We start from the raw sequence: 57456 nt of genomic DNA, 5'->3' as shown, positions 1-57456 counted from the left end.
ATTTTTCCTAAGTGAAAAGCATTGCGAAAGGCCTTTTGATCAAATCGCTGTTTTTTTAGCATCACAACCAAATAATAGTGACGATGATGTTTGTCATTAAAAACTAAATTTTTAATATCTAATGTGCCCAGTGTTTCTGTTATTAGCTCTTTACCCACTTCAGTTGTGGGATAGAAATTATAGTCAACCCGTTGATACTTGATTTTTAATTTGTCTAGTAGATCATAACAAGCCCGTTCTTTATCATCTATAATCTTCACAGGACGACCTTCACGAATCGGGGAAATTTCAAATTCTGCCATTATACCCTCGTTTAAAAGCAAAAAAAGGATCTAGTTTTGCTAGATCCTTTTTGAAATTGTCTTGAATTAGTCAAGCACTTCTGATACCACACCGGCACCAACAGTGTGTCCACCTTCACGGATAGTGAACTTAAGACCCTTTTCAAGGGCAACTGGCTTTTGTAATTCAACAGTGAATGTTACGTTATCACCAGGCATAACCATTTCTACACCATCTGGTAATTCAATCTTACCAGTAACATCAGTAGTGTGGAAGTAGAATTGTGGTTGGTAATCAGAGAAGAATGGCGTGTGACGGCCCCCTTCTTCCTTGGTCATAACATAAACCTCACCCTTGAACTTCTTGTGAGTTTGAATTGAACCAGGAGCAGCCAATACTTGACCACGTTCAACTTGGTCGTGTGAAATACCACGAAGAAGTACACCAACGTTGTCCCCAGCTTCACCAAGATCAAGAGTCTTGTGGAACATTTCAACACCAGTAACAGTTGACTTAAGAACATCGTCTTTAAGACCAACGATTTCAACTTCGTCACCGATCTTAACAGTACCACGGTCAATACGACCAGAAGCAACAGTACCACGACCAGTAATAGTGAAGACGTCTTCAACAGGCATCATGAATGGCTTGTCAGTAGGACGCTTTGGAGTTGGAATGTAATCATCAATAACATCCATCAAGTGAAGGATAACCTTTTCTTGTTCAGGGTCACCTTGAAGAGCCTTCAAAGCAGAACCACGAACAACAGGAATATCATCACCAGGGAAGTCATATTCAGACAACAGGTCACGAACTTCCATTTCAACCAAGTCGATTAATTCGTCATCATCAACAAGGTCACACTTGTTAAGGAATACAACAATGTATTCAACACCAACTTGACGTGCAAGAAGAATGTGTTCACGAGTTTGTGGCATAGGACCATCATCCGCAGCAACAACCAAGATCGCACCATCCATTTGTGCAGCCCCAGTGATCATGTTCTTAACGTAGTCAGCGTGTCCTGGCGCATCGATGTGAGCGTAGTGACGCTTTTCAGTTTCGTATTCAACGTGGGCTGTGTTGATAGTGATACCACGTTCCTTTTCTTCTGGCGCAGCATCAATATCTTCAAACTTTTCTTGCTTAGCCAGACCCTTTTCAGCCAATACCTTAGTGATAGCGGCCGTTAAAGTAGTCTTCCCATGGTCAACGTGGCCAATAGTACCAATGTTAACATGGGGTTTAGTACGTTCATAATGTTCTTTTTCTGCCATTAATGAAACCCTCCTGAAATAATATACAAGTATCATGCCGGAATAAGCCCGACACACCCTTGCTACAATTGTACTACTTCTAGGATTTTATTTAAAGCATTAAATTACGCCCTAGAAGAATTCTTAATCATAATATCAGCTCATTTTTAATTTGTAAACGTCTTTACCGCTTTTTTTCTAAATTAATGGAGATTAATCAAACTTTTTTGGATTGCCTTTTGCCACCTAATTGCCTTTTTCAAGGCTGTTTGACTTTCATGATCGTCATTACCAATTAGCACAGCCACCCAAGCTGTTGGATCAGTTATTACTTCTTCGGTCATCGGGTATAAACAGAATGCTTGTAAATGAAACTGTTGTAAATAGTTTCGCTGATCAATCGGATTATCTTTAAAGCAATCGGAAATTAACTGATCGACTTCGTTAATTATTTTCTGGTAGCTACTTGTTTCGATTTTCGCAGGCACAGTAACATGCTCTCCCCCATCGACACCAATGTAAGTGACTGATTGTGAATATCGAATAGCCGCTAGTGTCTTTAAAAGGGTATTGCGAATAACTATCCCAACAAAGGGATCTCTTAATATGAATTTGGCTCCCTGGACATACTTATTTAGTGGTAAGTGATCAGCATCACGGATAATTTCTTGTTGTTTCCAATCCGGCTGATCACCCAAATGATAAAAATTCTTAAAACGTTTTTCGAGTGTTTCAGCTTGCTGTGCTTCAAAAATTTTTTCTGCGTCCTCGATTTGAGTCAAAAATGGTTCCTTTGCACCCTTTATATTAAGTGCAATTCTCGCCGGAATAAATAACTGATTAGCTAATAGTAGCTGCTCCCAAAAAGTAAATTTCTTTATTAAATATTCCTCTTCATACGGTAATGCTTCTTGATAAGCACGAACAGCTTGCCCTTTCCGATACAAAGCTTTAACATACAGCAAATTGACTTTCCATGGTACCTTTTCCTGACAGATTGGCGCTAACCTTTCAATCACTTCATCGTCTTTTTGTTCTCTAAACAACCGTTCAGCTTCCAGAATTATCTTTTTATTATCATGTTCCATATTTTATTCCTCAAAATAGCGCGTGACAGAAGTCTGTGAAATACGACCCCAATAAGTACAAATAGGGTCCCAGAGTTCGACTTACCGAACACTGAAACCCATTGGATGCTGTGCTGACCATATTTTAGTCAAAATAACGTTTCTTGGCTTAGTTTATTTGACGATTATTTTTGCGTCCCCGACCACGACCAGACCGTTGCTTTGAATTGGTCTTTTCTGAATTTTCATCCTTCTTCTTTGAATGGTTCTTCTTTTTTGGATGTTGATTAATCTCCATAATAACCGGTAAAATCACTGGATGACGTTTAGTCTGATTAAATAAGAATCGGTTAAGTTTATCTCGAACATTTTGCTTTAAATGACTCCAATCAAATTCCTTTTGATCGAGATCTTCTTGAATAACCTTCTCTACTAAATCCGCACTCTGCTTCATTAGTTCACGGTTAGTCTTCACAAACACAAATCCACGAGACGTAATTTGCGGCCGAGTTACAATTTTTTTATTTTTCCGATCAATGGTTGCTACAACGACAAAAATTCCATCTTCAGATAGAATTCGCCGATCACGTAAGACAATATTACCAATATCACCGATACCGGTCCCATCAATCATAGTATTCCCAACTTCAACGTGATCGCCGAGATAAAATTCGCCATCCTTCAGGGATAACACATCCCCTTTATTGACAATAAATACATTTTCACGTGGAATTCCCACTTTCTCAGCCAGAAGTGCATGTTGGTCCAGCAAACGGTATTCACCTTGGATTGGCATTAAGTACTTAGGACGCATGAAATTAAGCATTAATTGTTCGTCATTTTGGTTAGCGTGTCCTGATGGATTGAGGTCTTGTGAAATAAATTTAACATCTGCACCAGCGCGATATAACGCATCCGTAACCTTTTGTTCCATCGTTTCCATTGCATAAGACGGGGTTGTCGTGATAAATGCAAGATCATTCTCACCAAGTTGGACATCAGGATCATCACCATTAGCAATGTCATTCAGTGCTTTGAGTGGTTCACCCATCCGCCCAGTTACAAGAATCACAATTTCGTTGGGTTCTAGATTAGTAGCTTCATCCATTGAAATTAAAGTATTATCTGGTACTTTAATTTCGCCAAGTTTCATCGCCGTATCAATAATTTGTTCAATGTCACTTCCAGAAAGAACAACTTTCCTACCAGTTTTTTCGGCGGCGTCCAAGATTTGCTGAACCCGCATAATATTTGAAGCCACACTTCCCACAACAATCCGGCCTGTATAATTATCAAAGGTATCGCGAATATATTCAGCAATGTCTTTTTCCTTCGTACTTGCACCAGTAATACCAGCACCTGCTGAATCGCTCATTAGAAGTAGTACTCCCTCATCACCAATTTTAGCTAGTTGAGAAAGATCTGTCCGGTAATCACCACGAGCAGTTTGGTCAAATTTAAAGTCTCCTGTGTAAACAATGTTTCCTTCGTCAGTATGTAAAACAATTCCTAACGTTTGAGGGATGGTATGCGTAGTACTGAAAAATGTAACAACGACCCCATCAAAATCAATTTCTGTGTCAGGATCGACCACATGGAAATCATTAAATTTTTTAACTTGCTTGTTATTTTTAACCGCCAACTTGGCAAGTTCAATTGTTAACTCACTGCCAAAAACCGGTACGCGGAAATCCATCAAAAAGTATGGTAGTGCTCCAATTGAGTCAGCATGCCCTTGTGTCAAGAAGACACCAGCAATTTGATCCTTATGATCCAACAGATATGACCAATCAGGAATTACAAAATCAATCCCCATTAATTCATTCTCTGGATATTTTAAACCGCAATCTAGAATAAAGATCTGCTCGTTAATTTCTACTGCATACATATTTTTTCCATTTTCGCGAACGCCACCAAATGGAATTACATTAATCTTACTCAATTTAAACTCCTTCATTTTCATATTTAGAATATTCAATTTTCATGGCAGTTAACCGGATGTTAACCGCTAAATATTCAACTCTTAATCTATTAAATTTAATGATAACATAATTTATCGCAAAGGTGAAAAATAACGCAATAAATAAAAAAAGAACGAACATTAATGTCCGTTCTGGAAAATAAATTAACGACGAAGTCCTAAGCTCTTGATTAATTCACGGTAAGCTGGTAAATCAGTCCGCCGTAAGTAGCCAAGCAAATTACGACGGTGACCAATTTTCTTCATTAACCCACGTTGGGAACTGTAATCATGCTTGTGTTCCTTCAAGTGTGCGTTTAATTCGTTAATTTCTGCAGTCAAAACAGCAACTTGCACTTGAGTAGAACCAGTGTCCCCTTCATGAGTTGCGTATTGCTTAATGAGTGCGTCCTTCTTTTCTTTTGAAATAGCCATTGCTATTTTCCCACCTTTCATAGATAAATTGCCCGTCTCTAAGTAAAACGTCGGTGAGGATCGTTAAACTGAGAAAGGGTTTGGCGAACTCGCCTTAGTCAATATAACTGAAATTTGATCTAAACGCAAGGTGACCTGATGAATTTATTGGAGCTTTTCCTGAAGAAAGTTGCAATGCACCGGATGATTCTGTATAATGACAAATGTTGAAAATTCAGGTCAACTAATACCTAAAGGTGGACGGAGGTGAAATTCATGCCAATTATCAAGTCAGCCATTGAACGTGTACGTGTAAATGAAAAGGCTGCTGCTCGTAACGCTTCACAAATGAGCGCAATGCGGACTGCAATCAAGAAGTTTGATAAGGCTAAGTTAGCTGGTGAAGGTGACCTTGACAAGCTTTACAAGGATGCTATTTCAGCTATTGACCACGCTCACGCTAAAGGATTAATCAAGGCAAACAAGGCAGCTCGTGATAAGTCACGTCTTTCTGCACGTTATGCTAAATAATTAATCTCATAACGATCAAATAAAAGAACCGGGTAAGATATATCTTACCCGGTTCTTTTATTATTTTCTTACCTGCTGAGAATACTGAAGCATGAATAACTGGAATAATAATTCTGGTGAACGGCTCGTCGTCTTTAACGCTCGCTCACAACGAATCAGCCCTAGATATGCATTCATTAAATCCGTTAATGAAAATTTTCGAACCATTTGTAACCCTAATTTGACGCGATACGGGTGAACGTTTAACCGCTTGGCTAAAGTTCCTTGGCTAAGCCCACGGGCGCTTAAAATCTTTAACTGTAATAACAACCGGAATTGACTAACCAAAACTGCATTTATTTGCAGTGGTTGTTGTTCACTATCTAGCAATTGACGGTATAAATCCAGCGACTGCGTTTGCTGGTGATTTAAAACCGTCGTTACCAAATCAAAAACATTGCTATCTAATGACTGTGGAACTAACTTCTTAACCGATGCCACTGTAATCTCTTGATCCTGGTAGTTAAGGATCATTAACTTTTTCAAATTAGCAACCATCAAACTGTAATCGGCATTAGTTCTTTTTACCAATTCGTCTAAAGCCCCCTGCATGAACTGAAAACCAGCAGCTGAAACCTGTGACTGAATATTTTTGCGTGCTGATTGTTCGTTTAGCAGCTGAACTTCAACGGTGACTGCTTCCTTCTTTAATTCTTTAACAATCCCTTTGCGTCCATCAAGTTTCTCATATGGTGCCATGATGACCAAGATTGTCGACAATTGGGGATGAGTTAAATAGTTTTTTAATAATTCAGGGTTTTGTTTCATCTTTCCCTTTTCTCCACCAGTGGTTAAAAAAGCTGGTTTGTTCAAAAAAACTAATCGTCTTTTACCAAAAAAAGGCGCTGACATTGCGTCATCCAAAGCTGTGGAAAGCGATTCTTCTTCTAAATCATAAGAGCCTACATTCATCACACGTTCTTCCTTGGGAACTAAATTTAAGAACGCTTTTCTAGTCTCTGCCATCATTACAGATTGCGTACCTAATACAAGATACACAGGAGCTGCAGCAGCAGTTTTTAGTTGTTTTTTAAGAGTCAATGCATCCAAGCGAATTCATCTCCTTTTAGTGTCGTTTTAAATTTTCCTTTTTGATGATAATAACTATATTTTATCATTCCATAATCTTGCGTAGACCAAAACGGAATTTGCAGTTGGTTCAACGTCGTAATTGTTTCCTGATTAGGATGCCCATAGCGGTTTTGTCGTCCCGCAGAAATAATCGCTAACTGTGGATTCAATTGCCGCAAATAGTGTTCATCACTAGAAGTTTTACTTCCATGGTGACCAAGTTTAACAATATCTGCTTTTATTTTGGGATACTCTTTAACAATTTGACGTTCGCCTGCTTTACCTAAATCACCACTAAAAATAAATGTTCGGCCGCCAAATCGTCCATATAAGACTAATGAATCTTCATTTTTCCCTTCCCCCACTCCGAATGGATGGAGAATTTGGAGTTTTGTATTAACTAATCTAAACTGATTAGTCATGGGCAGAATTTTAATATTAGCTGGAATTTGATTTGTTAGTTTCGGTAACTTTTCCATTCCGGCTGGTACCACAATTTTTTTGACCGTTAATTCCCGACAAATTGTCGCGACATTGCCAATATGGTCAGCATCACGATGACTTAAGAAAAGTAGGTCCAAATGATGGATGCCCTTACTTTTCAAATAATTAACACTAATCCGTTGGGCATCGTCATCTTGATAGCGAGCTTGTTTCCAGTGGGGAACTTTAAACTGTGGTCGACCTCCAGTATCAATCATCATAATCCGCCGATTAAACGGTTCACGAATTAAAATTGAGTCACCTTGCCCAATATCAAAAAAAGTAACTTCACCAGTTAAAGGGTAATGATACCAAATAAAGGTGCTGGCATACGTCAGGATAATAATCCATCTTAACAACTTCCGTCGCTTGACACCCGCAATTGCAAGAATACTTGAAATTATTAACCAAAATGTCAGTGCAGTATTCAATTTACCAAATACCAAGGTTCCAGGCAGATTGGCCAGCCATTGAATAACACGCTGAAAATATAGCAATCCCCCATTCCCCATTAAAACTACGAGAGGACACACCTTACCCATTAAGGCGCAGATCAACACCAATGGAGTAATAACCAAGGAAAATAATGGAATCATCAACCAATTAATCACAATTGTCAGCAAATGAACTTGATAAGTTGCATTTAAAATAACTGGTAAGCTAACAATGGTCATCCCAATGGTTTGATGCAGTTTGCTCTGCCACTTAATCCGTTGAAGTGTAAATGATAGTAAATAGCTTAATCGTCCTCCCAAATTCAATAATATTCCGGGAGTAATTACGAGCTGAATTATCAAACTGAGTGACCAACTGTCTAAATGGCGTAGTCTAGGAATTAGTTGGGCAAACAACCCCAATTCCATCATTAACACGGCCCGCGTTAAACTAATTGAACTACCACCAATAACCCAATAAATTGGCAGAATTATTATCTGGCAACCCGTTATCCATTCTTTGGGGATATTTAACGCATCCAAAAAGCGCCGAATTAAATTGCATAAAACGGTAACATGCAGTCCCGATAAACAAAACAAATGAATAATCCCCAGCACTTTAACTTGACGGAGCGTTTCACCAAATTCTTCATCATTAATTCCCAGTAACAGACGATTGCAAAACAACCCTAACGGCTGGGAAAATGACCTGAAATAATGTAACAAACGACATCGCCAGTAATGTAAATAGTCTATGTTCCTCATTGGGAGATCTTTAATGCTCACACAATCTCCTCGTAAACTTCTCACGACTGCCTGCGAGTAGCAAAAACGTTGTAGATCAAATTGATTTTCATTTGTCGCTGGTTTGAGTGGTTCAACAGTGCCGCGAACTTTTAATTGAATAGGAGTTCTGGCAGATTTTAACCAATTTAGTTGATGACGAGATGAAAATGTCACCGTTACAATATATTGCTGACCATCATCTGCTCTGGTAACTCCCCGCATTCGATTACCATTAATTCTTATTTGATCTGGCAAAATCCTAATGGTCCGTTCAGTTTCAAACGCTGTTTGCACCCTTTGATGATTAGCAATCTTCATTATTCGAGCACAATTTCCACCAACCATCAGCAAAATAATTACCGTTAGACAGAACGTTTGCCAAGCACGACGATACAAAATTCCTAAGAATAAAATTAATAGTAGTACGTTGCACCACATCAATTGTGTCAATAAGATTGCACTGAATAAGCTTCCAGCAATCGCTGCATAGAAAATAGAATTTCTGATTAGTCTCGGTCATCCGGATAAATATACTGATCCAGATTAACTTCCTCAAGAATATTTGAATCTAACCTAATTTGGTGTAATTTAACATTTTTAAGACGGATGAGTTTCATTGCGTATTCATCATTATGATAATTACGTAAATAATTAATTTGCTTAATGCCAGCTTGGAGAAGACTTTTTGTACATTGCAAACAAGGAAAATCTGTAACATATAAAACAGCCCCATCTGTTGGGGTCCCAAACTTGGCACATTGTAATAATGCATTCATTTCTGCATGAATGGTACGGACGCAGTGACCATCTCGCATGTAACAACCAACATCAATACAATGATCATCACCTGCTACGGCCCCATTATAACCACTTCCAATAATTCGCTTATCGCGCACCAAAATTGCCCCTACCGACAGCCGGCGACAAGTTCCTCGTGACGCAACAAGACCAGCTTGAACCATGAAGTATTGGTCCCAATCAATTCGTTTTTTCATTCTCCATCCCCCTTTTTTGTTGTTAAGTATACCAAATTCTTGATTATCCATCAGATTAGACTGCTAATTGATCTTTTAATTTTGCAACGGTCTTCTCACCAAATCCAGTAATATTCTTTAAATCATCAGGTGTTTTAAAGCTACCATGTTGATTTCGATATTCTAAAATCTTATCTGCTTTTTTATCTCCAACCCCATCAATTTTAGTTAGTTCTTCCTTAGTGGCAGTATTTAAATTAACTTTTGTGGATGAAGATGAATTATTAGCATTCCCTAGTGTGTCACCCAACGGAAGCACTTGTTCACCCAACCGTGGAATTTGAATTACCTGTTGGTCTAATAATTCCTTAGCTAAATTGACCTGATTTAAATCAGCCTGGCTTGTACTACCACCAGCTGCAGCAATCGCCTCTTCCACTCGTGATCCTTTCAACAAATGATAAACACCTGGACGGTTAACAGCGCCTTTAATGTCAATACACACCTTGCCGCCCTTTTCCGCTTGGGTACTAGCCACCGCCTTTTTCTTTGCCAACTCTGGTTGAACTGGCAATCGATCGGTTGGCTGTTTCGTGAAGCCAGCAGAATGCGTTAACAGTAGCAAGACTACAGTTGCTACTAATCCACCAACGATTAATAGTCGCCAATGCAACCAACAAAATTCTTTTATTTTTTCTATTTTAATCACCCCCTACAATATAGAGACGAAAAAAAACGTTTTTTCCATTAAAAAAAGTGATGAATTATGAATCCATCACTTAGTATGATTTTCCAAATAATTGACAGCATCTTCAAAGCTCGTTACTGGAATAACTTTCATCCCCGGAGCATACTTTTTGGCTGTTGCTTTGGCCATTTGATAATTCGTTTGGTGTCCCTCTTCATACTTCAGTAAAAGCTTGGAAGGCTTAACATAAGGAGCAAAGAAAACTTTTGCCCCAGCGCGGTGAGCAGCCACGACCTTTTTATCAATTCCACCAATTTCACCAACCGTACCGTCACGATTAATTGTCCCGGTACCTGCTATCTTCTGACCATGTCGTAAGTCACGTCCACTAATTTGCTGATAGATCTGTAAAGCAAACATTAATCCACCAGATGGGCCACCAAGCCGTCCTGGGTCAACACTTACCTTTGGCTTTGTATGGACCTTTGTATTATCAGTTAAGATAATGCCAATTCCGACACGAGAGTTAGTAATCTTTACCAATGGTGCCGTCGCTGTTAGTTGCTTGTTATTATGCAAATAAGTTACCGTTAATGAGCTTCCCAGCTTTTGTCTACCAATGTACTTTTGATAACCGTGGGCCGTGTCAAAATGATGACCATTAACTTTGGTAATCGTATCTCCAACTTTAATTTTTCCCTTAAATTTAGAATTCTTTTGCACTTGAAGAACATAAATTCCTAAATAATCAGTTTTGACGGGACGATGATCCGCTTTAAAAGCGACCGCAATGGCTTGATTAACCGCACTTTTCATATAAAAATCTTGAACCCGGTCAAATGTTTTGCCACTTTGTCCGCCAGTGACATCTTGGGCATTCTCAATCGTTGTGTTAGGGGTTAATTTAGCCCACAAATATGTTACCGGCCGCGCCTGTTGTAAGTAAACGGAAGTAATCATAAAACTTCCCTTCCGTTTATCTGGATGTCCTGGAATTGTGACATACGATTTTAAATTGTCAGCACTACCAGGACTTTCAATATATTTATTTAGCGGCCAAAAAACAAACCAGCCCAAGAACAGCACCACAGCAACCGCCGCAAAAACTCGACGTAATATTCGTTTATCTTCTTTTTTCATTATGTTTCTTCACCTGTCTCATTTGTCGCTCATCGAGTCGCTTCTCAAGAGCAGCATTAATGTTTGCGGGAAGATAGGCTGAAATATCGCCTCCCGCCATTGTGACCTCTTTAAGTAAACTACTTGAAAGGTGTTGATACTTAGGATCAGCTAGGAAAAAGACTGGTTCAACCTGATCATCCAAAAACTGGTTAATTGTTGCTATATCCCGCTCATATTCAAAGTCTTTCGAATTACGCAATCCGCGCATCAAATAGTCAGCACCAATCTTATTCATTAAATCAACCGTCAGGCCTTGACTTGTAATCACTGAGACATTATCTAGGCCCGCAACCGCTTCTTTAACCTGTTTTAGCCGTTCATCAAGTGTAAATAATGGGTGCTTGCTTTCATTAGCCATCACTGCAACCGCCAACTGGTCAAATAACGCGCTTCCCCGCTTGATCAGGTCAAGATGACCAAGGGTTAATGGGTCAAAACTTCCTGGAAAAACTGCAACTTTCATTATTCATGTTCCCCCTGATATTGGTAAATTGTCAAAACTGTAATTCCATATTCATGTTGACGAAAGAGCTGGAACCCAGTCAAATCAATGGGTAAATCAGCCTCCTGATTTGTTTCGCATACTACAAGGGCATCCGGCTTCAATAGCTTCTGGTCAACCATCATTTGAATATCCTTAACGATCTGCTGCTTCGCATATGGTGGATCTAAAAAAACGAGATCAAACTGCTTCTCTTGTTCGGCAAATATATGGAGTGCCTTATGTGCATCCTGTTTTAATACAGTAAATTGTTGTTCGCAATGTGTGAACCCAACATTCTGCTTAATTGTTTTAATCGCCGCATATTGGCGATCAACAATGAACGCATGCTCAACACCCCTTGAAACGGCTTCAATACTGAGTCCACCACTGCCACCATATAAATCTAAGCTTTGGCCACCATCAAAATATGGCCCGATAATATTAAACAACGATTCTTTAACCTTATCAGTCGTTGGTCGGGTCGCCATCCCTGGAACTGCATTGAGCCGGCGACCACGAAATTTACCTGAAACTACGCGCATTCCTAATCATCCTCATCGTTCTTTTTGTACACGCTGGCATTTGTCAAACGAAAAACAGTTGGATCAATATTTGGCCACTCTGAACGTTCCGCTCTTGTCACATTGTGGAGCGCTAAAATTTTCTCCTTCACTTCTTCAATCTTGGATTGGTCAACATATAAAATTACATAATGTAATCGTCTAGAATAATACATGATATGACCATAACGACGAAGGCGACGGAGAACGTGTCCATTATTAATATAGATAACTAATCCCTGACGATCTGTAATCTTGAATAAGTTTTTCGTTTCCATCTTTTACTCCCTACTTATGTTGACGATACAACCGACTTACATTGAGAACTAAACCAATTGCCGCACTCAACACTAACATACTCGAGCCACCATAAGAAATAAATGGTAACGTCACTCCAGTAATCGGTAACAGACCCGAAACGCCACCAACATTGAAGAAGGTTTCCACAGCAATAAAAGTGGCAACCCCATAACACAGTAGTGCCTGATATAACGAGTTAACCCGCACACCCAATTGAATCGTTCGACAAACGATAATCATCATTAAAATTAAAATTACTGCAACCATCAGCCAACCCATTTCTTCACTAATGATTGCCAAAATAAAGTCAGTATTAGGTTCTGGAAGGTACCCCATCTTCTGAATACTATTTCCCAAGCCAACACCAGTTAATCCACCATTTGAAATTGCATAGTAGGAGTTGACTAGTTGATTACCAACCCCGCTATTATTACCAAATGGATTAATATAGGCAACAAAACGGTTTACTTGGTAACCATGAAAGTGATTAACAATAAAACGAGCAAAAAGTGGTAAGCCAATCACAATGGCGGCCAAAAACGCTAGCAAGAGTTGAACCCCTTTGCGCCAATTAATTTCACTACCAAGGAACATTACAATCACAATGGCACTGTTGATCGCAAAACCACCAAAATCTGGTTGAATTAAAATTAAAATTAAGAGCAACGCCGTAATAATTAATGGGTAGCGTGTACTCCAAATATTGTAAACACCAACCTGCTCATTATAGTGTGCAAACTGGTTTGCTAAATACATAATCAAAAACAATTTGGCAATTTCTGCTGGTTGAATACTGAAGAAACCAAGGTTAATCCATCCTTGAGCCCCGTTCACAGCTGCCCCAAATATTTTTACATACAACAACATTACTAAGAGCACAGCAAAAAAAATCATTAATAACCGCGGGTGGCGGAGAATTGCCAACCGCATCATTGCTACAACCATAGCAATCGTAATCCCCATGACTACAAAAATGGCCTGACGAATTAAGTACCCAGTTGGTGACCCCCCGTTTTGCATCTCAATACCAGCACTCGCCGAGTACACCATAATAATACCAATAATACATAACCCTAAATAGGGAAAAGCAATCCAGGGATCGAGTTGTTTGATTTTTCTTAACACTTTTTGCATTGTAGTCCTCACTCACAAAGAAATTAACAAAAAATATTATACACCACTTATTTCTGCAAAGTTGGTGTCTAAAATAAATGAGGCTGAGTAAATCCCAGCCTCATTAAAATAGTTTACTTTCGTGATGCCGCTTTACGACGCTTAGCAGCCTTTTCACGTGCATTCGTATTCAAAATTTGCTTCCGTAAACGAATATTTTCTGGAGTGACTTCACAGTACTCATCTTCATTTAAGAATTCCAGTGATTCTTCCAAAGTAAAGTGAGTTGGCGTCTTAATCCGTGCCATTTCATCAGAACCAGCGGCCCGCACGTTCGTTAAGTTCTTACCCTTTGTGATGTTAACAGTAATATCGTTTTCACGGCTGTTCTCACCAACAATCATTCCTTCGTATACTTCCGTACCTGGATCAATTAACAAAGTCCCACGGCTTTCAATTCCCATCATTGCATAAGTGGTTGCCTTACCAGCATTCATGGAAACCAGGGTTCCCTTTTGTCGACCAGGGTTCCAATTCTTAATTACCGGAGCGTACTTTTCAAAAGTATGACTCATGATTCCGTATCCACGCGTAATTGACATGAATTCAGTTGAGTAACCAATTAACCCCCGCGAAGGAACGAGGTAAGTCAAACGAGTTTGACCATTATTATCAGGTTCCATGTTCTTCATTTCACCCTTACGCTTGTTTAAGCTATCAATAATTGATCCGGTGTATTCATCAGGTGTATCAACAATAACTTCTTCAAATGGTTCACACATTACACCATCAATTTCACGATAGATAACTTCTGGACGAGATACTGATAATTCGTAGCCTTCCCGACGTAAAGTTTCAATCAGAATTGAGAGGTGCAATTCACCACGACCAGATACTGTCCACGCACCAGGATCATCCGTGTTTTCAACCTTCAACGAAACATCGGTCTGCATTTCACGCTTCAAGCGGTCTTCCAATTGACGTGCAGTCACAAATTTACCTTCACGCCCCGCAAATGGTGAATCATTGGTCCGGAAAGTCATCCGCAATGTCGGTGGATCAATTCGTAATGGAGTAATTGCTTCCGGATGGTTAGGATCAGTGACCGTTTCACCAACGTTGATGTCTTCCATCCCTGAAACGGCAATCAAGTCTCCAGCTTCAGCTTCTTGAATTTCTTCACGTTTCAAACCGAAGAACCCAAATAATTTAGTAACCCGGAAATTCTTTTTAGAACCATCAAGCTTCATCAGTGTAACATTATCACCGATCTTGATCTTACCACGGAAAACCCGACCGATCCCAATCCTACCGACAAAGTCATTGTAATCGAGAATCGCAACTTGGAATTGAAGTGGTTCATCTGAATTGTCAACTGGAGCAGGGATTGTCTTGACAATGGTGTCAAATAATGGCTTCATAGTGTGTTCTTGAGTAGAAACATCGGAGCCGTAACTTGATGTTCCATTCATTGCAGAAGTGTAAATAACAGGGAAATCAAGTTGGTCTTCATCTGCCCCTAATTCAATAAAGAGGTCCAGAACTTCATCAACAACTTCTTCTGGACGAGCACCCTTTCGGTCAACTTTGTTAATAACAACAATTGGTGTCAAGTGTTGTTCCAAAGCCTTCTTTAAAACAAACCGCGTTTGGGGCATTGTCCCTTCAAAGGCATCAACGACCAAAAGAACTCCGTCAACCATCTTCATAACCCGTTCAACTTCACCACCGAAGTCGGCGTGACCTGGAGTATCCAAGATGTTAAATTGATATTTACCATACTTAACTGCGGTATTCTTTGAAAGAATCGTAATTCCCCGTTCACGTTCAATGGCGTTAGTATCCATTGCCCGATCTTGAATATCAAAGTGTTCTGGTAAAGTATCAGACTGCTTCAGCATTTCATTTAGCAAAGTGGTCTTACCGTGGTCAACGTGTGCAATGATCGCAATATTACGAATATCATCACGTGATTTCATGCTTAATCTTCCTTTCGAAACTTAGTAATTTAATATGATTTCATAAAAAAACTGTGACCTTCGTCACAGTATCAACGGCTAATTCACAAGTTCCAAAACATCGTCTGTAACCTGCTTTGTCGCTACCAATACAAGGTTAGATGATAGCACATCGACGCTCTGCTCGTCAATTCCTTTCACAACTAATCCTAGTTCTTTTGCTAGAACCATTCCAGCTGCTAAATCCCACGGCTTTAAGTATGAAAGATAACCGCCAATTCGTCCAGTTACCACGTAAATCATCTCAATACCGGCACTTCCATACATTCGTAACCCCCGTGCTTGACGTTCAACTTCACGAACATTATGACCACCATCAATAGTCAATCCAGCATTGACAACCATTAAGCTATCATGAAGATTATTATTAGCTGGAGCATTAATTTGCCGATCGTTAACAAATACTCCCGTACCATTACCGCCATGATACAATTCACCATTCATAACATCCATAATGTATCCATAGGTTGGCTTGCCGTCAACATATAATGCCACCATAATGGCAAAATTACGATGTTGCATAACGAAATTCATTGTTCCATCAATCGGATCGACGATAAAAACATGACCATTCAGTGATTTAACTCGGTCCCCATAACCCTCTTCACTAATAATCTGGGCTGACGGATCAATTTTTCGTAATTGTTGATTTAAATACTGTTCATTTTCCTTGTCAACAGTTGTCACCAAATCTTTATAGCTTGTTTTCAGATCAACATCATAGGATTCTTTCATTCGCTGCAGAGTACGCTTTTGGATATCCCACATTAAATTTTGAACTCGTTGGTCAATTTCTGATAGCATCATCCTACCCCCGTGCTAGCTTAATAATATTTTGCTTGCTATTTTGTGCAGCTTTGATTACATCATACAATTGATAACCACTTACCGCATAAAAATTTCGTCCCAGCTGCTTTTCCTCTGATTTGGCTGGCACGATTTTTTTAAATTCACGGTATGATTTTAAAAGGGTTGAACGCGCCACTCCGCTTTCATAGGCAGCCTCGACATTATTTAATAAACCAATCACCGTCTCTAACTCAGTAGTTGTCCAACTTGGGTCAATTGGATACGAATAATTACCATTTGCCATATTATCCACCTCTATTTTTTATTATTTTACCATTCTTCTTTTGAAATGACGCCTTAGTTTTAATGCAACCATGAAATATTTTGTGATAGACTTATATATTAAAGAAGTTTGGAGGTAAAAGAATTGTTTTTAATGAAAGATATTGTGCGTGATGGTGACCCTGTGCTTCGCCAACGTGCCGCTAAAGTTTCCTTTCCCTTAACCGACGATGAACGCGAATTTGCCCATCAGCTAATGGAATATCTTGAAGTTAGTCAAGATCCTGAATTATGTAAAAAATACGGACTCCGTGCTGGTGTTGGTTTAGCCGCGCCACAAGTTGGGGTCTCAAAGCAAATGGCTTCAGTCCTTGTTCCGGCAGATGAGGAAGGCGGTAAACCACAATTTAAGGATGTCATCATTAATCCAGTCATCATTAGTGAATCTGTACAATATGGTGTACTAACCGAAGGCGAAGGATGCCTTTCCGTGGATAAAGACATTCCAGGTTACGTGCCCCGTCATGATCGAATTACGTTGAAATATCAAGACGTGGATGGTGAAACACATCAAATCCGTTTAAAGCACTATCCAGCGATCGTTTGTCAACATGAAATCGATCACCTCCATGGGGTTCTTTTCTATGATCATATTAACAAAGAACATCCATTTGAAGCGCCAAAAGATACAGTGTTATTTGGCTAAAAGGGATTGGCATCCGCCAATCCCTTTTTATGATTCCTGCAATTTACGCAAGTCATGAACATATTCATAAGATGCTTCATTTATTAAATAAGTTACATCCATATGAAACTGTTTTTTTCCTTGCCACCAATCCGTAATTTTAAAAGCCTGTTGAGCTTGCGAATAATATTCAACTGCACGTTCGTGAGCAACCTCATTTATTCGTTGTTCCAATCCGTCACGCGAAATTATTTTTTCTCTCAGTTGTTTTTCTGATGACAAATTAACGTTATACTCAAAGGAAAAGACCCCTTTCCCCCAAATATCCGAAACTAATTTAGATGACTGATCACAATAATCCAAACCAACTTCTTCGTCCAACACCTTAAATACCACCGCATCAGTAATCTTCTGTGCTCGCTGGCGAACAATCAGGGTCGCTCGCCGAATCAAAAAGCGATGAACAACTTCATAAAGTACGCCAACAATGATCACAGCAATAATAATGATCCATATTAAAGACATCCAAATTCTCCCTCAATTAATTATTTATTATCAGGATACCACACTCGGACGACAGCTCTTAGATTTTGTGCTAAAATAAATTGGTATTTAAACGTTATTCAAATAACTTAAAGGAGACTTATACATTTATGACTTTCAAAGTTTATTTCCAGCCTAGCCAAAAGACTACTCCACGTCGGGAAAACACTCGTTCCCTATATTTAGAAGCGGCATCTGAGGCGGAAGCTCGGCAACTAGTTGAAAATAATACTGAATACAATATTGAATATATCGAATTATTAGATGAAAAATCGCTAGAATATGAAAAGCAAAACGCCGATTTTAAGATCACCAAATTCTAGTAAGATCTTTTTCTGGATAACCGGGACTTTTACTCGCCCCGGTTTTTCATTTTTGAAGGGAAGACAAGCAATGCAGTATTCATTCATCATTAATCCGCATGCCCGTAGCGGACAGGCTCAGGCAACCTGGTCCCATTTAAAAAATTATCTCGATACTAACAATATTGAATACCATAGTGATTTCACTCGTTATCCTGGTCACGCTACCGAGATTGCTAGCCAATTTGCTAATCAATCAAACCAAGATATGGTGATTATAGCAGTCGGTGGCGACGGCACCGTTGATGAAGTCATTAATGGTTTATACAATCGTGAGCATCCAAAAAATGTTAATCAAATTCCCATTGCCATTATCCCAGCTGGTTGGCAAAACCAATTTGCAAAAGCACTGGGCATTCAGGCTCAACCAGTGGATGCATTTCAGCAAATTCTGGTTGCAAGTGAACCCACGACCATCAATATTGGTCATTACCATGAAAGTATTAAAGATGAAGATGGTTACTTCATTAATACTTGGGGATTAGGATTCGATGCGGCGCTCCTCAGTCACCGGAATGGTTTGAAAAAAGGTCAACGAAAAATGGGCCCCCTATCATTCATGCGTAATGCGGGATCAATTCTCTACAATCAACAACCATATTCATTAATGGTGCAGGAGAAGCAGCGTCATTCGCTTTACGCTAATACCTTCATTTCAACCTGCTTCAATTTCTTACCTGAAGGTTCCCGTCAACAACGCTATCAATCATTATTGAATCCAGAACTCTCCTTGCTAATTATTGAACGACGAAATTGGCTCATTACCTTTTGGACCCTCTGCCTTCTCATAACAGGTCATATTACAAAATCTAGGTGGGCTCATTTTATAACCGCCAAGCAGTTCCACTATACGACCTCTTCGCTTGAATTTGTTCAAAAAGACGGCATTGAATTAGGTAACCGCTTTGTAGACGTCACAATGGAAAGCGTTCCTTGTCACATTTGGCAATCTAATTCTGCAAGTGTCAAATCAATTGATAAAAATAATTAAGGCTCTTAATAAAAACTTAAACTCAGGTTCGATTACCTTAATTACTAACTGATGATTATAAATTAGTAGTCACAAAGCTTGTGATAGCAGCGATTTGAAATAATTACGGAGCAGTGATATTCACTGCTCCGTTTCATTTTTGTTTTAATGACCAAAACCTCTTTATAAACTTTTATTAAACAATCACCGTAATGATCGTTTAATAGATAAATATTGTTAAAATAATTATAAATGATTTAGTAATCGAGGTGTAAGTATTGGTATATCTTTATTTTCATACAAATGATCCTTCAAAAAGAAAGGCGATTCGGTGGTTCCGAGATCATAAAATTCCAGTAATGGAGAGAAATATCGAAAAACAACCACTGACTGCTGACGAAGTTCTCCATTTACTTAGCATCTCGTTAAACGGTACTGAAGATTTAATTTCCCTTCGCTCACGGGATACAAAAGCTCTAAAAATGAATCGGCCTAGCGTCACTATCAATGAATTTACAGCAGCTGTTCAAACAAGTCCACGAATCTTAAAAAATCCAATTATTTTTGATACTAACAAGCTCATTACAGGGTTTGATCAGGAAAAAATGGGCATTTTCATTCCGCAAAGTGAACGTCGTTTGGAGCTTTCCGAATTGCTAGCCAAATTCACCCACCCGCAAGGGCATATTAAACTAGCCTAAAACAACCTTCAGGCTTAAAAAGTCTGAAGGTTGTTTTTTACTCTAGATTTAATGAAATAGTGTTTGCAGTGATTGTTGATTATGAACCCGCGCAATCGCTTCTTTAATTAAATCAGATACCGTTAATTCAACAATCTTTGGCGAACGCTTTGCCTGCGGAATCAGGATAGAATCAGTCACCAGCATTTGCTTGATTGGCGATTGTTCAATTCGTTCCACCGCACCAGCTGAGAGAACAGGATGTGTTGCAACACCATAAATTTCCTGTGCACCTTCATGCTTTAACAACTCCGCAGAATTAGCAATCCGGGTACCAGTATCAACAATATCATCTACAATAATGGCAACCTTACCTTTCACGTCACCAATTAGCGCCTCTGGCATTCGTTCGGCCGTATGCAAACGGCTTGAATTATCACGTTTATCAACAATAGCAATCGGTACCCCACCCATATGCTCAGCAAACCGCCGCACTAAAGAAACTCCAGCATGATCTGGAGCGACAATGACAACATTTTCGTTCAAATGATGTGCTTTGAAGTAATCAACAAACGTCATTGCAGCACGTAAGTGGTCTACCGGAATATCAAAGAAGCCTTGCACTTGCGGTGCGTGTAAATCAATCGTGATCAATCGATCAATTTTATCATCTTGTAATAAGTTAGCAACCAGTTTAGCTGTAATGGGTTCCCGAGAACGAGCTTTACGGTCTTGACGAGCATAACCATAGTATGGCATAACAACGTTAATCTTCTTGGCACTAGCCCGACGAAGCGCATCGACCATAATGAGCAATTCCATCAGGTTCGTATTAACAGGATCCGAAACGGATTGAATTACGTATACCTCCTGTCCACGAACACTTTCGTTGACCACCACCGAGATCTCGCCATCTTCAAAATGGCTTACGGTACATTTACTTAATGGAATTCCTAACTTCTGTGCAATTTTTTCCGCTAACGGTTGATTGGAATTTAAAGCAAATAATTTAACGTCTTTAGCATTCTTTATTTCTGTCATTTTTCAATCCTTCCGCCAAAATCGTGGTTAACATAACGTTTCATTCTTATTATTACAGGGTCTGTCTAACATTTCAATATGAATTAAAAATCGCTGGGTTTAACTCCTGCCATACCAATCATTGGATCAATGAGCTTTTCTTCAATCACCCGTGGAGTAAGCTTAGTAACAACCGGTTGCTTATTCTCATCACCATGGTCCGTCTGTTGACGAAACTCCTCTTTTTCATTTGGAGCGTCTACATTGATTTCATTTTTCAATACCATGGTGATCCGTTTAGTTAACGTTGTTTGACGGTACTTAGTTGGTGATTGCGCACAATTAACAAAGGCTTGTGGACTACCAACCATTAGTAACGCTTGGGAAGAACGAGTAACGGCAGTATATAGCAGATTTCTATGCATAATAGTTGGAATTCCTGGCCGTCTTGGAAAATAATCATCGGTCATGATAATAATCACCACCGGCGCCTGACTCCCCTGTGCCTTATGAATCGTCATACAATAGGCCAATTGGAGAGCATTAATTTCATTTAATCGTAAATACTCTACTTCTGCACCATCAAAATCAACCACAACTTTCTGCTTTGCAACAGCCTTTGGCGCTCCATGAATGACATTTTGCCCTTCAATTGTTTTGATAATTCCCAAATCACCATTAAAAACATTTTTATCCGGATCATTAACTGTCTGCATGACTTTATCACCCACTCGCAAAATACGACTACCAAGTTGAATCGCCGGCTTGGTAGGCTTATCAGGATTTAAAGTTGCCTGTAAAACACGATTAATATTAACCGTCCCAGCAACCCCACCATGAATGGAAGCTAAAATTTGAATATCCATAATTGGTACGTCATGTTTTTCATGATAAAGCTTTACTGCTTGCGTAATTAACTGCGGAATATTATTTAAACTCGCGCAAATAAATTGACGATGAGCATATTGATTGGCCGATTCAGGAGCAAACAGTTCCTGAGTAACAGTTCCCTCATTAATCCGGTGAGCCAATGGAATAATTGATGAATGGCTGGATTGCCGATAAATATGTTTAAGCCGTCGCTGGGGAATCCCTTCAGCAGCTAATAAATCATAGAAAACCTGGCCGGGTCCAACTGATGGTAACTGATCACAATCCCCCACTAACACAAGATGGGTTCCCTGATTAACTGCGGATATTAGGGCCGTAAACAACGCTAAACTAGTCATTGACATTTCATCGACGATTAATAATTTGGCATCTAGGGGATCAAAGTCCATTTGCATTAGCTGATCATCATTGATATCAGCCGTTAATCCCAGTAAACGGTGAATGGTACTTGCTTCAATCCCCGTTACCGAATTGATTTGCTTAGCTGCCCGTCCCGTTGGCGCCACCAGCATGATATCTTCTTCACTTAATTTCGGATGTAATTTTAAGTAAGTTTCAACCAGTCCATTGACAATCGTTGTCTTACCCGTTCCTGGACCTCCAGTAAGAAGCATGACTGGTGATTCTAAGGCCTCTTTAATGGCAGACGTTTGGACCTGATCATACTGATAACCTTTGTCCGCTTCAATTTCACTAATCGCCTGCTGAAAATCCTGATGATCGACTGGACGATCATCAGAAAACTTCATTAGTTCAACAAGTTTTTGGGCAATTTTCCATTCAGCATTATAAAATGCCGTCTCATAAATATGCTGATGATCCTCAATTTGAATCTGCTCTTGATCAACCAATTCGTTCAACTGTTGGTTGAAACTTGCTTGGTCAAGTTGATAATTTAAGCACCGATTAGTGGCAGCAAACAAATCAGCCTGCGAAACATAGCTTCCCCCTTGTCGATATATAAGCTCCTTTAATGAATATAGAATGGCTCCTTGCAAACGTCGGGAATCATCTGGGGCAATCGAGTAAAAGCGTCGAGCAATTTGATCCACGTTCTGAAAAGGAATACCATCAGTAAACAAATCAATTGCGATCCGATAGGGATTTTGGCCTATTTTGGTCAAAGTTTGAACACCATATTGATCAAAAATCAAATTAACCTGCCGTTCGTTAAAACCAAATTGTTGTAGTTTTTTGATAATTTGACCAGTTGAGTTGCCAAAATCTAATTTAGTAAAAAAATCTATTAATTTCTGACGATCATTTTCACTGATTTCAGGAATTTCAGCTAAGCATTCAGGATTATCAAGCACAATATTCATTGCCTGGCCACCTAAAGCATCAAAGACAAGGCGACTACTCTTTCTAGGGTGTGCTAGATGAACATTGTGGTACTTTAAGTATGTTACTAGCTGGCCACTTGACTGTGGCATCACAACGTGACAGCCAGTACTAGCAAACTGCAGCCCATAACGCTGGTCATCCACGACCCGTCCTTCAAACTCGTACCGGTCACCTTCCACAATTTCGCCCAACTGCCCCTTAACCGTAATACTTTCTTGATCCCATTCAAAATTAGCATCTTCTACAGATACTGATAAAATCCGAAAAAGACCACGTTCAAAAATCAGGACCTTAACCGTACCGATAAAAGATGTTGGCCCAGTTGTGGTCACCCCATCAAGGTGCTGAACTGGCTGATAATATTCCACCATTTAAATCTCTCCTCCTGATTTTTGTTTTAAATAGAAAAAAGTCATTAACAAAGGATGTGCCTCCACCAATGACTTCTCATCATCTATTTAGATTGTGACTTGTTGATCTTTTGCAAAGCGCGTTGAATGTCCACAATCTTTTGCTTACTTTTTTGGTAGTAATCCAAATCAAGCTGTTGCGCCTGATCAAAATACTTTTCAAATGGTTCATCTAATGCCATTGCCACTAGTCCCCGATTGAACTGCGTGTCCGCTCGTCCTGGATGGTGTAGTAAGATTTGATCATAATACTGCTTGGCCTTGGAAAATTCGCCTAGCGCCAACATAGAATCACCTAACGCTTGGTTAATCTCAGGATCATCCGCTGACAAATCATACGCAGTTAAACCATACACAACTGCTTGCTTATACTGTTTTTTCTTCATGTAACTTTGCGCCAGCATCAGATAAGCATCCGCTTTTAATTTATCATCATTAATCTTATTGTATAGTTTGATTGCTTCATCAATTTTGCCAACAGTGTAATACAAATTACCTAAACCATATTGCAAAAAGTTAATAGCTCGTTCATCACCACGCTGCTCAAAAATCCCTAAAGCCTTCTGGAATAATTCTTCCGCTTGGACATAATCGTTTAAGCGCGTTAATAACGAACCCAGATCATAATAATTATTAAACTTATTTGGCTCTTCATCAATGGCTTTGACCAGCCGATGTACTAATTGCTCACTTTGCTGTTTTTGTTCTTCTTGTCGTTCATTGGCCATTTTAATCACCTCATCAAATTGTATCGGTTGGATCAACACTGGTCTTATGAAGATAAGAAGTGTCATTCCATTTTTCAAGCTGATAATCTTTACCATCAGTTGTTTTCAAAATCGTGGTCGATGTATTGCTCAATCCGCCGCGATCTTTTAAATGATTCATCGGAACTTTTAACAACCCATTAATCGCCGCATTGAGTGCCGCACCATGAGATACCACTACAATGTTGCCGTTGGGAAATTGTTGCACATAATCATGCACTGCTGCGCCAACTCGGTTAATGACTGATTCAAAGCTCTCACTTTTAACCACTTTGGGATCATACTTATCCGGGTGATGACGGAAATTATCCAAGACTTCTGGCCACCGATCAGCAACCGCAGAAAACTTCATTCCCTCCATTAACCCTAAATTAAATTCTGCTAAGCGCGAATCAATGGTTAATGGAATTGGCCGATCCAAAGCTTCAATTAATTTTTCAGCAGTGGTTTTTGCACGGGGAAGCGGACTCGAAAAAACATGGGCGATGTCAACCGCCGCTAAGGAATGGGCTAACAACTTAATCTCATGATAACTTTCTGGCAACAGTGGTGAATCCCCATGGGCACCTTGATACTTAGCAGCAAGATTCCACTGTGTCTTTCCATGTCTAATAAAAAATATTCTCGTCATTTTCTCACCATGCAATTACGAAATTTTACTTAGTCTTATCATAACAAAAAAAAGGAGCTGATGACGACTTTTTATCTAATTTATTTAGTAAAAAAGAGACTGGTCATAAATCCAGTCTCCCAATCATTAAATATACTGCAATTGCCGTTCATGACTGAATGCCCGATCAATGATCGCACTTCCTAGACATTCCTGACCATCATAAAAGACTACTGCTTGACCTGGAGTAATGGCACGTGCCGGATCATCAAACGTCACCGTTACCTTAGTTTCATCATCACTTATATCAACTGTAACTCCTTCATCAACCTGACGATAGCGGAATTTAGCAGTACAGTGGAAGTGGTGGCCATAGCGACTTACCACATCGTCAACCCAGTGAATATCGCTTGCTTCAAGGTGGGTGGCGTACAGGTGTGGGTTACTATAACCCTGACCAACAATAAGGACATTCCGCTTAATATCCTTACCAATTACAAACCATGGCTCATTACTCTCCTTATTACCACCAAGACCTAATCCGCGCCGTTGACCAATCGTATAATACATTAAACCCGCATGTTCGCCAACAACTTTTCCATCAATGGTTTCCATCTTACCAGGTTGCGCAGGAAGATATTGACTGAGGAATTCACGAAAATGACCATCCTCACCAATAAAACAAATCCCTACCGAGTCTTTCTTATCCGCAACCGCTAAACCAGCTTCCTTCGCAATTTGACGAATCTCCGGCTTAGTGTAATTTGCTAATGGAAACATCACATGATCCAATTGTTCATGATCTAATTGACTTAAAAAGTAGGTTTGATCTTTATGTTGATCCTTAGCTCGCATCAGATGCATATTACCATCCGCATCACGCTTTAAGTCTGCGTAATGACCAGTAGCGACGTAATCAGCCCCCAACTGGTTGGCATATTCAATAAACGCCTTAAATTTTATTTCCTTATTGCAAATAACGTCCGGGTTTGGTGTCCGCCCCTTTTTATATTCAGCAATAAAGTATTTAAAAACTCGATCCCAGTATTCCTTTTCGAAATTAACCGAGTAATATGGAATCCCAATTTGGGTTGCCACCTTGGCAACATCCTTGTAATCCTCAGTAGCGGTACAAACGCCATTTTCATCCGTGTCATCCCAGTTTTTCATGAAAACACCCACGACGTCGTATCCTTGCCGTTTCAATAGTAGTGCAGTAACAGATGAGTCAACTCCACCACTCATACCGACAACTACTCGTGTATGACTATTATCAGCCATGCCAATCACCATCATTTCTAAATAGATTCTGGATCCATCTACGATTGAAGGTCGCATGTCCAGTATTTTTTATTATAACAAACGTTACGGTGCTGGTCACTGGTTTTACTTACTTTTTGTCAAAGATACCGCGTTCAACCATTTCATTTAAAATAAAATGTAGTTGAGTAACGAATTCATCCCGTCGAGCCTGTGTAAAAATATTAACGTTACTAAGTCCGTTCGTACTTACCGTTGACATCTTAAACCCGGTTAAATCATCGTTGACCGTGATCTGTAATCGCGCAAATGGTTTAAAAGGTGATTGCCGATCAAGAGAACCTAAATAACGATAATTTCCCCGCTTAGTCCGCTCAAAACCAAGATCAATTAACGTATACTCCCTAATACGATCACTTATTTGATAGGTATCCGAATCACCAGTTAATTGGACTGCTCTTTGAAATTCCATTATGCCGCCTTCTTTAATTCATCGAATAATTCCAATAGCATCTTTGCGGACCGCTGGCCAGCTTGAATAATAAATTCATCAAAACTAACCCCCGCCTCTTCGTCACCAGTATCGGACATGGCCCGAACTACAACGTAAGGGACATCATGATCAGTGGCGACTTGACCAACTGCTGCACCTTCCATTTCAGCTGACAAAGCATCCGGGAAATAATGTTTAATTTTCGCAATAGCGTCCTTGCTAGCAACGAATTGATCCCCAGAAACGATTAATCCCTTTTCAATCTTTAGGCCGGTCTTTTCACCAGCCTTTGCCAGTGCATCACCCCACTTTTGAGAAGCAGTAAAGCGAGCTGGTTTGCCTGGTAACTGTCCATAAACATAATCAAAAGCCCGGGCATCCGCGTCATGATATGCCGTTTCAGTCGAAATCACAATATCACCCACATGCTGGTGTTCACCAATTCCACCAGCCGATCCAGAATTAATTACGACATCGGTACCAAAGTCAGTAATTAAATGTTCTGTCGTAATTCCTGCCTCAACCTTGCCAATTCCTGATTCAACCAGCACAACTGATTGATTACTGATCGTTCCTTCATAGTACTTCTTACCACCAATTTCATTAATTTTCTCGTTTTCTAGATGGTTTAATAACTCTTTTAATTCCTCTGGCATCGCACAAATAATTCCAAATTTCATTTTATTTCTCCTATCCCACAAAAAATAATACTAAATACACCAAGATGATCGCGATCACTAATCCAATCATGATGTGATTCAATTTTTTTCGCAACCGATTGGTTTTTTCCTCAGTGATGGTGGCTTGTTGCGCCGCCAAACTTTCTTCGCGACTTAAGTAAGGTGATTCCTGGTTTGTTGAATCCTTCTGAATTAATGGTCGATCATCTAAATTAGATTGGTCTTGACTATCTGAATGTTGCAATGGTTGTTGAATCCGATGTGCCTGCTGCTCACGGTATTCCCGCCTCGTCATTTGATGTTCCTCAGACATTAACCATCCTCCTGACTCAACCAATAATAAACTGCCATTACGGTTTTCTGATCATCAATTTCACCATTCTCAACCATTTGACGGGCTTGATCACGACTAACCTTTAAAATCTGCAGATTTTCATCTTCATCCTGCGGTAATTGATCCTTAACTGAGCTAACCCCAGTTGCTAAAAATAACGTAATTTGTTCATCTGTAAAGCCAGGTGAACTATATGTAGTGGCAACCTTGGTTAAATTAGTTGCTTGCAAACGAGTTTCTTCATTCATTTCTCGGCGTGCAGCATGAAAGAGATCATTGTGGTCCCGCTCATCGACCTTCCCAGCCGGAATTTCTAACGTCACCTTTTGCACAGGTGCTCGCCATTGCTTTACTAAAATCATTTCCTGCTCTGGGGTAATGATTAACAGTGCAATGGCAGCGGCATGACGAATAATTTCGCGAGTTGCTGTTTTTCCTCGCGGGGTGGTTACTTGTTGTTTTTCTAAACGTAAAATATGACCATCATAGATTGTTTGTGATGATTTAACTCGTTCTCGAAAATTCATCGCTTTAACCTGCCTTTAAATCACTTTAACGTGCGCAGCTTGAAATCCCTTCACACCAGGGACAATTACAAAGCCAACTTTCGTGCCCGCCTGAATGAGATGACGAGAGCTTTTTTCAATTCCTTTAGTATGCATAAAAATTTCACCATCATGAGGTGAGTTAATAAAACCCCAGCCTTTGGTTGGTTCGTAACTTTTTACCGTTCCAATAATCATTAACGGAATTCCTCCAAATAAAAAATGAATCATAGCGAATTGCTATGATTCATTCTACACCACTGCTTTTAGCTTGTCATGAACCAAACCGTAGCTTGAACTTTTCTTATTTTTCTAAGCCTTCAGTTACAGTTTCAGGAAAATGCTCACGGACAATGCGTGCACAACGAGCACATAATTGAGGATATGCTGGATCACTACCCACGTCCTCTTTTGTCATCCGACACCGTGCACAAACTTCACCAGCCGCTTTTTGAACACGAACAGCGGCCCCATCATTAAAGTGTTCGGCTTCTGCCGGCGCTTCATCTGCAGCATGAATTTCCAGATCAGAAACCCCTAATAGCAATTCTACATCATAATTCAACGCGTCTAAAACTGCCTTTTGACTTGGCTTGACATAAAGATCTGCCCGTGCCCCCAAAGACCGTCCAATCAATTTATCATTACGCGCATCTTCAAGTACCTTGAGAACGTGTGAACGTAATTCCATAAATTGATTCCATTGTTCTAACAATTGTTCTTCATTAGTAAAGTGACGTGCTTCTGGAATTTCAGTTAGCTGAACAAATTCTTCCGGTTCATTCATGTAACCCCAAACTTCTTCGGTCGTGTGTGGCAAAATTGGTGTTAACAATTTAACCAAACCAACTAAAATCTGGTAAAAGACCGTTTGCATAGACCGCCGTTCTAATGAATTAGCTGGTTGAATGTACAAAACATCCTTGGCAACATTCATATAGAACGCAGATAGATCATTGTTAACAAAGTTAATCAATAGTTTGTAACCATCAAGGAAGTCATAGGCATCAAATTCATCCCGCATTTTGGCTAAGAATTGATTAAATTTCACTAACATATACTGATCAACACTGGTTAATTTCTCGTATGAAACCGTGTTTTCATCAGCATCAAAATCGCTTGTATTAGCTAATAAGAACCGGAAAGTATTCCGAAGTTTCCGATATGCCTCAGAAATTTGTTGGAAAGTCCCCATTGATACTCGGACATCGGCAGATGTATCAGCGCTCATTACCCAAAGACGAATAATTTCGGCCCCCATCTGTTGAACAACTTTGGCAGGATCAATAACATTTCCTAATGACTTTGACATCTTCTTACCCTTTTTATCCAGGGTAAATCCTTGAGAGAGAACACTCTTATATGGAGCATGGCCTGAGACAACCACACTTGTGATCATACTAGAATTAAACCAGCCACGGTACTGATCAGAACCTTCTAGATAAAGGTCTGCAGGATACGTCAGGTAGCTACGTTCATTTAAGACCCCTTGGTGTGAGGAACCAGAATCAAACCAAACATCCATGATGTCAGTTTCCTTAGTAAACTCACCATTCGGTGAATGGGGACTAGTAAAGCCATCCGGCAATAAGTCCTTAGCTTCCCGTTCAAACCATACATTTGAGCCATATTCCCGTAAAAGATCCGCAACGTGGTTAATGGTTTCCTCAGTCATAATCGGGGTCCCATCTTCTGCATAGAAAATTGGTAATGGTACACCCCAAACCCGTTGCCGAGAAATGACCCAATCGCCACGATCTTTCAACATATTGCGTAAGCGAACCTTCCCCCATTCAGGGAAGTACTTAACTTCATCAACGGCCTTTAAAATTTCATCACGCATCTTATCGATGGAAACAAACCACTGATCAGTTGCCCGGAAGACAATTGGCTGCTTGGTTCGCCAGTCAAATGGGTAACTGTGCTTTAGAGGTTCTTCGAGCAGTAAGGCATTCTTTTCCTCTAGCAACTTCAAGGAAACATCGTCCGCTTTTTGATAGAAGACGCCATCAAATTCAGGACCATTTTCGGCAGTCAAAACCCCCTGGTCATTCATTGGTGCAAGAATAGGTAAATCATATTTCTTACCAAACCAGTAGTCATCATCCCCATAACCAGGTGCAGTGTGAACAAGACCAGTCCCAGTATCGTCAGTGACGTAATCACCTAGACCGACCAGTAGTTCACGATCAAGGTATGGGTGCTGCGTTGTGACGTATTCAAGCTCTTGTCCCTTTACCGTCTTAACAACTTCGTATGATCCCCAATCAAGTTTGTCTGCAATTTCAGCTAATCGGCTGCTTGCCACGACAAACTTACGGTCATCATTAGCCGGTTTAACAACTGCATACTCAAAATCAGGATTAATTGCCACCGCTTCGGAAGCAGGTACCGTCCATGGTGTGGTGGTCCAAACTACTAGGTAGGTATCATTATCCAGCACACCTTTACCATCCTTAACTTGTTCAGCAAAGAATGCGGTCTTAGCTACAACATCGTGGTATTCAACTTCAGCTTCCGCAAGTGCTGATTCGGAAGACCATGACCAGTAGACTGGTTTCTTAGCCTGGTACAGGAGCCCCTTCTTAGCAAAGTCACCAAACACCTTAATTTGTGCTGCTTCAAATTCCTTATCTAAAGTTAAATATGGATGATCCCAATCACCACTGACCCCGAGGCGCTTAAAACCAGCCATTTGTTTTTGCACTTGTTCTAGTGCATATTTACGACAAAGGTCACGAAATTCAGCCGTCGACATCTTTTTTCGATCATAGCCAGACTTAGTCAATTGATGTTCAATTGGTAACCCATGGGTATCCCAACCAGGCACATATGGTGCTCGATAACCGGTCATCGACTTGTAACGAACAATAAAGTCCTTACTAATCTTGTTCATGGCATGTCCAATATGAATATTCCCATTCGCATATGGAGGTCCATCATGTAAAACAAAGGTTGGTTTCCCTTCATTTAACTTTTGCCGTTGTTCGTAGACTTTATTTTCTTCCCAAAGCTTTTCACGTTGCCCTTCAGTTTCTGGCAAATGACCCCGCATTGGGAATTTGGTTTTACCCAAGTTAAGCGTATCTTTAACTCGCATCTTACTTCCCCCTTAGTTGATTATTAATTCTAAAATAAAAAAAACAGCCCCATCCGCAAGGGACGAAGCTGTTCGTGGTACCACCCTATTTTAAAGTAATTATTACTTCCTTAGGCATTGCATAACGGGAATGACCCGGCAGTTTCTACAATTTTCAAAACTGCACTCCGAGCTGATGGGGACACTCATAAGTCATCGATTTTCACCAAACATCGACTCTCTGCGACATCCTAGTATCCTCGTGGTCTCGTCAATATTTTAGAATTATTAGTGATCAGATTTATCACTATCCGGGAAAATCACAACTGTTTTCCCTTCATCATTAGCGACTGGTTGATCTGCAGTGGCTGATGAATTAGTGTTTTCATCTGGTGTTGTGTCAGAGTTTACACTGCTTTGTTGAGCATTGTCAACCTTGTTGCCCAGAATCTTTTGAATTTCTGTAAAATCACTCATGTCAGTGTTAGCAAGTAATTCATCCCAATCATTACTCTTAACAACCTCTAATTGTGATTCCAACATTACTTGTAGACGTTGCCGGAAAATCCGCGTTTGCTTCTTCAAATCATTTGTTTCCGTCGTCAGTTTACGGGTGGAATTGGTACATTCTTCAATTACCGCATTAGCTTTTTCATTGGCTTCTGAAACTATATCGGTTGCTTGCTTTTGAGCCTCACGCACCATAATTTCAGCTTCTTTTTTCGCGTTATTTTTAACTTTATCAGCCGCTTCTTGGGCAACCAAGATGGATTTGTTTAGCGAATCTTTTAAATCAGTAAAGTATTTCAGTTTTTCCTCGTTTGCTTTAACCATTTCCGAGAGTTCCCGGTTTTTCTCGTTTAACTCTTGAACGGTTTGGGCAACCTCATTTAAGTAATCCCGGACTTCACTTTGGTTAAAGCCCCGCATTTTAGTATCAAATGTTTTATTAGTAATGTCCTCTGCACTCACTGTCATGATCATTCCTCCAAAATATTATGCCTTAATTAACTGTATATCTAGTCGAAGATTATTCTTCCGGTTTTTGCCACCAGATTGCAATAGTTTAATTCTGCCACCATGCCGAACAGAAATTAGATCATGAATTGCCATCTGATAATCTGGACGATCAATTTCTTCCCAATTAACCCTTACTAAACCATGTTCAATCGCCGCCTTAGCACGATTTCGTGAATAGTTAAAGGCGTTGGCAATCACTGCATCTAAGCGCAGTGAAGGCACCGTAATTGATACTTTCTCCCAATCATCATCCGGTAAAACTAATTTATCCTGACTAATTCGTTCAAACTGAACATTGATTCGGCCAATTCGTTCCAACTCTTGATCCACAAATTGGCTAACTTCACGACTGACTGCTATTTGCCATACCAAATCATTATTCAAAATGTCACCAAAACTCCCTCTGGTTAAACCACTTCCAAGAAGTGTTCCCAAAATTTGCCGGTGATGGAGCTCAACAAACTTTGTAGGATAATTAATCTGGTAATAGTTAATCTGAAAGTCCTCACGGTTAGGTTGATAATAATCAGGATAAATTAAAAAACGTTGCATTTCTGCATCGGGGTAACCACCCCAACTTTGAAATCGCAAATCTGCCTCACGATTAACAAGCGTTTCGGCAATAAAGATCTGTCGCGGATTCAAAAAATTGGTTAATACTGGACGGTACTCACCTGCAGCAGTAGCAATTTGATCCAAAACTTGATTAAGAAAATCTCGTTCGTCCGGTCGAAAATGTTGACTAATGTTTAAATCAACCAAATTATTCACCTTACCAACAAGGAGAGCATCTGAACACCCCGTTGGGCGAACCACAATACCAATACTGCTACGATTGGCGCAAAACTGACCCCACCAAGTGGTGGAATAATTCGCTCAAACACAGACAAGTATGGATGAACTAACTGATTCAAGAAGCGTCCTAAAGAACTTTGACTCGCTCCTGGGAACCAAGATAATAAGCACCAAATAACAATTAGAAATACATACAGGTTAATCAGGCTATTCACTGCCCATACAATAAATCCAATCACAATCTCTTCTCCAACTTCATTTAGTCATCAAACGATGGATGACTGTTTTCAATGTCTGACATTGTCTTACCAGTCACTTCAAAATTCTTCGGTGTGCACAAGAAAATTTGCTCACCAATCCGCTGAATTTCACCATCCATTGCAAAGACAGCACCGTTTAAAAAATCTACTGTTTTGATAGCAACTTTGGCATCCATCTGCCGAAAGTTAATAATAGCAGCTTGACCATTTAGTAATTGTTCCGTAATGTCGCGGGCATCACCATAGATCCGTGGTTCGAATAATGCAATTTTGCCATTTTCATGTAATGATTGCACACTCTTAATGGAAACAACTTTCCGATTGTTGGTTGTTTGTTGTGCTGGTTGATCATCATAGTAATTAGTAGCTGTGGCATCATCATTCATCCCAAAGAAGTTATTTAAAAATTTACCAGCCATGTCAATCTCCCCTTTCTTATTTCAATTAGATAAACAAAAGGAGGAACACAACGTTCCACCCTCGATTTATTGACGCCGATTTTTAAAGAACGCAGGCGTGGAAAGGTCTTCTCCCCCATCATCAACGTTCGTTAAATCATCATCTTGAACACTGAAATCAGGTTTCTTCACATCATCAAAATTGCTTTCCCGATTGTTTGGGCGGTTGACTTCATCACCCGGGTCATTCCAACCGCTAAATGGATCTTGATGATCATCTTGATTTTGGTCATTTGAAGCAGCGTTCCGTGGTTGACTTTGACCAACATTTAATGGAGCAGTTCGGTCATCTGCAGACGTCGACCGTTGAGCAGCGTTATTTTGCTGCTTCCCTTTATCAATCCCCGTAGCAATTACAGTGACTCGAACTTCATCATTAAGATTATCATCTACAGACATCCCAAAGGTAATGTCAACATTTGTATTAGCTGCTTCACGAATTACACTCGAGGCTTCTTGGGCTTCAAACATTGATAAGTCCTTGCCACCAGTAACGTTTACTAGGACGTGTTCTGCCCCGTCAATTGATACTTCCAGTAATGGTGACGAAATTGCTTTCTTGGTTGCTTCAGCAGCACGATTTTCGCCCGTTGAAGAACCGATTCCCATCAATGCTGAACCTTGATTAGTCATTGTGTGACGAATATCAGCAAAATCCAAATTGATGTATCCAGGGTTAGTAATTAGATCAGAAATACCTTCCACCCCTTGACGTAAAACATCATCAGCTTCTTTAAAGGCTTCCATCATTGGAGTCTTCTTATCAATCATTTCAAGTAGTTGGTTATTAGCAACAATGATTAACGTATCAACATTCTTCTTCAGATTTGCTAATCCTTGAGCAGCAAGTTTAGCCCGACGAGTTCCCTCAAAGCTAAATGGCCGAGTAACAACCCCAACTGTTAAAGCGCCTGAATCCTTGGCAATTTTAGCAATCACTGGAGCGGCACCGGTTCCAGTACCACCACCCATACCGGCAGTTACAAATACCATGTCGGCACCTTCAAGGATCTTAGTAATTTCCGATTCACTTTCTTGAGCTGCCTTAGCACCAACCTCTGGATTAGACCCAGCACCCAATCCACGCGTCAACTTAGGTCCCAATTGAATCTTAGTTTTAGCAGCTGAACCATCCAGTGCTTGTAAATCAGTATTGGCAACAATAAAGTCAACACCTTTAACCTTTTCATTGATCATTTGGTTAACGGCGTTGCCACCACCGCCACCAACACCAATAACTTTAATGCGGGCGCCTTCCATCTCCATTTGATCGTTTGCGTTCGTTGGATTGTCCATAAAATTTCCCTCCGTGATTACTTAATTAGTCAAAAAAGTTGCTAAAGAAACTCTTAATTTTACTTTCTCCTTCAGATTTTTTGCTTTCCCGTTCTTGATTTTGTTCATGAGCAGGTGCTGAATTCTTCGGGTTAGAATGGCGGATTTTGCGTTGACGTTTTGGTTTGCTCTGGTTGATCACCATATTTTCATTTTGCTGACTTTGATGAGGACTAGCAATCAGATTGCCATCATGAACAGTTTCCTTAATCAAGCGGTCAACATCCGTCAGACTACTTTCGTATAAACAAAGTGAGAGTGCGGTCGCATAACTCGGCTGTCGAATTCCCATTTCGTTAGGAACGAATACTCGAACATTCCCTGTAAAGTATTCAGCAGCAATTTCCTTGATACCCGGTAATGCAGCAACACCACCATAAAGTACCAATCCACCTGGCAATTCTGGAGCATTGATTGAATCAAGTTTGTCCTTCGCTCGACGGAAAATTTGGCGAATTCGTGCTTCAATTACCTCAGATAAATACTTTTCAGTGTAATTAACTGGTTGGGCCTTGCCGACAACATCCACAGCTAATTGAACATCCTCAGCCGCCTGCCGACTATCTGCATAACCATGGTCACGTTTTAATTGTTCAGCGTTCTTTTGCGAAGTATTCAGAACGGCTGAAATATCCTTGGTAATATAGTTACCACCCTCAGGATCAACATAGGCAAATTTAAGCTGGTGATCATGAATAATGCTGGTGGTGGTTTGGCCAGCACCAAGATCCATGATGACAGTACCAAAATCCTGTTCACCATCACTTAATACATTCGAACCGGTGGCTATCGAGTCAACAACCATGTCTTCAATCTTCAAGCCAGCCTGTTCAACTGATTTCCGTGTATTATATACAATGGTCTTCGGTCCACTATAAAGAGTTGCCCATAATTCTAAACGAATCCCAGACATACCACGCGGATCTTTTATTCCACGGAATTGATCAACCGCAAAGTCACGTGGTACCAGATCAATCACTTCACGCTCTGGCGGTAGCCCTTGAGAAAGTGTCGAGTGGGCGACATCAATCACATCTTGATTAACAATCTCTCGTGGTTGCCCCTGATCTGATAGGTTGATCATCCCATGAACCTGATTCATCTGTAAATAATTAGCGGGTAACCCAATTACCGCTTTGCTAATTTTGACACCAGACTTTTCAGTTGCTTGAGCCACTGCCTGTTTAATAGCATTGGCCGTCCGATCAATGTCGACAATTACTCCACGATTCAGGCCACCAGATGGTTGTTTGCCAACACCGATCAATTTCAGCTTGCCCTTAACGTTTTCGCATACAAGTACTTTGATCGAAGTGGTTCCAATGTCTAAACCAACATAGATTTGTGAATTATTCATTTACAAGGAACCCTCCTAAAATTTTTTTATTTATAATTTGACTTACCATTTGATTTTACCACAGTTTAGGCGGTTACACCTGCTAAATCCACAAAACTACTTATAAAAACCTTATTTTTGTTTATTACCGTAATTATATGAGTAAGCACCATATTGCAAGTCAATAATTCCGTTTCCCTTCATCTTAGAAACAATTGAAGGATAATACTTCATCTTTTCACCAAGCGTATCTGCACGGACCAAAACTGTATTACCATCATTCATAATAAGTTTGAGACGATCTGGATTTAATTTAGTCGGTGAATAGCTAACTTCAGAAATACTTTGTCGAATATACTTTGGCAAAGTTCCAATCTCTCGTGCCGCAATCTTTAAATGGGTGTAACTATTATTAAAGTTTGCATAATGAAGAAAATTATCAATCTTACCAGTGATTGGACGATACTTACCATTTGATAAGAGTAATTGTTGTCGACCATCGTGATTAATAATTCCAATTACCGGATACTCAGTGACCCGTACCCTCACAGATCGAGGACCCGTCAACTTAATTCGGAGAGTTTTAATTTGCGGATTTCGCTTCTGCGCTTGTTCAAGGGTTGCCCCTTGGTGCCGAAATATCCACCAAATATAACGTCCTGAACGGATATTCGTTGCCTTCTGAACTTCACGGCTAGTCATTTCTGTATTCCCCTCCACCCTCACAGTCTCAATTTTACTGAGTGGGGAGAGCATGTAGATGGCTATCAATAAAACTAAAATAAAGGGAATCAAGATACTGGCCGCCCGTTTACCATTACCAACTTTCTGTCGGTAACCAACAGCGGGGACCTCATTATTTAATGACGTTTCACGATCGCGAATCTCTTTGATGGCATGGAGGCCACTATTTTCAAGCTTCTTAAGGCGTTGCAAATAGCGTTGATGATCGTCGTTGTCGTCATAATGATGACTCACCTTTCTCCCCTCCTTTATTGATGGTCACGCTCTGCTTTCTTTAAAACATCAATTAATAAATCTGCTGCATTTGGCTTACCAATTTGTTTAGAGGCCTCCGCCATTTTTTGGCGCACTGCTGCATTTTCCATAATTTTATCAGCTTGAAGTAATAAAGTCCGCGCATCGAGCTGATCCTCTAAAATCATTAGCGCGGCGCCTTTTTTAACTAAAGCCTGGGCATTTTTAACCTGATGATTAGCTGTTACATATGGGCTTGGAATTAAAATGGTTGGAATCCCCAACGCAGTAATTTCCGCAATTGTCGTGGCTCCAGCACGTGAAACTAATGCTGCAACCTTAGGAAGCTTTTTAGGCATATCCGGAATGTAGGGAACTACTTTCACGTTCTTGCCAACAGAAACGTTGCGTAGTTTTTCCATTACTTTCTGATAGCGCTTTTGACCAGTTGCAAAAATAACCTGGTAATCACGTTTGTTAAATTCCGGAATGGCATCGACAACGCTCTGATTGATTTTTGGCGCCCCCTGGCTGCCGCCAAAAATCATCATCGTTGGTTGATCATCACGTAATCCATCATTCGTCCATGAATAATCTGAATTTAAATTAGCAGCAACTTGCTGAGCCCGTGGATTACCAGTCATGTGAACTTTATTAGCTGGAAACTGAGCTCGAGCCGCTTCAAACGCGATCGCAATTTCATCAACATAACGACTCAAAAACTTATTCGTAATCCCAACCACACTATTTTGTTCGTGGATAACTGTTGGAATATGCATTTTAGCAGCTGCATATAAAACTGCACCACTAACGTAACCACCAGTTCCTAAAACTACATCAGGGTGAAAATCACGAATAATCTTTTTGGCATCGTGAACCGACTTTACGAATAAGTATAACGTTTTGAAGTTTTCTAAAGACAGTGATCGTTTAAAGCCTTGGGTGTGCAAGGTTTTAAGTTTTAAGCCGGCAGCCGGAACGATTTTATTTTCCAACCCCCGTGTGGTACCGACGTATAACACCTCGGTATCAGGTTCAACTTGTTTCAACCGTTCAATTAAGGCCAGTGCTGGATAAATGTGACCACCAGTACCACCGCCTGAAACTAATAATCTCATTACTTCTGCTCCTTTTGACCGGTTAACTGTTCAACCGCCTCAATAAACTTGTCGCCCCGCACTTCAAAACTTGGGAATTGGTCCCAGCTGGCATTGGCAGGTGATAAGAGGATCACATCACCCGGTTCGCTTAATTTCCATGCCTCTGGAACCGCAGTAACAGCATTCTCACTTTCATATACTGGAAGGACAGCTTGTTCTCCTGCATCTTTCATTTTGTCTTTGCATTCTCCAAAGACAATCAACGCTTTAACATGTTTCTTGAAATATGGAACTAGCCGTTCAAAAGTATAACCACGATCAAGACCACCAGCGAGAAGAATGACTGGTTGTTCAAATCCTTGTAAGGCAACTTCAGTCGCTTCGATATCGGTTGACTTGGAATCATTGTAAAAACGGCGTCCTTGATAATCCATTACGTATTGAAGACGGTGACGAACACCACCAAAGGTAGTTAGAACATTAATAATCGCTTCATTATCAACTCCACTTAACTTGGCTGCGGCAATTGCTGCTAACGCATTTTCTACATTTTGTGGTCCAATCAAACGAATATCTTTGGTGGGCATTACCTTTTCACCACGCCAATAAATAACGCCATCTTCAACATATGCACCATCCTTACTCTTTCCAAGGCGCGAAAATGGCACAATCGTGGCTGAGGAACGCCGCGCGATTTCTTGCCACTCATCACGATCCCAATTCATGATTAGGTAGTCGTCCTTAGTTTGATTGCGTGTAATGTTTAACTTAGCGTTAATGTAATTTTCACGAGTCTTATGATAATCCAAGTGATTAGCAAAAATATTGGTAATCACTGCAATATGAGGATGAAGGTCAGGAGTTCCCAAAAGTTGAAAACTAGACAATTCGGTTACTAGGTAGTCGTCTGCACTTAATTCTTGTGCCGTCTTCGTAAAGGACACCCCAATATTACCGGCATATTTTGCTATGTGGGATAGACCAGCATCCAACATTTTTTGAATTAATGTCGTGGTTGTCGTTTTTCCATTAGAACCAGTAACACTGACCAAATGTCCTGAGAAAATTTCATAACCAAGTTCAGCTTCAGTAATAATTGGAGTGCCCTTTTTAACAAAGGCCGCAACCAACGGAACATCATACGGAATCCCAGGATTCTTAACCACGTAATCGAAATCTTCATCCGCCAAACTAACTGGATTATCACCAGTAATCACTTTAATACCATCTTTTTTTAAATTTTCAACAATGGTTGGATCATCAGGAGTTTTTTGATCATTTGCAACCACGTTTGCCCCTAATTTCACTAACAAATGAGCGGCATTTAAACCACTCAGTCCAAAACCCATCACTAATACGTTTTTGCCATTATACTTTGTTACATTATTCATAATAGTCACCCTTCTTGATTTAACCAAAAATAACAATCATTGAAACTGCGATTATAGCACAAATCAACTGGAATCCCCAGAATGTGAGGTCAATTTTCCACTCACTCCAACCAATCATTTCAAAAGTATGGTGGATTGGTGTCATCTTAAAAATCCGTTTTCCAGTCGTTTTAAACGATGCAACTTGTAAAATTACACTAGCTGTTTCTAGAACGTAAACTAAGCCGATAATTAGTAACGACCATTCATGATGTAATAAGAGTGAGACAGCAGCTAGACTCGCTCCTAGGGCTAAAGAGCCCATATCACCCATAAAAATTTGGGCAGGTTTGTGATTAAATGGGAAAAAGCCAAGCAATGCCCCAATAATCGTCAAGCCAAAAACTGCAACCTCAGTTTGTTTTTGAAACAAAGCAATGACAAAGTAAGCACCAAATGAAATGACCGCCAATCCGGTAACCAAACCATCCAATCCATCAGTTAAGTTAACTGCGTTCGAAAAACCAACCATCCAGAAAATAATGAATAAGGCGTAGATCCACCCAATAGAGGTTGTTCCAAAGCCCATTTGGAAGTTTTCATGTTGATAAATGACTGCAAATACCATGGCAGCAATCACCTGACATAAAAACTTTTGCCAAGGTTTAAAGCCTTCATTTTGGTGGTGAAAAATCTTAATACTATCATCCCACATTCCAATTAGGCCGTACACCACTAATGTAAACAACAAAGCCCACATAGTGTTGGTTAAAAGGAATCTATTAAAAATACCCACCAGTAAAATGGCAATCACCGTTGCCGCAATAAATAGAATTCCGCCCATGGTCGGCGTGCCGGCTTTTTTTGCGTGCCAGGTTGGGCCAATCTCACGGATCTGCTGACCCTCCTTTTTCGCTCGGAAATAGCGAATCAAGTAGGGCATTAATAGATACGTCAATCCTCCAGCAATCACCAATGAGATGAGACCACTCAATAAAATTTTGCTCATCATTATCTTCCTCCGAATCTTTTCTATTTCTCTTCAAACTTAACGGTTAATTGTTGACCAGATTTAACCGTTTGATTTTCTTTGATGCTTTGATCAGTTGCAAACCCGCTCCCGGATGAGTCAACTTGCAAATTCAACAACTGGGCTAGCTGACTAACGTCAGATTGGCTCCAGCCATTAATGTTTGGCATCTTAATCTTGCCACTCGTCACCAGGATAATGCGATTGTTAATCACAACTCTGGTCCCCGGAGACAGCGATTGTTGCTGAATTTTCTTTCCATCACCAATTACTGTCACTTGAAGATGGTTTTTCGTAAGGATGTCTTGTGCATCCTTGACATTCTTACCGACAACATTAACAACCTTCACAACTCCTTGCTTTTTAGCTTGTTTGCTCTTTTGTTTATCCAGTAATGTTTTGATTAACGGTGTTGTAATCGACGCCATGGTCTTTTCCGCAGGACCATTTGTCGAAGTTGGCTTCCGCATTGTGATGTACAGAATATACTTAGGGTTTTTAGCTGGCGCAAATCCAACGAATGAATAAATATAATTATTCGATCCTTGCTCATAACCATTGGCACTCCCAATTTGGGCAGTTCCCGTTTTCCCAGCAATACGGTAACCCTTAACTTTGTATAGTTGTCCAGTACCGACTTTATCGTAAATAACTCCCTGCATATATTTACGAGTCTCTTTAGCAGCAGAACTACTGATTGGTTTGCCGACTTGCTTTGGTTTAACTGTCTTAATGGTTTCACCCTTACTATTGGTTACCTTGTTTACAATATACGGTCGCATCATCTTACCGTTGTTGGCCACTGCCGTAAAAGCCTGCATCATCTGCATCGTGTTAACAGTAATTCCCTGACCAAATGAAGTATTAGCTTGTTCGAGGGCCCCTTTAAAGGTTGTCGTTCCAGAAGATTCGCCAGACATCCCATAAACTTTAGTGGGTTTTAAAAAACCAAATTGCTTCAAATATTTCATCCAAGTAGATGCCCCCATATTTTGCTCAATATGGGCAAATCCAACGTTGCTGGACCGATAGAAGGCTTCACGAAAAGTGATATTACCCCAACCACTCGTATTCCAGTCAGTAATTTTACCGCCACCCATTTCCCAAGTTCCGGATTTATAGGTTGCATTGGGGTTAAAGTTGCCAGAATCAATGGCTGATGCTAGTGCAATGACCTTCATGGTTGAACCAGGTTCGTATGTATCTTGAATTAAGGCATTCGTCCACGCTGGCTTCTCTGAAGTCATCGTTGGACGCTGCGTTGCTGCAATAATTTCCCCGGTCTTAGCTTCCATTACCACCGCAGTCATTGCGGAAGGCTTAGCAGACTTATCTGCGCTAGTAACCAAATTTTCTAGTTGATGTTGGACCGTATTATTCAGGGTTAAGTGAATATCATCACCATTTTTTACTGCATGCCCTTTTTGCGGCGAATCTGATAATTGATAGCCATAAACATCATTTTCTGATTTTTTTAACCCATCGCGGCCACGCAACTGCTTATCAAAATACTGTTCCAAACCAATCTGCCCAACTAATTTAGACTGCCCCGTTTTACTATTAGTCTTAACCGCTGTTGAACCTAGTAGCTGCCGAGCAAATTCACCTTCAGGATATTGGCGTGCCGGAGTTTTAGTGAAATTAATTCCCGTCAAATGACGTGCTTTAATCTCCTCCATTTTGCTGACTGAAATGTTTGATCCCGCAGTGCCAAATTGGACTTGGTACAGTTTTTTCTTTGGCGTCAATGCTTTATAGATTTTCTTTTCTGATACATCTAGGTACTCTGCCAAAACCTTTGCAGTTCTTTTTTTGTTGGTGACGTATAGTGGCTTGCCACTCATAGTCTTTTGATTCTTATCAAGAACCGCATAGACCGTATACTTACTAGTATTACGTGCTAAAAGATTTCCTTGATCATCATAAATGTTTCCCCGCTGGGCTGTGATAATCCGTGAATGTGTGTAACGTTGTACAGCGGCCGTTGATAAGTCATGATTTTTAACATCCTTAAATATTGAAATATATGCAAAACGAACGATAAATAATAAAAAGATCGCAGCGGTAACCAAACACAGCCATTTACCGAACTGTTTATGGTTTCGTTGCCCTTTACTACTCATCGTTCGCTTTTTTTGATCAGGAGATTTCATTATTTATTAACGTTCCTTACATTAGTATTTGAATCATTTAGATTATACTTAGCGGCAATTTTTTGCAAGTTACTTTGACTGGTCAAATCACCGATTTCCTGTTGTTGACTAATGTTGGAATTATTGACTTTACTAATTTGGGTTTGAATATTTTGTAAGTGGCGTTGTGAATTATTAACACTAATTTTAGCCGAAATTAAGGAAATCATCATTGCACAAATAACTAATGCACAGCACCCCGTCAATAAATATTCAAATTTAGAAATCGCCACTGATTGGAATTGAGTTTGAGTAGCTTGCCGAGGCTGTTGAACCGGCTGTGTTTCAGTTAATTTTTTGGCAACATTCGTATTAAAATCCATTTTGTCCACTATCCTTCAATCTATTTCACTTTTTCAATTACTCGTAAATGCGCACTATGTGCACGATGGTTGCTTGCCAATTCTTGTGGTGATGGCTCAATTGCCTTTCGATTAACCAGTTTAAAATCAGGCTGCTGTTCCTTAGGAATAACTGGTAAGCCTGCCGGAACATCTTTAAGGGTTGTTCGTTCACGAAACATCGTCTTTACTAACCGATCTTCCAGAGACTGGAAAGTAATAACACTAATTCGTCCACCGACATTGAGCATTTCAAAAGCCTGTTCTAATGATGCTTCCAAAACACCCAGTTCATCGTTCACCGCAATCCGAATGGCCTGAAAAGTCTTTTTGGCAGGATGACCGCCGTGGCGTCGTGCCCGCGCTGGAATGGCTTCTTTAATCACATCCACTAATTCAAAGGTAGTGGTAATGGGTCGTTCCTCACGATGGCGTTCAATTGCCCGTGCAATTGACTTAGCAAATTTTTCTTCCCCATAACGATATAAGATCTTTACTAATCGGTCATAGGGCCATTGATTTACAATTTCATACGCTGATAAGGATTGCTCCTGATTCATCCGCATGTCTAACTTGGCATCATGTTGATAACTAAAGCCCCGTTGCCCATCATCAAACTGCGGTGATGAAACGCCGAGATCGTAGACAATTCCGTCGACTTTAGTAACCCCAAGTTTATTCAAATCAACTTGCAAATTTTTAAAGTTATCCTTGATAAAGGTTAATTGATGACGCGCTAAATAATCAGCTAAATGTTCCTGGTTGTATTCAATTGCCGTTCGATCTTGATCAAAAGCATATAGGTGACCACCATGCAATTTGGATAAAATCAGGCCACTGTGACCACCACCACCCAATGTTGCATCTACATATTGACCATCTGGTTGCACATTTAAACCGGCAACTGCTTCATGGAGGAGTACGGTAACATGATCAAATTTCATCCGACTTGTTCCCTCCTTCTAGAAATCAAAATCAATATCTTCAGCCACCTCGTCAAAGTCTTCCGCGGCTTGATCACTATATTTCTGCCAAGCATCCTCATCCCATATTTCAAAATGGGACGACACACCGACTACTACACACTTTTTACTAATGTTGGCATAGTTAATCAGGGTTTTAGATAAGTTAACCCGTCCTTGACGATCAAATTCACACTCAATTGCTGCTGAATAAATCAAACGCACAAATTGTCGAACATTCTTTTTCGTCATCGGTAGCTTTTCTAATTGCTGCTTTAGTTGGTCCCATTCATTCATGGAGTATCCAGATAAGCACTTATCCATCCCCCGAGTAATGACAAATCGTTCCCCAAGTTGAGAACGAAACTTGGCAGGGATGATTAGTCTGCCCTTATTATCAATCGAGTGATTAAATTCACCCATAAACATGACTAATCCCCCCTTTTGCCAATTACAAATTTTAGTTTACCACAATCCACCACTATCCACCACATTCATCCCTAAATTACCCCATTTAAATCAAAAAAGGCATCATCCAAAATGGATGACGCCTTGAAACACTGGTAAGACAGCCTTTTATGGTGTGGGGAGTTGATAACAAAAAATTGATATAACATATGAAATAATCATCAGCAAACAACTTAAATTCCAGAAACTTGGCCAGAAAATTCGATATAGAAATTCATGCTGACCAATTAGCTGTTTCATCACTAAAATGATTCCGAGACCAGCTATGATGATAATTGGATAAGCAATGTAGTAATAACCTAAATTCCACCAAGTCAGTATTAGAAGAAGAATTGCCCAAATACTTGGGTGGTGAATTCTGGCTTGTGACCGATTTTTAGCATTCACAAACACCATAAAAAACATTTTTTCAACAAACCAGTAACAAATAATTATTAATATTTCAATCAGAACCCGCTGATAATTCAATTTTGTAATTCCCTTTCCTCAATTGATTACTAAACAATATTACCATATCTCCGCTTGGATGATTTGAATTTCATCGCCAGATTGATTAAACTGTAAGCTAACATAACATTAATAAGGACTGAATATGATGCAAAAAAAGAAGAAATCAACTTTTCAAAAGATTACAATGGTCGCAGTTTGGCTGATGCTGATTGCAATGCTCGGATCATTAATTTTAGGAGCGGTGGCTTCACTTAACTTAATTTAAAAAAATTGCGCGCTTTTCACGGCGCGCTTTTTTTATTCTTCATCTTTTTGCTTATAGACTTCCCGTGGTTTGGATCCATTCGCCGGTCCAATATAACCGCGTTGTTCAAGATCATCAATGATGCGAGCCGCACGGTTGTATCCGATCCGAAAGCGGCGCTGAATCAAAGATGTTGAGGCCTTTTGTTGATCAACAACAAATTTTAAAGCTTCTGGAAAAAGTTCATCCTGATCGGTAACTTCCTCTTCATGCTGAATTTCTTCATCGCTAACCACCATTTTTTCATCATAATCGGCTGGCTGCTCATCTTTAATAAACTTCACGACGTTTTCAACATCTGTATCTGAAATGAATGCTCCTTGCACCCGTGTTGGTTTGTTTTGATCAATTGGTTCGAAAAGCATATCACCCCGGCCTAACAATTTTTCAGCTCCATTGGTATCAATAATCGTCCGTGAATCTACCCCACTCGAAACGGCGAAGGCAATTCGTGACGGTACATTGGCCTTAATTAAGCCGGTAATAACATCAACCGATGGTCGTTGAGTTGCTAAAATCATATGGATTCCTGCTGCTCGTCCCATCTGAGCAATTCTGACAATTGAATCTTCAACTTCTTTAGAAACCGTCATCATCAAGTCAGCCAGTTCATCAACAATTACCAAAATTAACGGTAAGTAGGGATGATTCTCGTCAGTTGAAGAATTTTTCTGCAATTGTTCATTATATCCATTGATGTTGCGGATCCCAAAACTAGCAAACAATTCATACCGCCGTTCCATTTCAGCAACAACTTTTGCTAACGCTCGCGCCGCCTTTTTCGGGTCTGAAACAACCGGAGATAGCAGGTGAGGAATTCCATTATAAACACTCAGTTCGACCTTTTTCGGGTCGATCATGAGCATCTTCACTTGGTGTGGTTTGGCCTTTAAAAGAATACTGGTAATAATCACGTTAATGGCAACTGACTTCCCACTACCGGTCGCCCCAGCAATCAGTAAATGTGGCATCTTAGTTAAGTCGGCAGTCATAACATCCCCAGTAACGGTCCGGCCAAGGGGTACTTCTAACGGCTTTTCAGGATGGCTGGCAACCGACTCAATCATATTGCGAAATCCGACTGTCGCGACTTTCTTATTTGGTACTTCAATTCCAATCAAAGATTTACCAGGAATTGGTGCTTCAATCCGAATATCTTTTGCTGCTAAAGCTAAGGCTAAATCATCCGCCAAGTGGGTAATTCGACTCACCTTCACCCCAACTGCTGGTCTCAATTCGTACTTGGTAACTGACGGTCCTAAATTAACATTTTCAACGGTTGCATCAACACCAAACGACTTCAGTGTCGATTGGAGTTTAGCAGTATTCTCCTTAATGGAATTTAGATCCGCACTTTGGTCAGTTGCATTCACTTTGGTCAACAACGAGGTTGGCGGAAGTTGATAATTTTCATCATCATTTCCCGAGGCAGTGGCAAAATCGCCAACCGCTTTCTCATCTTTCTGATTCACCGTGTTCACTTTATCCTGACCAACTGGATTATGTTCTTTCTTGAGTGGTGTTGGTTGGGCTGCCACGGTAATCTTAGGTTCAACTGCTGGCTCCAGATTATTCTTACCAGAACCACCAGAACGCTCAGCGGATTGATGTATTACCGGTTGCTTATTGTCAACCGTAGGGAATGATTTACTTTGACGATGTCTTTGCTTAACAGTTTGCTGTTGGGTGCGTATTTGTTTGAGCCATCCTAATATGGCTTGATGACCACTAACAATTATTTGGTGCCAAGGCAATTTAAAAAAGATCACGACTCCAATAATCATCAGTAACCAAGCAAAGGCAACTGATCCGGTTTGTCCCAGCAAAACATTGGTAATGGAATATAATCCTGCCCCAATCAATCCGCCACCAATGGGCATCGTCTGGTCAGAATTAACAATACTTTGTCCTACGTTATTCCAAGTTACTTGAAAAAAATGTCCATGTTGATTCAACTCTTGAAACATGAGTGAATGAAGAAATAGTAATAGTCCACTATAAAAAATAATCATTCCCCATACCCAATTTTTTCTAAAATGAACCAACTGGTTATAAATCACAAGACCAAGCGAATAAAGTAGGACAATGATCATTAATAATAGATAACTTTGTCCAACTAACATCTTATAGATGCCTAGCACTAACGAACCCAGCACACCTAATTGAAACATTCCGGTTAAAGTCAAAAGGATTATTAAGGCCCCAGAAAGACTTCCAACTAGTGAATTATTTTTTTTACCGCGGGTAGTTCTCGTCCGCTTTTTTCTAGTTCTAGTTTTCATTGATCCTTTCCTCGCCATTTTAATCCTTCCTTTATTTTAATTTATCAAATGGGTACCGATGAGTACGCGCCAAATTAGGAAAACTTTGTTGCCGTAATGCTTCATAAATTATGATTGCAGCACTATTAGATAAGTTTAATGCGCGAATATTTTGATCATTTTGTGGAATCCGAATTGCTAATTCAGGATACTTCCGCATAAATGGTTCCGGCAACCCTGTTGTTTCCTTACCAAACAAGAAATAATGGTCACCAGACTCTGTATAATCAACATCCGTATAATCACGGGTGGCAAACTTGGAAACAATATATAGATGCTTCAAATCTGGTACAGTTTGAATAAACGATGGTAAATCATCGTGATAAACCACCTTCACTTTATCCCAATAATCCAATCCAGCGCGACGCATATGCTTATCATCCGTTGAAAAACCTAGCGGCTTGATTAAATGCAGTACTGTATTTGTCCCAGCACATGTCCGCGCTATATTCCCAGTGTTGGCCGGGAATAGTGGCTCAAATAATACAATATGATTTGTCATAGTTTTTCCTCTTTTTGCAAATAAAAAAAGCAGGGTCTCGGTGTGGGCACGGCGAAACGCTGCTTTAATGAAGTACACCTTAGCAAGTACCAACGAACTCACCCGATCGATGTCGCTTGCTAAACGATTTCTAATAGTTATTATAGCATATAATTTGTCGGGAACAACAACTAATTCTGTTTACCAATTAATAGGTCCACATCAACGGTAACAGTCGTTAATTGATTAATTTCAGCTTCCGTTAAATGACGAGCATTTTTGCCCCAGTGAAGTGGCGACATCTCGATCATTGATGACCGCAGTGATTTTGGAATGGTAAACCGATATTGAACATTCTTTACGTGGGTTGCACCAAAATGATCGGCGAATAGTTTTTTTACAGCAGTATTATCATATTTTTGATGTTTATCATCCGCTGGATAAAGTAATGCACGCATTTCATGGAGATAATTTCCTGTTGGAATCACTTTGATTATCTTTCCATCGTTTTTTTAAACTCGGTGAAACTCACGATAATCTGACGGTGAAAACAGTTCAATGATAGTGGAAAATGAGTTATTTTGAAACGGAAGCTGACGCAGGTCTGCCAAGCAGAAAAATAATTCCGAATCTAATTGCGTCGCTAATTGCACCCCTGGACGTGAAATATCAAAGCCAACATAAGTTTCATCATGCCGATTTCGTAACTGTTGAAGTTGGAATAGTGGGGTTCCTTCACCGCTACCAACATCCAGAATCCTCTGTGGAGTCGGTCCTAATTCTTCATTTATTGCCGTAATAATTCCCTTAAATAGGCCTGCAGACAGGAGTTGGCGTCTTGCAAGAAGCATCTCGCGATCATATTCAGACTTAACACCCTTTTGCAAAAAATAGACGTAACCATGTTTATTAATATTGATCCGATGACCGTTCACACAAACCAATTGTTGATTATTGACCTGCATAAATTTTTCATGACAAACTGGGCAGTTAAATAGTGCCAAATGGTCGCATAACCAAGAACTAACTTTTTCAATTTTTTTCATAGCAAATTCCTTTCTTAGATAGTTTACCATATCACAAGAACTGGTAGAAGCTATTGAGACCTGCTATGATAGAGACAATTCTATTTAGGAGGCGTTCTCATGGCGGAAAATTTCTTAATTGGGACTTATACCAAAAAAGCTAGTAAGGGAATGTACGCTGTCACCTTAGATCCAACTAAGGGACAGCTTGTTAATGATCGAGTCATTGTTGAGTCTGAAAAGCCAGCGTACTTACAGGTTGGCCCTAACCATCTTGTGTTTTCAATTCGTCAAGAAGGTAATCTTGGCGGCGTAGCATCCTATCACATCGAAAATGGTGTGGCAACATTAGTGGATAAATCATTATCAGCCGGTTCTCCACCAGCTTATGTTGGCCTAGATTCTAAACGTCACTTGATGTTTACGGCTAATTATCATAAGGCAGAAGTCAATGTTTATCAGATTAATCCAGATGGCACATTCGTCCAAACTGATTCGGTTAAACATGAAGGAACTCACGGGCCTGAACCAGAACAAGCAGATGGTCCACACCCCCACTTTACTGACTTAACACCTGACGGTCGGTTAGCAGTTTGTGACTTAGGAATGGACCTATTGGTTATCTACAACATCAGTGATGATGGCAAATTAACCGCAGCCAACCAATTTAAGTTTGAACCTGGTTTTGGAACTCGTCATATGGTCTTTGCTCCGAATGGTCAATATGCATACGTTTTAGGCGAACTTAGTAGTAAATTAGCGGTCCTTAAATATAATGCGGCGGACGCATCATTCACCCATATTCAAACGATCAAGACAATTCCTGATGATTGGACCGCTCATAATGGAGCTGCTGCCATTCATATTACTTCTGATGGTAAATTTATTTACACATCCAATCGTGGTGAAAATACGATTGCTGTCTTCGCAGTGCAACCTGACCACACGGTTAAACATATTCAATCAATCTCTTCCGAAGGTGACTTCCCTCGTGACTTCGAACTGAATAGCGATGAAAAGTTCCTGATCGCTTCTAATCAAAATAGTGATAACTTAACCCTTTATCGGCGGAATACTGAAAATGGAATGTTAACCTTAATGCAAAAAGATGTTATTAGCCCTGAACCAGTTTGTGTTAAAAAGTGGTTTGAACAAAATTAATAATCTGATGTTCCAAAGAAAGAAACCCTCGAGCTCAATGCATAAGAACTCGAGGGTTTCTTTATAAATTTAAAGTTTTGCGATTAATTTGTTCATATCATCAGGTAGTGGTGCCTGACACTCAATTTGTTGTTTTTTAAATGGACTGTAAAAACTAATATAGCGACAGTGAAGCGCTTGACGAGACATAAATAAACCTGTTCCTCCATACATATCGTCACCAATTAACGGGTGTCCTAAAAAGCTAAAATGCACCCGAATTTGGTGAGTTCTCCCCGTATGAAGACGAATTCGGACAACTGAAAACTGTTCGACAGTCCGTTCCGTCCAATATTCAGTTATAGATTCCTTTCCATCATCACAAACTTGTCGTTTCACAAATGACTCCGGATCACGACTAATTGGCGCATAAATATAACCGTGGTGGTTGCTTAATTGACCACCAACAATCGCTACATATTCTTTTTTTACTTGATGACGTTTTAATTGCCGGTCCAAAACAGCATGAGCAAATCGATGCTTTGGAAAAACTACCAATCCACTAGTATCCTTATCCAAGCGGGTTGCAACGTGAGTTACCTGATTTGGATACTGATGAACTAAATAATAATTTTTGACACGGTTAACTAAACTATCTTGCACTGCAACATTATGAGCAGGTACGGTTGCCACTCCTGCATCCTTATTAATCACTAAAAAATCGGCATCTTCATAAGCAATTTGAAATGAGCCCGGGAAGGCCGTAATCCGCGGATTGGCGGTTTCATCAGGCAGCTCAATACCAACCATTTGTCCTGGTAAAACTTTATCCACCGCCCAGGCTGGTTGATGATCAATTTGTAATGAACCGCCATGAAAAATTGCAACCTTTAAAAGTGAACTGGTCACACCAAATGATTTCAAAACACTTCTTAATTTACGTTCAGTTGTTCCTTGGTACTGCCATGTAAAAATCATCTAGAGATCTCCAATGAATGACTCACGAACCCGCTGCCAAAAATTAGTATGACGGTACTTAGCAAACTTAATCTTTTTACTCGAAACTTCAAAAGTTAACTCAACTAAATGATGCCGTTTAGAATCAAGGACCCATTTTTCACGATCACAGGTCAGAACAATGCTTGATTCATCTTTTAGCCGCAACGTGAGAATATTATCCGCTCCAAAAATTGTAGGTGAGCCTAGCGTACGAAAAACACGATTATTAAGTGATGCCATTTCTGCCAGTTGGAATCCAATAATGTGCGGATCCATAACTGCACCCCCCACTGCTTTGTTATAGGCGGTGGAACCAGTGGGCGTTGAAACACACAGGCCATCTCCACGGAAACGCTCAAACAGTTCGTGGTTAATATAAACATCGCACACCATTGTCTTGGTAATGTTTTTGACAGTTGATTCATTTAAGCAGATTTTTTTCATGACTTGACCGTCAGAAAACTTCGCCGTCATCTCAATTAATGGGTAACTTATTGACTGTCCGGCGCCATTTTTAAGACTGGCAACTAAATCATGGACTTCAAAATTACGCCAATCAGTATAAAAGCCCAAATGCCCAGTATGAATACCAATGAATCGAATGGTATCTAATTGGTCCTCATATTTATTAAATGCCGACAGCAGTGTCCCATCACCGCCAATCGTAATTACGATATCTGGATGTCCCTCATCGTAATCAATTTTATACTCGTCTAGTCCTTTAATAATCAAATCGCGTAATCGCAGGGATTCCGGCGATGAATAAGTATAGACTGCTACTTTCATATAATCACCAACTATTGTTTATTCTCTTGCTGATTTTCTTGTGTTGAGTTCTGTTGCGACCAATCAGAGTTTTTACTATAGGAAAAAAGATTTTGAGCTTCTTGAATTTCTTCGCGAATCTCGGACATTTCATTATCAAGTTTAAAGGCCGCTTCTGCCGCACTCTTCAATCTTGCTGATAGGTCACTCGGAAAAGCTCCTTGATATTTGTAATTCAATGAATGTTCGATTGTTGCCCAGAAATTCATCGCCAACGTCCGAATTTGAATTTCTGCGAGGATCTTCTTTTCACCAGTGATCAATTGAACTGGATATTCAACAACGATGTGGTATGAACGATAACCACTCGGCTTGACATTACTGATATAGTCACGTTCTTCCAAAATATTAATGTCACTTCGTTCACGCAATAAATCGACCACTTCATAAATATCCTCAACGAATTGACACATAATCCGCACACCTGCAATGTCTTGCATATCTTGCTCAAGTCGATCCTCGGCAACATGGCGCCGAACCATTTTTTCCTTTATGCTATCGACGGGCTTAACGCGCCCAGTGACAAATTCAATTGGTGAGTGTTGAGCTTGGTCCTGATATTGCTTACGCATTCCCCGCAGCTTAACTTTTAATTCATTGACTGCCTGCTGATAAGGTAATAAGAAGTGCTGCCAATCCTCAACCATTACTCTTCCTCCTTCATTCATACCCCACCATTCTATCATACGTTGAATCAGTCTGCCTATTTCTTGTGGAAAGTCGCTGAATTTCACCATACTTTTCTTCAATAGTTGAAAACCAATGAGGCATCTGACGATAAATTACTGTCTTCCTATCTATAATGATAATCCTGGATTTGACTAATGATTTTTGCCAGTCATTAATTGCTTGAAATCGTAATTGTTCGACTATTCGAAAGTCTAAACAAGGAAATTCAAGCCAATCGGCCTGTTCAAATAACCACTGCTGCCAATATTTAAGGGTAACTTGTTTACCAATTGGCCATTTTTCCATCATTAATAACGTTTTCAACCGCCATTTCATAATTGGTTGCTGCATTACAGGCCAACGTTTTTGAATATCATGAACGAAAAGTGGACAACAGCTGGCGATACGACCATTTTGATAAGCTAAATTTATTAATGAATTTGAAATTAAACGGCGCCGTTGTAAGTGATTTGTTTGGTGTCTAATCTTTTGCCAAATGAGTCCCCAATTAGCATTAAAAGAGCAAGTTGCATAATTATTACGATATACCAAACGGCAAGTCGTCGAGTTCCAAAAATAGAGATAAAGTTGATTATGATACTGCTGGGTAAACTGCGCAATCTTACTAAAATGTAATTTTCTTTGATAACGAGGGCCTAGAATCCACTTCACAGAAATACCCTGAATTTGATAGCCGCGATTGCGGGCTTTGATTTTGGTTAGGCTCAATGGGCTACACTGATATTCCAACGCAATCTGCTTATTATTAATCCGCAGACGTTGTTTAATAGCTGGTAAATACGCTTCTAGCAGCGGGTCCCAGCCACGTTGATTTGCCCATTGAAAAATTTGTTTTTTCCCTCGTTCATGACTTTGCGACTCTCCACATAAGTATTCTGAATGATAATAATGAGCAAAAAAAGGTCGCTCATTTTTCGACCTCTTAATAATAAGAGATTGTGAACACTCAGGGCAGAAATATTGCTCATTAAATCGTGCTTGTTGAATATGGACTAATTCATGATGACTATTCATTCCAATTTGCATTTTATCACCCATATTTTAAATACGAAAAAAAGTTAATAAAAATGCAAAAAACTCCAGTGTCCACTGAAGTTCCTACTTGAAATAATATCTTGCTGTCTCTAATGCTGACTGACGCATGATCAATTTACCATGTTCTTGCAGTAATGATGGTGTAATGTCAACAATCTGACCATATTCACTGGCAAGAGCTCGGTAATTAAGAATTGTGTCCTTTGACATTCCGACATTATTGAGGTCTTGCAGTACCAAATAAAACTTTTTCTGGTAATGGAAAAGATCGGCATTTAAATTATCATCGGTTAAAACATTAGCTAACTCAATAAAGTTTTCGAAATCTGCAAATCGAACCACGAATGTATTTGAAAGAACGGCATCACTATGAACGGTATTATTATCAGACTGAGGATTACTCGAATAACTTTGATGATCGTGTCCCCGCAATTGGTCAGCAATTAATTTTGAAACTTGATTCATTTCAGAATTAGATCCACGATTAACATTTTTCGAAATAATTAATTCCAAACCATCTTTAATCGGTAATGCCTGAAAAGTAACGGAATCATTTTTTTGAAATTGATGTTCTGTATCAACCTCTTCGAGAATACTATAAAAGAAATCTTCAATTTGCTTTTGGTTTCCAATTAGATCAAGCATTGAAATTCCACGTTCTTCTAAATCATCTTGGTTAATAATCACTTGAATCGTATTCTCATCCAGCTGGCGTTTTTCCAAAATTACACCCCCTACCCAAAACATTTATAATATATTAATTTTACCTTTTCTATTAGCTGAGTCAAGTTTGCAGAAAACCATAATCAGATTTTTTACCATTCTATTTTTAGTGTATAATACATCTGTAAAGGAGTGAATGGAATGATTAAGGTTATTAACTATGCTTTAGGCTCCAAATCATATTTTGATGATGAAATTAAAGCCAATCCTGATCGGCGGTTTGTAATGGCGGAAAACCTAACAACCGAAGATAATTACATTTTAATGGATCTATCTGATCAACCAAGTATCTTTGGCTCTTCGATTAAATTAGAAACGACTCATCATGTCGGTGATGACTCTTTTGATGGCTTTTTCTTTCTCCAAGCATTTGATTTAGCTAAAGAAACTCGTGCTATGCTAAAGAAAGTCGGCCCTCATGTCTTAGACGAAACTTATGATCAATTTAAAGATCAAATGAGTGGCGGTTACTTTGCAACACGAATGGATCACCCACAAACGCTTGTCATGTTAACCGTTTGGAAAACTGAAGACGATTTGAAAAAGTGGTTAAAGAGTCCTGTTTATGCATAGCTAAAGGATTATACCAATCAACAACTACGTAATTTTACAGAAGTTTTTAAAACAGTGGAAGAATAGCTACTATTGGCGGCCTAATGGCTGCCTTTTTGTTTATCATTTTTGTTAAATTTAGAAATAAAAAAAGCATTCCACTTAAGGAATGCTTCATTAACGGTCCGTACGAGACTCGAACTCGTGATCTCATCCGTGACAGGGATGCGTCCTAAACCAACTAGACCAACGGACCAATTGCGGGGGCTGGATTTGAACCAACGACCTCCGGGTTATGAGCCCGACGAGCTACCAGACTGCTCTACCCCGCGATAATAAAAGTGACCCGTGCGGGATTTGAACCCACGTTACCAGCGTGAAAGGCTGGTGTCTTAACCAACTTGACCAACGGGTCATAAACTCACATTACGCGAGCAATAACGGAGAAGGAGGGATTTGAACCCTCGCGCCGCTTGTCGCGACCTACACCCTTAGCAGGGGCGCCTCTTCAGCCACTTGAGTACTTCCCCAATGGGCCTAAATGGACTCGAACCATCGACCTCACGCTTATCAGGCGTGCGCTCTAAACCAACTGAGCTATAGGCCCATACCAAAAATATCGGTAGAAGCGGGTAACGAGAATCGAACTCGCGACAACAGCTTGGAAGGCTGTGGTTTTACCACTAAACTATACCCGCATAAAACAATGGCGCGGGACGGAATCGAACCGCCGACACACGGAGCTTCAATCCGTTGCTCTACCAACTGAGCTACCGAGCCATACGGTCCGTACGAGACTCGAACTCGTGATCTCATCCGTGACAGGGATGCGTCCTAAACCAACTAGACCAACGGACCAATTGCGGGGGCTGGATTTGAACCAACGACCTCCGGGTTATGAGCCCGACGAGCTACCAGACTGCTCTACCCCGCGATAATAAAAAAGGAGGATAAGAGATTCGAACTCTTGCGTCGGTTGCCCGGCCTAGCGGTTTTCAAGACCGCCCCCTTCAGCCACTTGGGTAATCCTCCATAATATATAATCAACATTTACCTTTCGGTAAATGGACCTTGTAGGACTCGAACCTACGACCGGGCGGTTATGAGCCGCTTGCTCTAACCAACTGAGCTAAAGGTCCAATCTAACCACCCAAATCGCGGCGGAGGGAATCGAACCCACGACCTCCCGGGTATGAACCGGACGCTCTAGCCAGCTGAGCTACACCGCGAATTAAGTATAGTATATATTTTACTATAAATCGGAAAGACAGGATTCGAACCTGCGACCCCCTGGTCCCAAACCAGGTGCTCTACCAAGCTGAGCTACTTTCCGAAAAAATGCACCCAGCAGGAGTCGAACCTGCAACCTTCTGATTCGTAGTCAGACACTCTATCCAATTGCGCTATGGGTGCAAAAATGCCGAGGACCGGGATCGAACCGGTACGGTCATCACTGACCGCAGGATTTTAAGTCCTGTGCGTCTGCCAATTCCGCCACCCCGGCATAATATTATGGAATTGGCAAAGCGGAAGACGGGATTCGAACCCGCGACCCCCACCATGGCAAGGTGATGTTCTACCACTGAACTACTTCCGCATAAATATTTAGCTAATGCCGACTAGAGGACTCGAACCTCCGACCCCCTGTTTACAAGACAGGTGCTCTAGCCAACTGAGCTAAGTCGGCAAACGAATGACCAATCGGCCAATGAGCCGTGGCGGGTTCGAACCGCCGACCCTCTGATTAAAAGTCAGATGCTCTACCGACTGAGCTAACGGCTCATGAGTTTTTCAACTCAATGGAGGATACAGGGCTCGAACCTGTGACCCTCTGCTTGTAAGGCAGATGCTCTCCCAACTGAGCTAATCCTCCATAATAA

General features: G+C 40.2%; 58 protein-coding genes, 19 tRNA genes, 1 pseudogene and 1 other annotated feature (1 of these 79 only partly in view). Of the genes and pseudogenes, 8 read left to right on the top strand and 70 right to left on the bottom strand.

What is annotated here, in order from left to right; all coding sequences use genetic code 11:
- The 5 genes from HMPREF0501_RS00390 to rpsO all read right to left on the bottom strand — a co-directional run.
- Positions 1-302, bottom strand: the 5' portion of a protein-coding gene (locus tag HMPREF0501_RS00390; protein WP_006915795.1) for a YbaK/EbsC family protein. The gene continues 259 nt to the left of window position 1, outside the view; 302 of the gene's 561 nt are visible here — the first part of the coding sequence; the start codon lies at positions 300-302; its stop codon lies off the left edge, out of view.
- Between the two features lie 66 nt (positions 303-368).
- Complete coding sequence (gene tuf / locus HMPREF0501_RS00385) at positions 369-1559, bottom strand: elongation factor Tu (protein WP_006915794.1); 1191 nt, start codon at positions 1557-1559, stop codon at positions 369-371.
- A 182-nt stretch (positions 1560-1741) separates the two neighbouring features.
- Positions 1742-2626: a hypothetical protein gene (locus HMPREF0501_RS00380; protein ID WP_006915793.1), complete on the bottom strand. Its 885-nt coding sequence runs from the start codon at positions 2624-2626 to the stop codon at positions 1742-1744.
- Positions 2627-2774: 148 nt separating this feature from the next.
- The gene (locus HMPREF0501_RS00375; protein WP_040455497.1) at positions 2775-4547 is read right to left on the bottom strand and encodes a ribonuclease J; all 1773 of its coding nucleotides are present in this window, start codon (positions 4545-4547) and stop codon (positions 2775-2777) included.
- 183 nt (positions 4548-4730) lie between these two features.
- On the bottom strand, positions 4731-5000 hold the full coding sequence (rpsO, locus tag HMPREF0501_RS00370; RefSeq protein ID WP_006915790.1) for a 30S ribosomal protein S15: 270 nt from the start codon (positions 4998-5000) through the stop codon (positions 4731-4733).
- Positions 5001-5255: 255 nt separating this feature from the next.
- Here rpsO and rpsT point away from each other — a divergent pair, with 255 nt between their 5' ends.
- A complete protein-coding gene (gene rpsT, locus HMPREF0501_RS00365) occupies positions 5256-5510 on the top strand; it encodes a 30S ribosomal protein S20 (protein ID WP_006915789.1) in 255 nt (84 codons plus the stop codon).
- Positions 5511-5570: 60 nt separating this feature from the next.
- Here rpsT and holA read toward each other — a convergent pair whose 3' ends face one another.
- The 12 genes from holA to HMPREF0501_RS00305 all read right to left on the bottom strand — a co-directional run bounded on the left by holA (position 5571) and on the right by HMPREF0501_RS00305 (position 16735).
- The gene (gene holA / locus HMPREF0501_RS00360) at positions 5571-6599 is read right to left on the bottom strand and encodes a DNA polymerase III subunit delta (RefSeq protein ID WP_006915788.1); all 1029 of its coding nucleotides are present in this window, start codon (positions 6597-6599) and stop codon (positions 5571-5573) included.
- Positions 6587-8761, bottom strand: a complete 2175-nt coding sequence (locus HMPREF0501_RS00355) for a DNA internalization-related competence protein ComEC/Rec2 (RefSeq protein WP_006915787.1) — start codon at positions 8759-8761, stop codon at positions 6587-6589. Before HMPREF0501_RS00355 ends, holA begins: the two co-directional genes overlap by 13 nt.
- Before the next feature lie 68 nt (positions 8762-8829).
- Entirely contained in the window at positions 8830-9318 is a 489-nt protein-coding gene (locus tag HMPREF0501_RS00350; RefSeq protein ID WP_006915786.1) for a ComE operon protein 2, read from the bottom strand.
- 55 nt (positions 9319-9373) lie between these two features.
- A complete protein-coding gene (locus HMPREF0501_RS00345) occupies positions 9374-10006 on the bottom strand; it encodes a helix-hairpin-helix domain-containing protein (RefSeq protein ID WP_006915785.1) in 633 nt (210 codons plus the stop codon).
- A 66-nt stretch (positions 10007-10072) separates the two neighbouring features.
- On the bottom strand, positions 10073-11125 hold the full coding sequence (locus tag HMPREF0501_RS00340) for a SepM family pheromone-processing serine protease (RefSeq protein WP_006915784.1): 1053 nt from the start codon (positions 11123-11125) through the stop codon (positions 10073-10075).
- Positions 11109-11630, bottom strand: coding sequence for a pantetheine-phosphate adenylyltransferase (coaD, locus tag HMPREF0501_RS00335; RefSeq protein WP_006915783.1), 522 nt, complete (start codon positions 11628-11630; stop codon positions 11109-11111). Before coaD ends, HMPREF0501_RS00340 begins: the two co-directional genes overlap by 17 nt.
- On the bottom strand, positions 11630-12193 hold the full coding sequence (gene rsmD / locus HMPREF0501_RS00330) for a 16S rRNA (guanine(966)-N(2))-methyltransferase RsmD (protein WP_006915782.1): 564 nt from the start codon (positions 12191-12193) through the stop codon (positions 11630-11632). The genes coaD and rsmD overlap by 1 nt, the downstream gene beginning before the upstream one ends.
- Before the next feature lie 2 nt (positions 12194-12195).
- Positions 12196-12489: a YlbG family protein gene (locus tag HMPREF0501_RS00325; RefSeq protein ID WP_006915781.1), complete on the bottom strand. Its 294-nt coding sequence runs from the start codon at positions 12487-12489 to the stop codon at positions 12196-12198.
- 10 nt (positions 12490-12499) lie between these two features.
- Positions 12500-13645 (bottom strand): FtsW/RodA/SpoVE family cell cycle protein, encoded by a 1146-nt coding sequence (locus HMPREF0501_RS00320; protein ID WP_040455493.1) that lies wholly within the window; start codon positions 13643-13645, stop codon positions 12500-12502.
- A 113-nt stretch (positions 13646-13758) separates the two neighbouring features.
- Positions 13759-15603, bottom strand: a complete 1845-nt coding sequence (gene typA, locus HMPREF0501_RS00315; RefSeq protein ID WP_006915779.1) for a translational GTPase TypA — start codon at positions 15601-15603, stop codon at positions 13759-13761.
- 78 nt (positions 15604-15681) lie between these two features.
- Complete coding sequence (locus HMPREF0501_RS00310; protein ID WP_040455706.1) at positions 15682-16446, bottom strand: inositol monophosphatase family protein; 765 nt, start codon at positions 16444-16446, stop codon at positions 15682-15684.
- 4 nt (positions 16447-16450) lie between these two features.
- Entirely contained in the window at positions 16451-16735 is a 285-nt protein-coding gene (locus tag HMPREF0501_RS00305; RefSeq protein WP_040455491.1) for a UPF0223 family protein, read from the bottom strand.
- A 123-nt stretch (positions 16736-16858) separates the two neighbouring features.
- On the opposite strand from HMPREF0501_RS00305, the gene def reads away from it, so the two are divergent.
- Positions 16859-17419, top strand: coding sequence for a peptide deformylase (gene def, locus HMPREF0501_RS00300; protein WP_006915776.1), 561 nt, complete (start codon positions 16859-16861; stop codon positions 17417-17419).
- A 27-nt stretch (positions 17420-17446) separates the two neighbouring features.
- On the opposite strand, the gene HMPREF0501_RS00295 is transcribed toward def, so the two are convergent.
- Positions 17447-17923, bottom strand: coding sequence for a hypothetical protein (locus HMPREF0501_RS00295; protein WP_006915775.1), 477 nt, complete (start codon positions 17921-17923; stop codon positions 17447-17449).
- A gap of 128 nt (positions 17924-18051) precedes the next feature.
- Between HMPREF0501_RS00295 and HMPREF0501_RS00290 the strand changes: the two genes are divergently transcribed.
- From HMPREF0501_RS00290 to HMPREF0501_RS00280, 3 genes are all read left to right on the top strand, one after another.
- Positions 18052-18264: a DNA-directed RNA polymerase subunit epsilon gene (locus HMPREF0501_RS00290; protein ID WP_006915774.1), complete on the top strand. Its 213-nt coding sequence runs from the start codon at positions 18052-18054 to the stop codon at positions 18262-18264.
- Between the two features lie 70 nt (positions 18265-18334).
- Complete coding sequence (locus HMPREF0501_RS00285; RefSeq protein WP_006915773.1) at positions 18335-19294, top strand: diacylglycerol/lipid kinase family protein; 960 nt, start codon at positions 18335-18337, stop codon at positions 19292-19294.
- A gap of 257 nt (positions 19295-19551) precedes the next feature.
- Complete coding sequence (locus HMPREF0501_RS00280; RefSeq protein WP_006915772.1) at positions 19552-19974, top strand: transcriptional regulator Spx; 423 nt, start codon at positions 19552-19554, stop codon at positions 19972-19974.
- Between the two features lie 48 nt (positions 19975-20022).
- On the opposite strand, the gene HMPREF0501_RS00275 is transcribed toward HMPREF0501_RS00280, so the two are convergent.
- From HMPREF0501_RS00275 to mraZ, 25 genes are all read right to left on the bottom strand, one after another.
- Positions 20023-20994 (bottom strand): ribose-phosphate diphosphokinase, encoded by a 972-nt coding sequence (locus tag HMPREF0501_RS00275; protein ID WP_006915771.1) that lies wholly within the window; start codon positions 20992-20994, stop codon positions 20023-20025.
- Between the two features lie 83 nt (positions 20995-21077).
- On the bottom strand, positions 21078-23579 hold the full coding sequence (locus tag HMPREF0501_RS00270) for an ATP-dependent RecD-like DNA helicase (RefSeq protein WP_006915770.1): 2502 nt from the start codon (positions 23577-23579) through the stop codon (positions 21078-21080).
- Between the two features lie 83 nt (positions 23580-23662).
- Positions 23663-24346, bottom strand: coding sequence for a tetratricopeptide repeat protein (locus HMPREF0501_RS00265; protein WP_006915769.1), 684 nt, complete (start codon positions 24344-24346; stop codon positions 23663-23665).
- A gap of 13 nt (positions 24347-24359) precedes the next feature.
- A complete protein-coding gene (locus tag HMPREF0501_RS00260) occupies positions 24360-25016 on the bottom strand; it encodes a histidine phosphatase family protein (RefSeq protein ID WP_006915768.1) in 657 nt (218 codons plus the stop codon).
- Between the two features lie 126 nt (positions 25017-25142).
- Complete coding sequence (gene mnmA / locus HMPREF0501_RS00255) at positions 25143-26276, bottom strand: tRNA 2-thiouridine(34) synthase MnmA (RefSeq protein ID WP_006915767.1); 1134 nt, start codon at positions 26274-26276, stop codon at positions 25143-25145.
- A gap of 109 nt (positions 26277-26385) precedes the next feature.
- The gene (locus HMPREF0501_RS00250) at positions 26386-26727 is read right to left on the bottom strand and encodes a cysteine desulfurase (RefSeq protein ID WP_006915766.1); all 342 of its coding nucleotides are present in this window, start codon (positions 26725-26727) and stop codon (positions 26386-26388) included.
- Positions 26727-27428 (bottom strand): 5'-methylthioadenosine/adenosylhomocysteine nucleosidase, encoded by a 702-nt coding sequence (locus HMPREF0501_RS00245; protein ID WP_006915765.1) that lies wholly within the window; start codon positions 27426-27428, stop codon positions 26727-26729. Before HMPREF0501_RS00245 ends, HMPREF0501_RS00250 begins: the two co-directional genes overlap by 1 nt.
- A 10-nt stretch (positions 27429-27438) precedes the next feature.
- Entirely contained in the window at positions 27439-27741 is a 303-nt protein-coding gene (locus tag HMPREF0501_RS08475) for a hypothetical protein (RefSeq protein ID WP_006915764.1), read from the bottom strand.
- Entirely contained in the window at positions 27741-28289 is a 549-nt protein-coding gene (locus HMPREF0501_RS00235; RefSeq protein ID WP_006915763.1) for an NUDIX hydrolase, read from the bottom strand. The genes HMPREF0501_RS08475 and HMPREF0501_RS00235 overlap by 1 nt, the downstream gene beginning before the upstream one ends.
- 15 nt (positions 28290-28304) lie before the next feature.
- Positions 28305-28505: a cold-shock protein gene (locus HMPREF0501_RS00230; protein WP_040455487.1), complete on the bottom strand. Its 201-nt coding sequence runs from the start codon at positions 28503-28505 to the stop codon at positions 28305-28307.
- Between the two features lie 106 nt (positions 28506-28611).
- Positions 28612-31407 (bottom strand): isoleucine--tRNA ligase, encoded by a 2796-nt coding sequence (gene ileS / locus HMPREF0501_RS00225; RefSeq protein WP_006915761.1) that lies wholly within the window; start codon positions 31405-31407, stop codon positions 28612-28614.
- A gap of 55 nt (positions 31408-31462) precedes the next feature.
- Positions 31463-31670 (bottom strand) — a binding site (T-box leader).
- 4 nt (positions 31671-31674) lie between these two features.
- On the bottom strand, positions 31675-32364 hold the full coding sequence (locus HMPREF0501_RS00220) for a DivIVA domain-containing protein (protein ID WP_040455483.1): 690 nt from the start codon (positions 32362-32364) through the stop codon (positions 31675-31677).
- Positions 32365-32382: 18 nt separating this feature from the next.
- A complete protein-coding gene (locus HMPREF0501_RS00215) occupies positions 32383-33168 on the bottom strand; it encodes an RNA-binding protein (RefSeq protein ID WP_006915759.1) in 786 nt (261 codons plus the stop codon).
- A gap of 5 nt (positions 33169-33173) precedes the next feature.
- On the bottom strand, positions 33174-33443 hold the full coding sequence (locus HMPREF0501_RS00210; protein ID WP_081443395.1) for a YggT family protein: 270 nt from the start codon (positions 33441-33443) through the stop codon (positions 33174-33176).
- A 17-nt stretch (positions 33444-33460) separates the two neighbouring features.
- On the bottom strand, positions 33461-33880 hold the full coding sequence (locus HMPREF0501_RS00205; RefSeq protein WP_006915757.1) for a cell division protein SepF: 420 nt from the start codon (positions 33878-33880) through the stop codon (positions 33461-33463).
- Positions 33881-33946: 66 nt separating this feature from the next.
- Positions 33947-35215 carry a cell division protein FtsZ gene (gene ftsZ / locus HMPREF0501_RS00200; RefSeq protein WP_006915756.1) on the bottom strand — a complete coding sequence of 423 codons (1269 nt, stop codon included), beginning with the start codon at positions 35213-35215 and terminating at the stop codon, positions 33947-33949.
- 25 nt (positions 35216-35240) lie between these two features.
- Positions 35241-36611 carry a cell division protein FtsA gene (gene ftsA / locus HMPREF0501_RS00195; RefSeq protein WP_006915755.1) on the bottom strand — a complete coding sequence of 457 codons (1371 nt, stop codon included), beginning with the start codon at positions 36609-36611 and terminating at the stop codon, positions 35241-35243.
- Positions 36612-36722: 111 nt separating this feature from the next.
- Positions 36723-37568 (bottom strand): cell division protein FtsQ/DivIB, encoded by an 846-nt coding sequence (locus HMPREF0501_RS00190; protein ID WP_006915754.1) that lies wholly within the window; start codon positions 37566-37568, stop codon positions 36723-36725.
- A gap of 14 nt (positions 37569-37582) precedes the next feature.
- Complete coding sequence (gene murG, locus HMPREF0501_RS00185; RefSeq protein ID WP_006915753.1) at positions 37583-38686, bottom strand: undecaprenyldiphospho-muramoylpentapeptide beta-N-acetylglucosaminyltransferase; 1104 nt, start codon at positions 38684-38686, stop codon at positions 37583-37585.
- On the bottom strand, positions 38686-40059 hold the full coding sequence (gene murD, locus HMPREF0501_RS00180; RefSeq protein WP_006915752.1) for a UDP-N-acetylmuramoyl-L-alanine--D-glutamate ligase: 1374 nt from the start codon (positions 40057-40059) through the stop codon (positions 38686-38688). The genes murG and murD overlap by 1 nt, the downstream gene beginning before the upstream one ends.
- A gap of 19 nt (positions 40060-40078) precedes the next feature.
- Positions 40079-41050, bottom strand: coding sequence for a phospho-N-acetylmuramoyl-pentapeptide-transferase (mraY, locus tag HMPREF0501_RS00175; protein WP_006915751.1), 972 nt, complete (start codon positions 41048-41050; stop codon positions 40079-40081).
- A 20-nt stretch (positions 41051-41070) separates the two neighbouring features.
- The gene (locus tag HMPREF0501_RS00170; RefSeq protein ID WP_006915750.1) at positions 41071-43221 is read right to left on the bottom strand and encodes a penicillin-binding protein; all 2151 of its coding nucleotides are present in this window, start codon (positions 43219-43221) and stop codon (positions 41071-41073) included.
- Positions 43221-43583, bottom strand: coding sequence for a hypothetical protein (locus HMPREF0501_RS00165; protein ID WP_040455480.1), 363 nt, complete (start codon positions 43581-43583; stop codon positions 43221-43223). Before HMPREF0501_RS00165 ends, HMPREF0501_RS00170 begins: the two co-directional genes overlap by 1 nt.
- 20 nt (positions 43584-43603) lie before the next feature.
- On the bottom strand, positions 43604-44545 hold the full coding sequence (rsmH, locus tag HMPREF0501_RS00160; RefSeq protein WP_006915748.1) for a 16S rRNA (cytosine(1402)-N(4))-methyltransferase RsmH: 942 nt from the start codon (positions 44543-44545) through the stop codon (positions 43604-43606).
- A gap of 18 nt (positions 44546-44563) precedes the next feature.
- Positions 44564-44992, bottom strand: coding sequence for a division/cell wall cluster transcriptional repressor MraZ (mraZ, locus tag HMPREF0501_RS00155; RefSeq protein ID WP_006915747.1), 429 nt, complete (start codon positions 44990-44992; stop codon positions 44564-44566).
- A 634-nt stretch (positions 44993-45626) separates the two neighbouring features.
- On the opposite strand from mraZ, the gene HMPREF0501_RS08660 reads away from it, so the two are divergent.
- Entirely contained in the window at positions 45627-45746 is a 120-nt protein-coding gene (locus HMPREF0501_RS08660) for a DUF4044 domain-containing protein (RefSeq protein WP_081443408.1), read from the top strand.
- 32 nt (positions 45747-45778) lie between these two features.
- Here HMPREF0501_RS08660 and HMPREF0501_RS00145 read toward each other — a convergent pair whose 3' ends face one another.
- The 3 genes and pseudogenes from HMPREF0501_RS00145 to HMPREF0501_RS00135 all read right to left on the bottom strand — a co-directional run bounded on the left by HMPREF0501_RS00145 (position 45779) and on the right by HMPREF0501_RS00135 (position 49633).
- Positions 45779-48085, bottom strand: a complete 2307-nt coding sequence (locus HMPREF0501_RS00145; protein ID WP_006915746.1) for a DNA translocase FtsK — start codon at positions 48083-48085, stop codon at positions 45779-45781.
- A gap of 13 nt (positions 48086-48098) precedes the next feature.
- Positions 48099-48608, bottom strand: a complete 510-nt coding sequence (locus HMPREF0501_RS00140; RefSeq protein WP_006915745.1) for a tRNA (cytidine(34)-2'-O)-methyltransferase — start codon at positions 48606-48608, stop codon at positions 48099-48101.
- A 170-nt stretch (positions 48609-48778) separates the two neighbouring features.
- Positions 48779-49633, bottom strand: a pseudogene (locus HMPREF0501_RS00135) (methyltransferase domain-containing protein).
- A 99-nt stretch (positions 49634-49732) separates the two neighbouring features.
- Between HMPREF0501_RS00135 and HMPREF0501_RS00130 the strand changes: the two are divergent.
- Complete coding sequence (locus HMPREF0501_RS00130) at positions 49733-50773, top strand: lactonase family protein (RefSeq protein WP_006915743.1); 1041 nt, start codon at positions 49733-49735, stop codon at positions 50771-50773.
- A 69-nt stretch (positions 50774-50842) separates the two neighbouring features.
- On the opposite strand, the gene HMPREF0501_RS00125 is transcribed toward HMPREF0501_RS00130, so the two are convergent.
- The 5 genes from HMPREF0501_RS00125 to HMPREF0501_RS00105 all read right to left on the bottom strand — a co-directional run bounded on the left by HMPREF0501_RS00125 (position 50843) and on the right by HMPREF0501_RS00105 (position 55024).
- Positions 50843-51730 (bottom strand): RluA family pseudouridine synthase, encoded by an 888-nt coding sequence (locus tag HMPREF0501_RS00125; RefSeq protein ID WP_006915742.1) that lies wholly within the window; start codon positions 51728-51730, stop codon positions 50843-50845.
- On the bottom strand, positions 51731-52537 hold the full coding sequence (locus HMPREF0501_RS00120) for an NAD kinase (protein ID WP_006915741.1): 807 nt from the start codon (positions 52535-52537) through the stop codon (positions 51731-51733).
- An 11-nt stretch (positions 52538-52548) separates the two neighbouring features.
- Positions 52549-53223 (bottom strand): GTP pyrophosphokinase family protein, encoded by a 675-nt coding sequence (locus HMPREF0501_RS00115; protein WP_006915740.1) that lies wholly within the window; start codon positions 53221-53223, stop codon positions 52549-52551.
- Positions 53224-53236: 13 nt separating this feature from the next.
- Positions 53237-54292 carry a competence protein CoiA gene (locus tag HMPREF0501_RS00110; RefSeq protein WP_040455470.1) on the bottom strand — a complete coding sequence of 352 codons (1056 nt, stop codon included), beginning with the start codon at positions 54290-54292 and terminating at the stop codon, positions 53237-53239.
- 72 nt (positions 54293-54364) lie between these two features.
- Entirely contained in the window at positions 54365-55024 is a 660-nt protein-coding gene (locus HMPREF0501_RS00105; RefSeq protein WP_040455468.1) for an adaptor protein MecA, read from the bottom strand.
- Between the two features lie 141 nt (positions 55025-55165).
- Between HMPREF0501_RS00105 and HMPREF0501_RS00100 the strand changes: the two genes are divergently transcribed.
- The gene (locus tag HMPREF0501_RS00100; protein WP_040455465.1) at positions 55166-55597 is read left to right on the top strand and encodes a hypothetical protein; all 432 of its coding nucleotides are present in this window, start codon (positions 55166-55168) and stop codon (positions 55595-55597) included.
- Positions 55598-55757: 160 nt separating this feature from the next.
- Here HMPREF0501_RS00100 and HMPREF0501_RS00095 read toward each other — a convergent pair.
- From HMPREF0501_RS00095 to HMPREF0501_RS00005, 19 genes are all read right to left on the bottom strand, one after another.
- Positions 55758-55832: transfer RNA gene (locus HMPREF0501_RS00095), tRNA-Asp, on the bottom strand.
- A 2-nt stretch (positions 55833-55834) separates the two neighbouring features.
- Positions 55835-55908, bottom strand: a tRNA-Met gene (locus tag HMPREF0501_RS00090).
- Between the two features lie 10 nt (positions 55909-55918).
- A tRNA-Glu gene (locus HMPREF0501_RS00085) sits at positions 55919-55991 on the bottom strand.
- 26 nt (positions 55992-56017) lie between these two features.
- A tRNA-Ser gene (locus HMPREF0501_RS00080) sits at positions 56018-56106 on the bottom strand.
- A gap of 2 nt (positions 56107-56108) precedes the next feature.
- Positions 56109-56183: transfer RNA gene (locus HMPREF0501_RS00075), tRNA-Ile, on the bottom strand.
- Between the two features lie 20 nt (positions 56184-56203).
- Positions 56204-56274, bottom strand: a tRNA-Gly gene (locus tag HMPREF0501_RS00070).
- Between the two features lie 9 nt (positions 56275-56283).
- Positions 56284-56356 (bottom strand) — tRNA-Phe (locus HMPREF0501_RS00065).
- Between the two features lie 3 nt (positions 56357-56359).
- Positions 56360-56434, bottom strand: a tRNA-Asp gene (locus tag HMPREF0501_RS00060).
- 2 nt (positions 56435-56436) lie between these two features.
- Positions 56437-56510 (bottom strand) — tRNA-Met (locus HMPREF0501_RS00055).
- 10 nt (positions 56511-56520) lie between these two features.
- Positions 56521-56608 (bottom strand) — tRNA-Ser (locus tag HMPREF0501_RS00050).
- A gap of 33 nt (positions 56609-56641) precedes the next feature.
- A tRNA-Ile gene (locus tag HMPREF0501_RS00045) sits at positions 56642-56715 on the bottom strand.
- A 16-nt stretch (positions 56716-56731) separates the two neighbouring features.
- A tRNA-Met gene (locus HMPREF0501_RS00040) sits at positions 56732-56805 on the bottom strand.
- A gap of 30 nt (positions 56806-56835) precedes the next feature.
- Positions 56836-56909 (bottom strand) — tRNA-Pro (locus HMPREF0501_RS00035).
- A 6-nt stretch (positions 56910-56915) separates the two neighbouring features.
- Positions 56916-56989: transfer RNA gene (locus HMPREF0501_RS00030), tRNA-Arg, on the bottom strand.
- 5 nt (positions 56990-56994) lie between these two features.
- Positions 56995-57080 (bottom strand) — tRNA-Leu (locus HMPREF0501_RS00025).
- Positions 57081-57101: 21 nt separating this feature from the next.
- Positions 57102-57173: transfer RNA gene (locus tag HMPREF0501_RS00020), tRNA-Gly, on the bottom strand.
- A gap of 16 nt (positions 57174-57189) precedes the next feature.
- A tRNA-Thr gene (locus tag HMPREF0501_RS00015) sits at positions 57190-57263 on the bottom strand.
- Between the two features lie 22 nt (positions 57264-57285).
- Positions 57286-57358: transfer RNA gene (locus HMPREF0501_RS00010), tRNA-Lys, on the bottom strand.
- 18 nt (positions 57359-57376) lie between these two features.
- Positions 57377-57449: transfer RNA gene (locus tag HMPREF0501_RS00005), tRNA-Val, on the bottom strand.
- Positions 57450-57456 lie beyond the last annotated feature (7 nt).

Source organism: Limosilactobacillus coleohominis 101-4-CHN (assembly GCF_000161935.1).
Taxonomy (GTDB): Bacteria; Bacillota; Bacilli; order Lactobacillales; family Lactobacillaceae; genus Limosilactobacillus; species Limosilactobacillus coleohominis_A.
Note: the sequence above shows the minus strand (reverse complement) of the source record. Positions and strands in the feature narration are given on the sequence as shown.

Bases quoted from the DNA above. Each gene is read 5' to 3' on its own strand.
- tuf (WP_006915794.1), bottom strand. From the start codon at position 1,559: ATGGCAGAAAAAGAACATTATGAACGTACTAAACCCCATGTTAACATT.
- HMPREF0501_RS00380 (WP_006915793.1), bottom strand. From the start codon at position 2,626: ATGGAACATGATAATAAAAAGATAATTCTGGAAGCTGAACGGTTGTTT.
- rpsO (WP_006915790.1), bottom strand. From the start codon at position 5,000: ATGGCTATTTCAAAAGAAAAGAAGGACGCACTCATTAAGCAATACGCA.
- rpsT (WP_006915789.1), top strand. From the start codon at position 5,256: ATGCCAATTATCAAGTCAGCCATTGAACGTGTACGTGTAAATGAAAAG.
- HMPREF0501_RS00355 (WP_006915787.1), bottom strand. From the start codon at position 8,761: ATGTGGTGCAACGTACTACTATTAATTTTATTCTTAGGAATTTTGTAT.
- HMPREF0501_RS00350 (WP_006915786.1), bottom strand. From the start codon at position 9,318: ATGAAAAAACGAATTGATTGGGACCAATACTTCATGGTTCAAGCTGGT.
- HMPREF0501_RS00340 (WP_006915784.1), bottom strand. From the start codon at position 11,125: ATGAAAAAAGAAGATAAACGAATATTACGTCGAGTTTTTGCGGCGGTT.
- coaD (WP_006915783.1), bottom strand. From the start codon at position 11,630: ATGAAAGTTGCAGTTTTTCCAGGAAGTTTTGACCCATTAACCCTTGGT.
- rsmD (WP_006915782.1), bottom strand. From the start codon at position 12,193: ATGCGCGTAGTTTCAGGTAAATTTCGTGGTCGCCGGCTCAATGCAGTT.
- HMPREF0501_RS00325 (WP_006915781.1), bottom strand. From the start codon at position 12,489: ATGGAAACGAAAAACTTATTCAAGATTACAGATCGTCAGGGATTAGTT.
- HMPREF0501_RS00320 (WP_040455493.1), bottom strand. From the start codon at position 13,645: ATGCAAAAAGTGTTAAGAAAAATCAAACAACTCGATCCCTGGATTGCT.
- typA (WP_006915779.1), bottom strand. From the start codon at position 15,603: ATGAAATCACGTGATGATATTCGTAATATTGCGATCATTGCACACGTT.
- HMPREF0501_RS00310 (WP_040455706.1), bottom strand. From the start codon at position 16,446: ATGCTATCAGAAATTGACCAACGAGTTCAAAATTTAATGTGGGATATC.
- HMPREF0501_RS00305 (WP_040455491.1), bottom strand. From the start codon at position 16,735: ATGGCAAATGGTAATTATTCGTATCCAATTGACCCAAGTTGGACAACT.
- HMPREF0501_RS00295 (WP_006915775.1), bottom strand. From the start codon at position 17,923: ATGTCTTTAATATGGATCATTATTATTGCTGTGATCATTGTTGGCGTA.
- HMPREF0501_RS00290 (WP_006915774.1), top strand. From the start codon at position 18,052: ATGACTTTCAAAGTTTATTTCCAGCCTAGCCAAAAGACTACTCCACGT.
- HMPREF0501_RS00285 (WP_006915773.1), top strand. From the start codon at position 18,335: ATGCAGTATTCATTCATCATTAATCCGCATGCCCGTAGCGGACAGGCT.
- HMPREF0501_RS00275 (WP_006915771.1), bottom strand. From the start codon at position 20,994: ATGACAGAAATAAAGAATGCTAAAGACGTTAAATTATTTGCTTTAAAT.
- HMPREF0501_RS00270 (WP_006915770.1), bottom strand. From the start codon at position 23,579: ATGGTGGAATATTATCAGCCAGTTCAGCACCTTGATGGGGTGACCACA.
- HMPREF0501_RS00265 (WP_006915769.1), bottom strand. From the start codon at position 24,346: ATGGCCAATGAACGACAAGAAGAACAAAAACAGCAAAGTGAGCAATTA.
- HMPREF0501_RS00260 (WP_006915768.1), bottom strand. From the start codon at position 25,016: ATGACGAGAATATTTTTTATTAGACATGGAAAGACACAGTGGAATCTT.
- mnmA (WP_006915767.1), bottom strand. From the start codon at position 26,276: ATGGCTGATAATAGTCATACACGAGTAGTTGTCGGTATGAGTGGTGGA.
- HMPREF0501_RS00250 (WP_006915766.1), bottom strand. From the start codon at position 26,727: ATGGAATTTCAAAGAGCAGTCCAATTAACTGGTGATTCGGATACCTAT.
- HMPREF0501_RS00245 (WP_006915765.1), bottom strand. From the start codon at position 27,428: ATGAAATTTGGAATTATTTGTGCGATGCCAGAGGAATTAAAAGAGTTA.
- HMPREF0501_RS08475 (WP_006915764.1), bottom strand. From the start codon at position 27,741: ATGTCTGAGGAACATCAAATGACGAGGCGGGAATACCGTGAGCAGCAG.
- HMPREF0501_RS00235 (WP_006915763.1), bottom strand. From the start codon at position 28,289: ATGAATTTTCGAGAACGAGTTAAATCATCACAAACAATCTATGATGGT.
- HMPREF0501_RS00230 (WP_040455487.1), bottom strand. From the start codon at position 28,505: ATGATTATTGGAACGGTAAAAAGTTACGAACCAACCAAAGGCTGGGGT.
- ileS (WP_006915761.1), bottom strand. From the start codon at position 31,407: ATGCGAGTTAAAGATACGCTTAACTTGGGTAAAACCAAATTCCCAATG.
- HMPREF0501_RS00220 (WP_040455483.1), bottom strand. From the start codon at position 32,364: ATGACAGTGAGTGCAGAGGACATTACTAATAAAACATTTGATACTAAA.
- HMPREF0501_RS00205 (WP_006915757.1), bottom strand. From the start codon at position 33,880: ATGGCTGGTAAATTTTTAAATAACTTCTTTGGGATGAATGATGATGCC.
- ftsZ (WP_006915756.1), bottom strand. From the start codon at position 35,215: ATGGACAATCCAACGAACGCAAACGATCAAATGGAGATGGAAGGCGCC.
- ftsA (WP_006915755.1), bottom strand. From the start codon at position 36,611: ATGAATAATTCACAAATCTATGTTGGTTTAGACATTGGAACCACTTCG.
- murG (WP_006915753.1), bottom strand. From the start codon at position 38,686: ATGAGATTATTAGTTTCAGGCGGTGGTACTGGTGGTCACATTTATCCA.
- murD (WP_006915752.1), bottom strand. From the start codon at position 40,059: ATGAATAATGTAACAAAGTATAATGGCAAAAACGTATTAGTGATGGGT.
- mraY (WP_006915751.1), bottom strand. From the start codon at position 41,050: ATGATGAGCAAAATTTTATTGAGTGGTCTCATCTCATTGGTGATTGCT.
- HMPREF0501_RS00170 (WP_006915750.1), bottom strand. From the start codon at position 43,221: ATGAAATCTCCTGATCAAAAAAAGCGAACGATGAGTAGTAAAGGGCAA.
- HMPREF0501_RS00165 (WP_040455480.1), bottom strand. From the start codon at position 43,583: ATGGATTTTAATACGAATGTTGCCAAAAAATTAACTGAAACACAGCCG.
- rsmH (WP_006915748.1), bottom strand. From the start codon at position 44,545: ATGAAATTTGATCATGTTACCGTACTCCTCCATGAAGCAGTTGCCGGT.
- mraZ (WP_006915747.1), bottom strand. From the start codon at position 44,992: ATGTTTATGGGTGAATTTAATCACTCGATTGATAATAAGGGCAGACTA.
- HMPREF0501_RS08660 (WP_081443408.1), top strand. From the start codon at position 45,627: ATGCAAAAAAAGAAGAAATCAACTTTTCAAAAGATTACAATGGTCGCA.
- HMPREF0501_RS00145 (WP_006915746.1), bottom strand. From the start codon at position 48,085: ATGGCGAGGAAAGGATCAATGAAAACTAGAACTAGAAAAAAGCGGACG.
- HMPREF0501_RS00140 (WP_006915745.1), bottom strand. From the start codon at position 48,608: ATGACAAATCATATTGTATTATTTGAGCCACTATTCCCGGCCAACACT.
- HMPREF0501_RS00130 (WP_006915743.1), top strand. From the start codon at position 49,733: ATGGCGGAAAATTTCTTAATTGGGACTTATACCAAAAAAGCTAGTAAG.
- HMPREF0501_RS00125 (WP_006915742.1), bottom strand. From the start codon at position 51,730: ATGATTTTTACATGGCAGTACCAAGGAACAACTGAACGTAAATTAAGA.
- HMPREF0501_RS00120 (WP_006915741.1), bottom strand. From the start codon at position 52,537: ATGAAAGTAGCAGTCTATACTTATTCATCGCCGGAATCCCTGCGATTA.
- HMPREF0501_RS00115 (WP_006915740.1), bottom strand. From the start codon at position 53,223: ATGGTTGAGGATTGGCAGCACTTCTTATTACCTTATCAGCAGGCAGTC.
- HMPREF0501_RS00110 (WP_040455470.1), bottom strand. From the start codon at position 54,292: ATGCAAATTGGAATGAATAGTCATCATGAATTAGTCCATATTCAACAA.
- HMPREF0501_RS00100 (WP_040455465.1), top strand. From the start codon at position 55,166: ATGATTAAGGTTATTAACTATGCTTTAGGCTCCAAATCATATTTTGAT.